Annotated in this window: 51 protein-coding genes and 3 pseudogenes (1 of these 54 running past the window's edge); 32 read left to right on the forward strand and 22 right to left on the reverse strand. The window is 72.6% G+C overall.

What is annotated here, in order from left to right; genetic code table 11:
- Window positions 1-669: pseudogene (locus ACFPFQ_RS37270) on the reverse strand (IS3 family transposase); the annotation flags it as partial.
- 97 nt (window positions 670-766) lie between these two features.
- Here ACFPFQ_RS37270 and ACFPFQ_RS37275 point away from each other — a divergent pair.
- Window positions 767-2,050, forward strand: a complete 1,284-nt coding sequence (locus ACFPFQ_RS37275) for an HNH endonuclease signature motif containing protein (RefSeq protein WP_379627543.1) — start codon at window positions 767-769, stop codon at window positions 2,048-2,050.
- A gap of 5 nt (window positions 2,051-2,055) precedes the next feature.
- On the opposite strand, the gene ACFPFQ_RS37280 is transcribed toward ACFPFQ_RS37275, so the two are convergent.
- Window positions 2,056-2,979, reverse strand: coding sequence for an AraC family transcriptional regulator (locus ACFPFQ_RS37280; RefSeq protein WP_379627545.1), 924 nt, complete (start codon window positions 2,977-2,979; stop codon window positions 2,056-2,058).
- A 103-nt stretch (window positions 2,980-3,082) separates the two neighbouring features.
- On the opposite strand from ACFPFQ_RS37280, the gene ACFPFQ_RS37285 reads away from it, so the two are divergent.
- Entirely contained in the window at window positions 3,083-4,003 is a 921-nt protein-coding gene (locus ACFPFQ_RS37285; protein WP_379627547.1) for an NADP-dependent oxidoreductase, read from the forward strand.
- 21 nt (window positions 4,004-4,024) lie between these two features.
- Here the strand turns inward: ACFPFQ_RS37285 and ACFPFQ_RS37290 are convergent, their stop codons facing one another.
- Together ACFPFQ_RS37290 and ACFPFQ_RS37295 are read right to left on the reverse strand one after the other, a co-directional pair.
- Entirely contained in the window at window positions 4,025-5,956 is a 1,932-nt protein-coding gene (locus ACFPFQ_RS37290) for an acetoacetate--CoA ligase (RefSeq protein ID WP_379627549.1), read from the reverse strand.
- Window positions 5,957-5,997: 41 nt separating this feature from the next.
- Window positions 5,998-6,147 (reverse strand): hypothetical protein, encoded by a 150-nt coding sequence (locus tag ACFPFQ_RS37295; RefSeq protein ID WP_379627550.1) that lies wholly within the window; start codon window positions 6,145-6,147, stop codon window positions 5,998-6,000.
- Between the two features lie 260 nt (window positions 6,148-6,407).
- Between ACFPFQ_RS37295 and ACFPFQ_RS37300 the strand changes: the two genes are divergently transcribed.
- The 3 genes from ACFPFQ_RS37300 to ACFPFQ_RS37310 all read left to right on the forward strand — a co-directional run bounded on the left by ACFPFQ_RS37300 (window position 6,408) and on the right by ACFPFQ_RS37310 (window position 8,693).
- Window positions 6,408-6,974 (forward strand): DUF2889 domain-containing protein, encoded by a 567-nt coding sequence (locus ACFPFQ_RS37300; RefSeq protein WP_379627552.1) that lies wholly within the window; start codon window positions 6,408-6,410, stop codon window positions 6,972-6,974.
- A gap of 54 nt (window positions 6,975-7,028) precedes the next feature.
- Entirely contained in the window at window positions 7,029-7,937 is a 909-nt protein-coding gene (locus tag ACFPFQ_RS37305; protein ID WP_379627554.1) for an alpha/beta fold hydrolase, read from the forward strand.
- 114 nt (window positions 7,938-8,051) lie between these two features.
- Window positions 8,052-8,693, forward strand: coding sequence for a hypothetical protein (locus ACFPFQ_RS37310; protein WP_379627556.1), 642 nt, complete (start codon window positions 8,052-8,054; stop codon window positions 8,691-8,693).
- 7 nt (window positions 8,694-8,700) lie between these two features.
- Here the strand turns inward: ACFPFQ_RS37310 and ACFPFQ_RS37315 are convergent, their stop codons facing one another.
- Window positions 8,701-9,453, reverse strand: coding sequence for an SDR family oxidoreductase (locus tag ACFPFQ_RS37315; RefSeq protein ID WP_379627557.1), 753 nt, complete (start codon window positions 9,451-9,453; stop codon window positions 8,701-8,703).
- A gap of 97 nt (window positions 9,454-9,550) precedes the next feature.
- Between ACFPFQ_RS37315 and ACFPFQ_RS37320 the strand changes: the two genes are divergently transcribed.
- The 8 genes from ACFPFQ_RS37320 to ACFPFQ_RS37355 all read left to right on the forward strand — a co-directional run bounded on the left by ACFPFQ_RS37320 (window position 9,551) and on the right by ACFPFQ_RS37355 (window position 17,785).
- Window positions 9,551-10,042, forward strand: coding sequence for an RrF2 family transcriptional regulator (locus ACFPFQ_RS37320; RefSeq protein WP_379627559.1), 492 nt, complete (start codon window positions 9,551-9,553; stop codon window positions 10,040-10,042).
- A gap of 147 nt (window positions 10,043-10,189) precedes the next feature.
- A complete protein-coding gene (locus tag ACFPFQ_RS37325; protein WP_379627561.1) occupies window positions 10,190-11,317 on the forward strand; it encodes a carboxylate-amine ligase in 1,128 nt (375 codons plus the stop codon).
- A gap of 303 nt (window positions 11,318-11,620) precedes the next feature.
- Window positions 11,621-12,466, forward strand: coding sequence for an STAS domain-containing protein (locus ACFPFQ_RS37330; protein ID WP_379627563.1), 846 nt, complete (start codon window positions 11,621-11,623; stop codon window positions 12,464-12,466).
- Window positions 12,466-12,915 (forward strand): STAS domain-containing protein, encoded by a 450-nt coding sequence (locus ACFPFQ_RS37335; protein ID WP_379627564.1) that lies wholly within the window; start codon window positions 12,466-12,468, stop codon window positions 12,913-12,915. The genes ACFPFQ_RS37330 and ACFPFQ_RS37335 overlap by 1 nt, the downstream gene beginning before the upstream one ends.
- A complete protein-coding gene (locus ACFPFQ_RS37340; protein ID WP_379627566.1) occupies window positions 12,912-13,322 on the forward strand; it encodes an anti-sigma regulatory factor in 411 nt (136 codons plus the stop codon). The genes ACFPFQ_RS37335 and ACFPFQ_RS37340 overlap by 4 nt, the downstream gene beginning before the upstream one ends.
- Window positions 13,323-13,326: 4 nt before the next feature.
- Entirely contained in the window at window positions 13,327-14,415 is a 1,089-nt protein-coding gene (locus ACFPFQ_RS37345) for a SpoIIE family protein phosphatase (protein WP_379627568.1), read from the forward strand.
- Window positions 14,412-16,199 (forward strand): ATP-binding protein, encoded by a 1,788-nt coding sequence (locus ACFPFQ_RS37350; protein WP_379627570.1) that lies wholly within the window; start codon window positions 14,412-14,414, stop codon window positions 16,197-16,199. Before ACFPFQ_RS37345 ends, ACFPFQ_RS37350 begins: the two co-directional genes overlap by 4 nt.
- Window positions 16,196-17,785, forward strand: a complete 1,590-nt coding sequence (locus ACFPFQ_RS37355; protein ID WP_379627572.1) for a SpoIIE family protein phosphatase — start codon at window positions 16,196-16,198, stop codon at window positions 17,783-17,785. The genes ACFPFQ_RS37350 and ACFPFQ_RS37355 overlap by 4 nt, the downstream gene beginning before the upstream one ends.
- A 10-nt stretch (window positions 17,786-17,795) precedes the next feature.
- On the opposite strand, the gene ACFPFQ_RS37360 is transcribed toward ACFPFQ_RS37355, so the two are convergent.
- Together ACFPFQ_RS37360 and ACFPFQ_RS37365 are read right to left on the reverse strand one after the other, a co-directional pair.
- The gene (locus tag ACFPFQ_RS37360) at window positions 17,796-18,326 is read right to left on the reverse strand and encodes an ATP-binding protein (protein WP_379627574.1); all 531 of its coding nucleotides are present in this window, start codon (window positions 18,324-18,326) and stop codon (window positions 17,796-17,798) included.
- Window positions 18,323-18,748, reverse strand: coding sequence for an STAS domain-containing protein (locus ACFPFQ_RS37365; RefSeq protein WP_379627576.1), 426 nt, complete (start codon window positions 18,746-18,748; stop codon window positions 18,323-18,325). The genes ACFPFQ_RS37360 and ACFPFQ_RS37365 overlap by 4 nt, the downstream gene beginning before the upstream one ends.
- A gap of 167 nt (window positions 18,749-18,915) precedes the next feature.
- Between ACFPFQ_RS37365 and ACFPFQ_RS37370 the strand changes: the two genes are divergently transcribed.
- From ACFPFQ_RS37370 to ACFPFQ_RS37380, 3 genes are read left to right on the forward strand one after another with little or no spacing between them, the layout of a single operon-like run.
- Window positions 18,916-19,788: a PIG-L family deacetylase gene (locus ACFPFQ_RS37370; protein ID WP_379627578.1), complete on the forward strand. Its 873-nt coding sequence runs from the start codon at window positions 18,916-18,918 to the stop codon at window positions 19,786-19,788.
- Window positions 19,785-20,984 (forward strand): MFS transporter, encoded by a 1,200-nt coding sequence (locus tag ACFPFQ_RS37375; protein WP_379627580.1) that lies wholly within the window; start codon window positions 19,785-19,787, stop codon window positions 20,982-20,984. The genes ACFPFQ_RS37370 and ACFPFQ_RS37375 overlap by 4 nt, the downstream gene beginning before the upstream one ends.
- 29 nt (window positions 20,985-21,013) lie before the next feature.
- Complete coding sequence (locus tag ACFPFQ_RS37380) at window positions 21,014-21,868, forward strand: TIGR03620 family F420-dependent LLM class oxidoreductase (RefSeq protein ID WP_379627582.1); 855 nt, start codon at window positions 21,014-21,016, stop codon at window positions 21,866-21,868.
- Between the two features lie 3 nt (window positions 21,869-21,871).
- Here the strand turns inward: ACFPFQ_RS37380 and ACFPFQ_RS37385 are convergent, their stop codons facing one another.
- Window positions 21,872-24,127, reverse strand: coding sequence for a serine/threonine protein kinase (locus ACFPFQ_RS37385; RefSeq protein WP_379627583.1), 2,256 nt, complete (start codon window positions 24,125-24,127; stop codon window positions 21,872-21,874).
- A gap of 315 nt (window positions 24,128-24,442) precedes the next feature.
- Here ACFPFQ_RS37385 and ACFPFQ_RS37390 point away from each other — a divergent pair, with 315 nt between their 5' ends.
- Window positions 24,443-25,810 carry a tetratricopeptide repeat protein gene (locus tag ACFPFQ_RS37390; protein ID WP_379627585.1) on the forward strand — a complete coding sequence of 456 codons (1,368 nt, stop codon included), beginning with the start codon at window positions 24,443-24,445 and terminating at the stop codon, window positions 25,808-25,810.
- Window positions 25,811-25,885: 75 nt separating this feature from the next.
- The gene (locus ACFPFQ_RS37395) at window positions 25,886-27,700 is read left to right on the forward strand and encodes a serine/threonine-protein kinase (protein WP_379627587.1); all 1,815 of its coding nucleotides are present in this window, start codon (window positions 25,886-25,888) and stop codon (window positions 27,698-27,700) included.
- An 18-nt stretch (window positions 27,701-27,718) separates the two neighbouring features.
- On the opposite strand, the gene ACFPFQ_RS37400 is transcribed toward ACFPFQ_RS37395, so the two are convergent.
- Entirely contained in the window at window positions 27,719-27,931 is a 213-nt protein-coding gene (locus ACFPFQ_RS37400) for a hypothetical protein (RefSeq protein WP_379627589.1), read from the reverse strand.
- A 173-nt stretch (window positions 27,932-28,104) separates the two neighbouring features.
- Here ACFPFQ_RS37400 and ACFPFQ_RS37405 point away from each other — a divergent pair, with 173 nt between their 5' ends.
- Window positions 28,105-28,845, forward strand: coding sequence for an FHA domain-containing protein (locus ACFPFQ_RS37405; RefSeq protein ID WP_379627591.1), 741 nt, complete (start codon window positions 28,105-28,107; stop codon window positions 28,843-28,845).
- Here the strand turns inward: ACFPFQ_RS37405 and ACFPFQ_RS37410 are convergent.
- The 4 genes from ACFPFQ_RS37410 to ACFPFQ_RS37425 are packed head-to-tail and all read right to left on the reverse strand — an operon-like array spanning window position 28,826 to window position 32,956.
- Window positions 28,826-30,184 (reverse strand): FAD-dependent oxidoreductase, encoded by a 1,359-nt coding sequence (locus ACFPFQ_RS37410; protein WP_379627593.1) that lies wholly within the window; start codon window positions 30,182-30,184, stop codon window positions 28,826-28,828. The two genes, ACFPFQ_RS37405 and ACFPFQ_RS37410, sit on opposite strands and share 20 nt — an antisense overlap.
- Complete coding sequence (locus ACFPFQ_RS37415) at window positions 30,177-30,884, reverse strand: VC0807 family protein (protein ID WP_379627594.1); 708 nt, start codon at window positions 30,882-30,884, stop codon at window positions 30,177-30,179. Before ACFPFQ_RS37415 ends, ACFPFQ_RS37410 begins: the two co-directional genes overlap by 8 nt.
- Window positions 30,881-31,480, reverse strand: a complete 600-nt coding sequence (locus ACFPFQ_RS37420; protein WP_379627596.1) for a TetR/AcrR family transcriptional regulator — start codon at window positions 31,478-31,480, stop codon at window positions 30,881-30,883. The genes ACFPFQ_RS37415 and ACFPFQ_RS37420 overlap by 4 nt, the downstream gene beginning before the upstream one ends.
- 45 nt (window positions 31,481-31,525) lie before the next feature.
- The gene (locus ACFPFQ_RS37425; protein ID WP_379627597.1) at window positions 31,526-32,956 is read right to left on the reverse strand and encodes a PLP-dependent aminotransferase family protein; all 1,431 of its coding nucleotides are present in this window, start codon (window positions 32,954-32,956) and stop codon (window positions 31,526-31,528) included.
- Window positions 32,957-33,003: 47 nt separating this feature from the next.
- On the opposite strand from ACFPFQ_RS37425, the gene ACFPFQ_RS37430 reads away from it, so the two are divergent.
- The 4 genes and pseudogenes from ACFPFQ_RS37430 to ACFPFQ_RS37445 form a co-directional block, all read left to right on the forward strand.
- The gene (locus ACFPFQ_RS37430; RefSeq protein WP_379627599.1) at window positions 33,004-33,651 is read left to right on the forward strand and encodes an NAD-dependent epimerase/dehydratase family protein; all 648 of its coding nucleotides are present in this window, start codon (window positions 33,004-33,006) and stop codon (window positions 33,649-33,651) included.
- Between the two features lie 39 nt (window positions 33,652-33,690).
- Window positions 33,691-35,004 (forward strand): MFS transporter, encoded by a 1,314-nt coding sequence (locus ACFPFQ_RS37435; protein ID WP_379627601.1) that lies wholly within the window; start codon window positions 33,691-33,693, stop codon window positions 35,002-35,004.
- Between the two features lie 63 nt (window positions 35,005-35,067).
- Window positions 35,068-35,802 carry a hypothetical protein gene (locus tag ACFPFQ_RS37440; protein ID WP_379627603.1) on the forward strand — a complete coding sequence of 245 codons (735 nt, stop codon included), beginning with the start codon at window positions 35,068-35,070 and terminating at the stop codon, window positions 35,800-35,802.
- 60 nt (window positions 35,803-35,862) lie between these two features.
- A pseudogene (locus tag ACFPFQ_RS37445) lies at window positions 35,863-36,170 on the forward strand (thiamine pyrophosphate-binding protein); the annotation flags it as partial.
- Here ACFPFQ_RS37445 and ACFPFQ_RS37450 read toward each other — a convergent pair.
- The 3 genes from ACFPFQ_RS37450 to ACFPFQ_RS37460 are packed head-to-tail and all read right to left on the reverse strand — an operon-like array spanning window position 36,095 to window position 37,452.
- Window positions 36,095-36,424: a hypothetical protein gene (locus ACFPFQ_RS37450; protein WP_379627716.1), complete on the reverse strand. Its 330-nt coding sequence runs from the start codon at window positions 36,422-36,424 to the stop codon at window positions 36,095-36,097. The pseudogene ACFPFQ_RS37445 and the gene ACFPFQ_RS37450 sit on opposite strands and share 76 nt — an antisense overlap.
- A gap of 47 nt (window positions 36,425-36,471) precedes the next feature.
- Window positions 36,472-37,218, reverse strand: a complete 747-nt coding sequence (locus ACFPFQ_RS37455) for a hypothetical protein (protein ID WP_379627718.1) — start codon at window positions 37,216-37,218, stop codon at window positions 36,472-36,474.
- A gap of 9 nt (window positions 37,219-37,227) precedes the next feature.
- A complete protein-coding gene (locus ACFPFQ_RS37460) occupies window positions 37,228-37,452 on the reverse strand; it encodes a hypothetical protein (RefSeq protein WP_379627720.1) in 225 nt (74 codons plus the stop codon).
- Window positions 37,453-37,523: 71 nt separating this feature from the next.
- Here ACFPFQ_RS37460 and ACFPFQ_RS37465 point away from each other — a divergent pair.
- Window positions 37,524-37,984: pseudogene (locus tag ACFPFQ_RS37465) on the forward strand (SDR family NAD(P)-dependent oxidoreductase).
- Window positions 37,985-37,988: 4 nt separating this feature from the next.
- Here the strand turns inward: ACFPFQ_RS37465 and ACFPFQ_RS37470 are convergent.
- The 4 genes from ACFPFQ_RS37470 to ACFPFQ_RS37485 are packed head-to-tail and all read right to left on the reverse strand — an operon-like array spanning window position 37,989 to window position 42,461.
- Window positions 37,989-39,017 carry an alcohol dehydrogenase catalytic domain-containing protein gene (locus ACFPFQ_RS37470; RefSeq protein ID WP_379627605.1) on the reverse strand — a complete coding sequence of 343 codons (1,029 nt, stop codon included), beginning with the start codon at window positions 39,015-39,017 and terminating at the stop codon, window positions 37,989-37,991.
- Window positions 39,017-40,234, reverse strand: coding sequence for an acyl-CoA dehydrogenase family protein (locus ACFPFQ_RS37475; protein WP_379627607.1), 1,218 nt, complete (start codon window positions 40,232-40,234; stop codon window positions 39,017-39,019). Before ACFPFQ_RS37475 ends, ACFPFQ_RS37470 begins: the two co-directional genes overlap by 1 nt.
- 6 nt (window positions 40,235-40,240) lie before the next feature.
- Window positions 40,241-41,200: a cyclase family protein gene (locus ACFPFQ_RS37480; protein ID WP_379627609.1), complete on the reverse strand. Its 960-nt coding sequence runs from the start codon at window positions 41,198-41,200 to the stop codon at window positions 40,241-40,243.
- A gap of 7 nt (window positions 41,201-41,207) precedes the next feature.
- On the reverse strand, window positions 41,208-42,461 hold the full coding sequence (locus ACFPFQ_RS37485; RefSeq protein WP_379627611.1) for an LLM class flavin-dependent oxidoreductase: 1,254 nt from the start codon (window positions 42,459-42,461) through the stop codon (window positions 41,208-41,210).
- A gap of 187 nt (window positions 42,462-42,648) precedes the next feature.
- Between ACFPFQ_RS37485 and ACFPFQ_RS37490 the strand changes: the two genes are divergently transcribed.
- The 5 genes from ACFPFQ_RS37490 (at window position 42,649) to ACFPFQ_RS37510 (ending at window position 50,248) form a co-directional block, all read left to right on the forward strand.
- On the forward strand, window positions 42,649-44,556 hold the full coding sequence (locus tag ACFPFQ_RS37490) for a helix-turn-helix domain-containing protein (protein ID WP_379627613.1): 1,908 nt from the start codon (window positions 42,649-42,651) through the stop codon (window positions 44,554-44,556).
- Complete coding sequence (locus tag ACFPFQ_RS37495; RefSeq protein ID WP_379627615.1) at window positions 44,553-45,560, forward strand: amidohydrolase family protein; 1,008 nt, start codon at window positions 44,553-44,555, stop codon at window positions 45,558-45,560. The genes ACFPFQ_RS37490 and ACFPFQ_RS37495 overlap by 4 nt, the downstream gene beginning before the upstream one ends.
- A 157-nt stretch (window positions 45,561-45,717) precedes the next feature.
- Window positions 45,718-46,749 (forward strand): LLM class flavin-dependent oxidoreductase, encoded by a 1,032-nt coding sequence (locus ACFPFQ_RS37500; protein WP_379627617.1) that lies wholly within the window; start codon window positions 45,718-45,720, stop codon window positions 46,747-46,749.
- Window positions 46,746-48,761: an acetoacetate--CoA ligase gene (locus ACFPFQ_RS37505; RefSeq protein ID WP_379627619.1), complete on the forward strand. Its 2,016-nt coding sequence runs from the start codon at window positions 46,746-46,748 to the stop codon at window positions 48,759-48,761. Before ACFPFQ_RS37500 ends, ACFPFQ_RS37505 begins: the two co-directional genes overlap by 4 nt.
- Entirely contained in the window at window positions 48,758-50,248 is a 1,491-nt protein-coding gene (locus ACFPFQ_RS37510) for an aldehyde dehydrogenase family protein (RefSeq protein WP_379627621.1), read from the forward strand. Before ACFPFQ_RS37505 ends, ACFPFQ_RS37510 begins: the two co-directional genes overlap by 4 nt.
- A gap of 101 nt (window positions 50,249-50,349) precedes the next feature.
- Here ACFPFQ_RS37510 and ACFPFQ_RS37515 read toward each other — a convergent pair whose 3' ends face one another.
- Window positions 50,350-51,441, reverse strand: coding sequence for an alpha/beta hydrolase fold domain-containing protein (locus ACFPFQ_RS37515; RefSeq protein ID WP_379627623.1), 1,092 nt, complete (start codon window positions 51,439-51,441; stop codon window positions 50,350-50,352).
- Window positions 51,442-51,570: 129 nt separating this feature from the next.
- Here ACFPFQ_RS37515 and ACFPFQ_RS37520 point away from each other — a divergent pair, with 129 nt between their 5' ends.
- Window positions 51,571-52,188, forward strand: coding sequence for a QsdR family transcriptional regulator (locus tag ACFPFQ_RS37520; RefSeq protein WP_379627625.1), 618 nt, complete (start codon window positions 51,571-51,573; stop codon window positions 52,186-52,188).
- Window positions 52,189-52,206: 18 nt separating this feature from the next.
- On the opposite strand, the gene ACFPFQ_RS37525 is transcribed toward ACFPFQ_RS37520, so the two are convergent.
- Window positions 52,207-52,860 (reverse strand): HAD family hydrolase, encoded by a 654-nt coding sequence (locus ACFPFQ_RS37525; RefSeq protein ID WP_379627627.1) that lies wholly within the window; start codon window positions 52,858-52,860, stop codon window positions 52,207-52,209.
- 119 nt (window positions 52,861-52,979) lie between these two features.
- On the opposite strand from ACFPFQ_RS37525, the gene fdh reads away from it, so the two are divergent.
- Together fdh and ACFPFQ_RS37535 are read left to right on the forward strand one after the other, a co-directional pair.
- Entirely contained in the window at window positions 52,980-56,207 is a 3,228-nt protein-coding gene (fdh, locus tag ACFPFQ_RS37530) for a formate dehydrogenase (RefSeq protein WP_379627629.1), read from the forward strand.
- On the forward strand, window positions 56,208-56,429 hold the beginning of the coding sequence (locus tag ACFPFQ_RS37535; RefSeq protein WP_379627631.1) for a 4Fe-4S dicluster domain-containing protein. 702 nt of this gene lie beyond the right edge of the window; 222 of the gene's 924 nt are visible here — the first part of the coding sequence; it begins with the start codon at window positions 56,208-56,210; the stop codon falls past the right edge of the window.

Consider the following 56,429-nt stretch of genomic DNA (forward strand, 5'->3'; position numbering starts at 1 on the left):
TCCAGTCCTTCGTCGCCACTGCCGAACACCTCCATGATCGAGGTGTTGCGACGACCAGTTGAATCCGCCCACCGATCCGTGGTCGGAATGGAAGATCGCCCCGGTCAGGGCGGCGCTGGTCTGCGCGGCGTTGGTCAGCGCGTCGGCGACGAGGTCGACGCGCATGTGGTCGGTGACCGACCAGCCCGCCAGGCGCCGGCTGTAGCAGTCGATCACCGTGGCCAGGTACAGGTTCGACCCGTCGGCCAGTGGCAGATGGGCGAGGTTCGGCGCCGGGGCGGTGAAGTCCCGTTTGAGCAGGTCGGGGACCTTCTGGTCGGCGGGCTCGGGGATCGTGGTCGTGACCCGGCAGCGGCGCCGGTAGCCGGCGATGCCGTGTTCACGCATCACCCGCGCGACCCGCTTGTGGTTGACCCGCTCGCCGGGCGGGACGCCGTCGTTGAGCTCGGCGGTCGCCCGTGGAGCCCCGACGGTGTTGTCGTCGGTGTGGATCCTGCGGATCCGCGCGGCGAGCGCGGCGTCGGCTGCGGCCCGCCGCGCGCGGGCTCGGGCACCTTTCTGCCATGCGTAGTAGGAGGACCGCTCGATCTCGACGAGCGCGCACAGCCGCTTCACCGGGTAGGTGGTGGAGTTGTCAGCGACGAACTGGAAGCGACTCACCCGCGCTGCGCGCGCACGGCCGATACGACACGCACAACAGCTCTGAGCTGCAGAAATACCTCTCGAAACACTAGAGATCGAACATGTGTTCGAGTAGGATGTGAGTATGTCTGGCACCGTCGCCGACGCGCACCGCCTCCTTCGCGAGGCGACCGTTGCGCTGCGATCCGTGGTCGAGCACGGCAGCGATGACGAGCGCCTCGCCCCGCTGCGGGTCAGCGAAGGAGTCCGGCGGCAGCTGACCGTGCTCACCGTCGACACCGTGGCCGAGCTGCAGCGGCGGGGCGCGTTCGTCGAGCGCGGCTACAAGTCGGCCAACCGGGCCCTGGTCGATCAGCTCGGGTTCGAATGGGCCGAGGCCCGCCGCCATTCGATGGCCGCTGAACAAGTCTGCCCACGCGTCTCCCTCGACGGCGCCATACTGCCGGCCTTGTTGCCGGCCACCGCAGCGGCATTCCACGCCGGACAGGCGACCTTGCGTCACGTCGAAGTCATCGCCAAGGTGCTGTCGAGCTCTGCCGCATCGCGGGTCAGCACCAGCGACCTCGCCGTGGTCGAGGCCGAGTTGGCCGCGACCGCCGCGACGACGACGCCGGATCGGTTGTTCCGCCACGGCACCGACCTGATCACCCTGCTCGACCAGGACGGACCTGAGCCCGACAACCGGGATCCGCAACCCGTTGATGACCTGCAGATCCGCCCCAACAAGAACGGATCCGGCGGCACCATCACCGGCCGGATCGACAGCGCATTGAAGTTCGCCACGATCGCCGCACTCCTCGACGCCAAGTCCAAGCCCCTCGACAAAGAAGACTCGCGCACGATCGGACAACGCCAAGCCGACGCACTCGCCGATACCTGCGGGTTCGTCCTCGACCACGGCGACGTCCCCCACCGCGGCGGACACCGACCGCATGTCAACGTCACCATTTCCTTGCAGGACCTGGAGAACCGGGCCCGCACCGCGATGCTCGAGTTCGGCGGCGCACTCACCGCCAAGGAACTCCGGATCCTGGCCTGCGACTCCGGGATCATCCCCACCGTCCTCGGTGGATCCAGCCAGCTGCTCGACATCGCCCGCACCACCCGCACCATCCCCGACGCCATCCGCAAAGCCCTGATCATCCGCGACCACGGCTGCGCCTGGCCAGGATGCGACCGACCACCCTCCTGGTGCGACGGGCACCACATCCGCTACTGGGAACACGGCGGCGACACCAGCCTCGACAACTGCGTCCTGCTCTGCAAGGCGCATCACCGCCTGCAACACGACAGCGAGTGGATCATCCAGGTCCGCGACGGGCTCCCGGAGTTCATCCCGCCCGCGTGGATCGACCCGCAGCAGGTCCCGCGCAGGAATCCGGCCACCCACCTGCGGCGCGCGGCGTGAACGGATCAGGCGGGGGTTGCGGTCGCGCGCCAGCGGCCCGGCGCGACGCCGTGGTGGCGCTTGAAGGCGGCCGCGAACGAGAACTCCGACGCGTAGCCCAACGAGCGGGCCACCGCGGCCAGGCCCGCGTCGCCGTCGCGCAACTGCTCGCGGGCCAGTGCCATCCGCCAGTTCGTCACGTAGGTGAGCGGGGCGAGGCCGAGCAGGACGGTGAAACGACGCGCGAAGCTCGCCCGCGACAGCGCGGCCTCGGCGGCCAGTCCGGCCACCGTCCACGGTCGGTGCGGCGCGTTGTGGATCGCGCGCAGTGCGGCGCCGATCCCCGGATCGGACATCGCGCGATACCAGTCCGGCGCCGACTCCAGGTCTGCGGTGAGCTGCTCGCGCAACGCCTGGACGAGGATCACGTCCAGGAGGCTGTCCAGCAGCACCTGCTGCCCCGGCGTCTGCTGGAGCAGCTCGCCCGCGAAGACGTCCAGCGTCGCGCGCAGGCCGGAGCCGGCACGCGCGCGCACCACGGTCAGGTCCGGAAGGCCGCTGAGCAGACCGTCGAACAGGTTGCCGTCGAACGTGTAGGCGCCGCAGAAGAACGTGGTCGGGTGGCCGGAACCCGAGCCGAAGTCCATCTTGTTCGCCCCGCCGAACGGGCCCGTGGGCGGATGCTTGTCGAACGGGACCACGGGGGCGCCCGGGGCGTGCGCCATCTGCTGCGACGACGGGCCGCGCACCAGCACCAGATCACCGGCGAGCACCCGGCGGGCATCAGCGGGACTGTCCGTCCAGGCGAACGCCTCGCCACCGAGGATCCCGTGAATGGCGAGCTTGGCCCCGCGCGGGAACTGCACGCCCCAGTCACCGCGCGCCGTCGAGTGGGAGAACGCGGCCCCGCGGGCGCGGGAACGCTGCAACAGGTCGGTCAGAACGTCCACAAGATGAGACGATCGCATATTTCATCGCGTCGATCCAGCATGGAGAGACTCATCAGACGCGGGTTGTATGGCTCCTACAGCAGATCCGAACAAGGAGCGTCAGATGTCACTTGCCGTGCAGTTCGACGAGTACGGGGACCTCGAGGTCCTCCAGGTCCGGGAGGTGGCGCGGCCGACACCGGGGGCGGGCGAGGTGCTCGTCCGGGTCCGAGCAGCCGGGATCAACCCCGGGGAGAACCTGATCCGCGGCGGGGGCCTGCACGAGACGTGGCCCGCGTCCTTCCCCTCCGGAGAGGGCAGCGACCTGGCCGGAGTCATCGAGGAGATCGGGCCGAACGTGTCGACGTGGGCGGTGGGCGCGGAGGTGATCGGCTGGGTGGACACCCGGGCCAGCCATGCCGAGCTCGTCGTCGTGCCCGCCGAGCACCTGGTGCACCGCGACCCCGCCGTGTCGTGGGAGATGGGCGGGGCGCTGTTCGTCGCCGGTGCCACCGCCCACGCGACGGTGCGCGCCATCGCCGCGGGCCCGGGCGACACCGTCGTGGTCTCCGGTGCGGCGGGCGGGGTGGGGTCGCTGGCCGTGCAGCTCGCGCGCCGAGCAGGCGCAACCGTCATCGGGCTGGCGAGCGCGGCCAACCACGACTGGCTCACCGGCCACGGCATCATCCCGGTGACCTACGGCGACGGCGTCGCCGACCGCATCCGGGCGGTCGCGCCCGGCGGGGTGGACGCGTTCATCGACACGTTCGGCAGCGGCTACGTCGACCTCGCGCTGGAACTCGGCGTCGCGCCGGACCGGATCAACACGATCATCGACTGGGAGGCCGCCGCGCGCACCGGCGTCAAGGTCGAGGGGTCGATGGCGGCGTCCACCGCGGAGGTTCTCGGCGAGCTCGCGAAGCTCGTCGCGGCGGGCGAGCTCGAGGTCCCGATCGCCGCCACGTTCCCGCTCACCGAGGTCCGCGCCGCCTACCGGGAGCTCATGCAGCGGCACACCCGCGGCAAGATCGTGCTGCTGCCCTGAACCGGACGGGCGCGGCACCCCTCACCGACCCGGCTCCAGGAAGGCGGTGACCGCCGCGAAGTCCGTGACGGCGTCCGCACTGATCACCTCGGCTACCGGCCGGCCCTGCAGGATCTGCTTGATGGGCTTCTCCAGCTTCTTGCCCGTCATCGTGCGGGGCACGGCCGGCACCGCCGCGATCGCGTCGGGGACGTGGCGCGGCGAGAGCTCGGACCGCAGTGCGCCGCGGATCCGGTTGCGCAGCGCGTCGTCGAGCGTGGCATCGCCGACCAACGCGACGAACAGCAGGAGCCGCCCGGGGCCGCCCTCGGCGTCCTCCAGGTGCACGACCAGCGAGTCGGAGACCTCGGGCAGCTCCTCCACCACCGCGTAGAACTCCGCGGTGCCCAGCCGCACCCCGCCGCGGTTGAGCGTGGCGTCGGAGCGCCCGGAGATCACGAAGCTGCGGTGCGGCGACATCGTCACCCAGTCCCCGTGCCGCCAGACCCCCGGGTAGGCGTCGAAGTAGGAGGAGCGGTACCGCTCATCGCCCGGGTCGTTCCAGAAGCCGACCGGCATCGACGGCATCGGCTGCCGGATCACCAGCTCCCCCACCTCGTCGACGACCTCGTTGCCCGCCGGGTCGAACGCCGTCACGTCCACACCGAGGCACGGGCCGGCCAGCTCACCCCGGTACACCGGCAACCAGGGGTTGCCGGCCACGAACCCGGAGCAGACGTCGGTGCCACCGCTCATCGAGTTGACCAGCACCTCGGTGCCCAGCTGTTCGGCTGCCCAGTCGAAACCGTCGTCGGGCAGCGGCGAGCCGGTGATCCCCAGCATGCGCAGCGCGGAGAGGTCGACCTCACGGGCGGGCTCGATCCCGGCCTTGCGACACGCCATCAGGTAGGCGGGGCTCGTGCCCAGCAGCGCGACGCCCGCATCGGCCGCGATCCGCCACTGCGCCATGAGGTCCGGGTGCAACGGGTTACCGTCGACGAGCACCACCGCCGCCCGCAGCAGCAGGCCCGAGATCAGGATGTTCCACATCGTCCACGCGGTGGTCGTGAACCAGAGGACTCGGTCGCCGGGGCGCGTGTCGAGCTGGAACGCGTGCGTCTTGAGGTGCTCGAGCAGGATCCCGCCGTGACCATGGACGATGGCCTTGGGCAACCCGGTCGTGCCGCTGGAGAACAGGACGTAGAGCGGGTGGTCGAAGGGCACCCGGTCGAACGCGACGGGACCCGGTTGAGCCAGCAGTTGCGCCCACGCCACTGCGTCGGGCACCTCGTGCGGGCCGTAGGGCACCGCGACGACGTGGCGCAGCGACGGCAGACCGGCCCGGATCGCCGCCACCTCGACCGTCTTGTCGATCTCCTTGGCCCCGTAGGTGTAGCCGCCGACGGTGAGCAGGACGGTGGGCTCGATCTGCGCGAACCGGTCCACGACGCTGCGGGCACCGAACTCGGGCGCGCACGACGCCCAGATCGCGCCGAGCGACGCGCAGGCCAGGAACGTCACGAGCGCCTCGGGGATGTTGGGCACGAACCCGACGACACGGTCTCCCCGGCCGACCCCCAGCCGCTGCAGCCCGGCGCGGGCACGCCCGACCTGCTCGGCCAGCTCCCCGAAGGTCAGATCGAGACGCTCGCGGGTCTGCGAGTACGCGAGCACCGCCACGCGGTCGGCGTCCTCGGGCCGTCCGAGCATGTGCTCGGCGTAGTTGAGCTCGGCACCGGGAAACCACTGCGCGCCCGGCATCGCGGGCGAACCCAGGACGTCGGTGAACGTGCCCTGGACGCCGAAGTGCTCCCAGATCGACGCCCAGAACCCCTCGATGTCCTCGACCGACCACCGCCACAGCTCGTCGTAGGAGGCGAACGGGCGGCCGCGGGCGGCCAGCCACCGGACGTAGCCGCCGAGCCCGGTGACGTCGAGAACATCGGCGTCGGGGGTCCTGATCACGGAGCTCATGCCCCATTGTCGGCATGCCGGCACCCGGCGCAAGGAGGTGGCTACGCCCCGGCGACGACGGTGCAGGTGGAGAACTGGTTGGCCCCACCCTGACCCGTCGCGACGGCGATCCGCGCGTCGGCCGCCGCACACAGCCCCAGCGGGGCGTACGCCATCGTCTCGCCATGGGTGAACGGGGCGTGGATCTCCACGACCTGGGCGACGCAGCGTGATCATGTCGACCAGGTCGCCGATCGGGCGCCGCAACCGATCGCCGATGTTGTAGGTGTCGCTGACCGACGCGCGCCCGAGCACCCGGGCCAGCGGGCGGCCGTTGCCCTGCACGTGAGCCGGCCACCGGTGTTGACGCGCAGGCTCCACCGCCCGACCGCGCGCCGCCGGACGTCGCGAGTTCCTGCTCGTCGTGGCCCCGCTGCCCATCCATCAGGCTGTCGGCAGTCCCGTCGCACCGGTGGCGGTGATCGAGGTGGGGTCCTCCACCGACCGCTCGGCCCGCCGCGAGAAGTCCGTCGACCTGGTGCCGCTGTCCGACGCCGCGATCCGGCTCGTGGCCGTGCTGCGCGACACCAGCGTGGCCGTCGACGACCCGACCGACGTCGAGCTCATCCACGACCTGCGCATCGAGGCCAGCGTCTCGGTGCCCGACCTGGTCATCACCGGCGTCACCGGCCACGCCGAGCAGCAGCCCTACGACCGGTGCGCCTTCACCGCCGCGCCGATCGCCCGACTGAAGGGTCTGAGCCTCAGCCGCGGCTACCGGCGCAACGTCCTCGAGATCATGGGCGGCACGCGGGGCTGCAGCCACTTCCTCACCCTCGCCCTCGACCTCTCGGCCGCCCACGTGCTCACCGTCTACCTGCAGATGCGCACCCGGACGGAGCACACCGCCGCTAACCGGGCGGACGGCACCTGGGCCCGCACCGGGCTGGACGTCGCGCCCGGCCTGATGAACGCGTGCTACTCCCTCGCCGCGGACTCGCCGGTCCAGCAGCTCGCGTTGCGCCGGGCGCCGGACTGAGGGTTCGCACACACCGCAGTTGCCCCGCAGCGGTCCGTGGCGTACGGGTTGTGGGTGACGAACCCCCAGGCTCCGGCTCCGAGCACCGTCGAGACGATCTCCATCGACGCGGGTGAGGTGAAGTTGCAGGCCGACGCGCACGGCGACCCCGCCGCCACGCCGGTCGTCCTGCTGCACGGCGGCGGGCAGACCCGGATGTCGTGGCGGGACACCGCAGTGGACCTCGGTGCCGACGGCTGGTACGCGCTCACCGTCGACCAGCGCGGACACGGCGACAGCGAGTGGTCTCCCGACCAGGGCTACAGCCTCGACCGCTTCGCCGACGACATCACGCGCATCGTCGAACACCTCGAACGGCCGCCCGTTCTCGTCGGGGCGTCGCTGGGCGGCAACGCCGCGCTCGCCGCGCTGGGCAGGCGTCCCGACCTCGCGCTCGGGCTGGTGCTCGTGGACGTCTCACCCTTCCTGCAGCCGCAGGGAACCGACCGGATCCGCGCGTTCATGACGGCGCGGCCCGACGGCTACGCGACCCTCGACGAGGTGGCCGACGCCGTGGCCGAGTACCTCCCACACCGCCCCCGCCCCCGCAACGTCGACGGTCTGCGCAAGAACCTGCGCCAGCGCGACGGCCGCTGGTTCTGGCACTGGGACCCGGCGTTCCTGCGCTCCTCCAGCGACCAGGCCGTGCAGCGCGACAAGCTCATCGACCCCGCCCGGCTCGGCGCTGCCGCCATGACGCTGCGGGTGCCGACGATGCTCGTGCGCGGTGGCAGCTCCGACGTGCTCAGCGTCGAGGACGCCGGCCGGTTCCTCGACCTCGTCCCGCACTCGGAGTACGCGTCGATCCCCGGCGCCCACCACATGGTCGCAGGCGACGACAACGCGATCTTCGAGACCGTGCTGACCGACTTCCTCGCCCGCCGCATCCGGTCGCGCCAGCAGCTGCTCACGTCGGGGCGCTGAGGCTCGGCCGACTCTCTCAAGCGCTGAGGCTCGCGCGCATCCCGAACATCACCTGCGCGCCCGGCCCGAAGATCACCGGAATTGTCGTACCCCTCCGGTAGCGTCCTGACCAGCATGATCGAAGAACGAGAAGTCGCGGTTCCTGATCTCGGCGACGAGTTCGTGGCCGTCGCCGAGGAGCTCCTGCAGGCCCTGCACGCGCTCGTCGGCGCACCGCCCGCCGATTCGCCGCGCACCACGCTGCCCGCCGTGCTCGCCGACGGATCCGGCATCGAGGCGCTCGATCGGATCTGGATGCGCGTGCTGCCGACCCAGGAGCTCACCAGCCCGCGTCTGGTCGGCACCGATCGACACACCGAGCTCGGCCGCCTGTCGTTCGTCACGCTCGCGGCCGCCGATCTCGCCACCCTCGGCCACGCGATCCGCGAGATCGGCAGCGGCCACCTCCGCGGCGAGCCCCGCATCACCGAGCTGCTCGCCACCTTCGCCGACACGGCGCCGCCGCCTGCGGTGAGCGGCCACACCCCCGGCGACATCGTCGCCTCCTTCGCCGCCTGGCACGGGCTGCTCGACCTCGCCTGGACCTCCGACGCGGAGCAGCTGCGCCACCACATCGCGACGGCGGCCGCCGATCGGGAGGTACTCCTCGACGCCGCCGCGCAGCAGGCCCACGAGCGCCTCACCGAACGGTTCGCGGCCATGTGGGGTCCCCGCAACGACACCCCCACCAGCCCCGCGCCCCCGGACCCGGGCTGATCAAGGCTCAGCGAGCTGCGGCCAGCGCGGTCGCGCGCCAGTCGGCGTAGCGGACGGTGGCGATGCGTGCGCCGTTGCGGGTCAGCAGCACGTCGCCGGGAACGGCGGCGAACATCCCGGCCGTGTCATCGGTGATGACCGGCCGCGGGTCACCCTTGGCTGCGAGTGCGATGCGGCCCAGCTCGTCGAGCGCGTAGATGTCCGGCCCGCCCAGGTCGAGGACGCCGTTGCGCGGTGTCCCGGCGGCGACCTCGGCCACGGTGGCGGCGACGTCGGCCGCCGCGACCGGCTGGATCGGCGTGCGGGGCAGCCGGACACCGTGCTCGTCGGCGGTCCAGGACAGCACCGCGTCGATGAACTCCATGAACTGCGTGGCCCGCACGATGGAGTACGAGACGGTGCCGGCCCGCAGGATCTCCTCCTGCAGCGCCTTGGCCCGGTAGTAGTCGAGCGCGGGCACCTGATCGACGCCGACGATGGACAGGATCACGAAGTGCCCCACGCCGGCGTCCTGCGAAGCGGCCAGCAGGTTGTCCATGGAGGTCTGGAAGAACTCCGGCGACGCTGCGTCGAACGTCGGCGAGTTCGTCAGGTTCACCACCACGTCCGCACCGGCGACCGCCGCGGCCACACCCTGCCCGGTGATCACGTCCACGCCCGTGGACAGCGCGTGCGGTACGGCCTCGTGCCCGGCGGTGTTCAGGTTCTCGACCACCCGGGAGCCGATCAGCCCGGTTCCCCCGATGACGGAGATCTTCACGATGTCCACCCCTTCACAAACTCGGATACTTGATGTCCGAGACAATACTCGGACGCTTGGTGTCCGAGTCAAGCCCGGTAGGGAATAGGGTGGTGTCGTGAAGATCTCCGGCGGGGTCGAGTGGGCGCTGCACTGCTGTGTCGTGCTCACCTCCGCGCACGAGCCGGCTCCCGCGGCGCGGCTGGCGCAGCTGCACGACGTGTCACCCAGCTACCTCGCCAAGCAGCTCCAGGCGCTCTCCCGCGCCGGGCTCGTCTCCTCGGTCCAGGGCAAGGCGGGCGGCTACGTCCTCACCCGCTCCCCCGAGCTGATCACCGTGCTCGACGTCGTCGAGGCCATCGACGGGCCCGGCCCGGCCTTCGTCTGCACCGAGATCCGCCAACGCGGCCCGCTCGCCGCCGCACCGGAGGCATGCACGGCCCCGTGCGCCATCACCCGCGCCATGGCGGGCGCCGAAACCGCCTGGCGCCAGAGCCTGCGCTCCGTCACCATCGCCGACCTGGCCCGCGACGTCGACGGCGACTACGGCAACGGCGCGCTCGCCGTCTACGGCAACTGGCTCACCGGCGGCGCTGACACGCGCACCTGAGCGGGCTCACCTGAGCAGGCGCCGCGGCGGCAGGAACCACCCGAAGATCAGCACGATGACCGTGACGGCACCCGCGTGCAGAACATCACCGTCGAGACAACCCGCGCCCGGTGGGCAGCGCCGGTCGGCCGGCCCGATACTGCTGCCATGACCGCTGGGGAACTCCCGAGATCCGTTGGTGTCGAGGAGGAGTTCCTGCTCGTCGATCCCGACTCCGGGCAGCCGCGGGCCGTGGCCGGAGCGGTCCTGACCTCCGCAGCGCGCGAGGCCGCGAACCATGGGGACGTCGGGGACATCGGGGACGACGGGGACCTGACCGGCGAGCTGCAACGCGAGCAGGTGGAGACCGGCACCCGGCCCTGCCACGACCTCGGTGACCTGCACAGCGAACTGCTCCGCACCCGCAGCCGGGCTGCCGCCGCTGCCCGGTCCAGGGGCGTCGCGCTGGCACCGCTGGCGACCTCGCCGGTGCCCGTCACCCCGACGGTCGTCGCCGCAGCCCGCTACCAGCACATGCTCGAGGTCTTCGGGCTGACCGGGTCCGAGCAGCTGACGTGCGGCTGCCACGTGCACGTGGGCATCGCGTCCGAGGAGGAGGGCGTTGCCGCGCTCGACCGCATCCGGCCGTGGCTGGCGCCCCTGCTCGCGCTCTCGGCCAACTCGCCGTTCTGGGACGGCGCGTACTCCGGCTACGGCAGCTTCCGCAGCCAGGTGTGGGGGCGCTGGCCCTCGGCCGGACCGACCGGCCTGTTCGGCTCACTCGCCGGCTACCGCGAGGTCACCGGGGCCATGCTCGACACGGCCACCGTCATCGACGACGGCATGCTCTACTTCGACGCCCGCCTCTCCGCCCACCACCCGACCCTCGAGATCCGGGTGGCCGACGTCTGCCTCGAACCCCAGGACGCCGTGCTCGTCGCCGCACTCGCCAGGGCGCTCGTCGACACCGCGGTGCGAGACGCCGACGCCGGCATCCCACCCGACCCCGTCCGCACCGAGGTGCTGCGACTGGCCACCTGGCGGGCCGGCCGGTCCGGCCTCGACGACGTGCTGATCGATCCCCGGACCTGGCGACCCGCACCCGCGGCCGATGTGATCACCGCACTGCTCCACCACGTCACCGCGGCGCTGGAGCAGTCGGGCGATCTCCCGGTCGTGCGCGAGCTGATCGGCGCCGTGCTGCGCCGCGGCACCGGCGCCACCCGCCAGCGCGCCGTCCACGAACGCACCGGTGACCTCGCCGCCGTCGTCGCCGCGGCCGTCGTCACCCGGTAGGGCGCTCCTGCGCGGCGGCTTGCTGTGGCACCGGCCGCTGCTTAAGGTTCATCTCGGTTGGACCCACAGCCGGTGGCACGATCGTGCCCGGACGCGGTGACGACCTCGGCTCCCCCGGCCAGATCCGCGTGACGCCCCGCGGAAAGGTCTCGATTGCCCAGCCCACCCAACCCGGCATCGGATCATCGGCTCCGTGGCACGCCCGATCACCGGTTGGGCGCATTACTGTGCGCGGACCGCGCGCGCCACCCGTGCCGATCCGGCTGCAACTTCATCTGCAACGACGTTCTGTGAGGTGTACGAATGGCTGACGAGGGCCAGCTGATACGGGATCTCGTGCGCGGCGACCCCGACCAGGTGCGCACGCTGTGGGTGCGGGCAGCCGCGCCCGCCCTGCAGGGTCGGGTCGCGCAGCCCGAGCTGGAGCGCAGCTGCGGGGAGCTGCTGGCGGCGTTCATCGACGCGCTCGACCGCTCCGAGGTCGACGTGCGGTCCGACGGGTATGCGGGGGTCCGCGCGCTGCTCGGCGAGCTGTCCCGCGACCGCGCCCGGCGGGGGTTCACCCCCACCGAGACGGCATCGGCCATCTTCGCCCTCAAGGAAGCCCTGTTCGGGCTCGCGGGCACCACGGGTCAGGCACAGGAGACCGTGATCGCCATCTCGCGATGGGTCGACGCGCTCGGACTCCTCACGTTCGAGAGCTACAGCCGGGCCCGCGAGGAGGTCATCGCCGAGCAGGCCGAGCAGCTGCTCGAGCTGACCACACCGGTCGTGAAGCTGTGGGACGGCGTGCTCGCGGTGCCCCTCATCGGCACGCTCGACTCCGCGCGCACCCAGATCGTGATGGAGAAGCTGCTCCAGGCGCTGGTCGACACCGGTTCGGAGCACGCCATCATCGACATCACCGGAGTGCCGGCCGTCGACACCGAGGTGGCACAGCACCTGCTCAAGACCGTGGTCGCCGCCCGCCTCATGGGCGCGGAGTGCACGATCTCCGGCATCCGTCCCCAGATCGCCCAGACCATCGTGGCGCTGGGCATCGAGTTCGGTGACATCCCGACGAAGGCGACGCTGGCCGACGCGCTGCTGCACGCCCTGCGCAACAGCGGCGTCGAGGTCGTGCGCCGGGGCCGCGGCAAGGGTCTGTGATGGACCGAGTTCCCATCCTGTCACTCGGCGACGTCCTGCTGGTGTCGATCCAGGTCGACCTGCAGGACGACTCCGTGCTGGCGCTGCAGGAGGACCTGGCCGAGAAGATCGTGGCCACCGGGGCGCGGGGCGTCGCGATCGACATCTCAGGGGTGGAGATCGTCGACTCCTTCATCGGCCGGATGTTCGCCACCACCGCGGCGCTCTCGCGCGTGCTCGACGCCGAGACGGTGGTGGTCGGCATGCGCCCGGCCGTCGCCATCACCCTGGTCGAGCTCGGGCTGTCCCTCGACGGTGTCCGCACGGCGCTCGACCTCGACAAGGGCCTGCGCATCCTGCGCGGGCTGGCCGCCGCGCGCGGGCTGACCGACCTCGACGAAACCGACGTCCTGTTGGCCGGTGAGGGCCGTGGCGTCGGTGACATCGGCGACACGGCGACCGGGCCGTGACCGCACCCGGCGCGGCCGCGACGCTGCCCATCCAGAGCTCCGACGACGTCGTCCGGGTGCGCCAGCTCGTGCGCTCGCTGGCCATCGAGGCCAAGCTGTCGCTGGTCGAGCAGACGAAGGTGATCACAGCGGCCAGCGAGCTCGCCCGCAACACGCTCGTCTACGGCGGATCCGGGATCGCGACGGTCGAGCCGGTCGAGCGCAACGGCCGGCGCGGGGTGCGTGCCAGCTTCGCCGACTCCGGACCCGGGATCCCGGACGTCGCGCAGGCCCTGACCGACGGGTACACCTCAGGCAACGGTCTGGGTCTCGGCCTCGGCGGTGCACGCCGGCTGGTGGACGAGTTCGACCTGACGACCGCGGTCGGCGCAGGCACCACCGTCACGGTCACCAAGTGGGCCCGGTGACCGAATGGACGCGGTGACGAGTCCGAGCGCCGAGGACGTGGCGTGGCTCGTCGTGCAGGATGCGAGCGCGATCGGCGGAGCCCGGCGTTCGGCCGAACACCTGGCCGAACAGCTGGGTCTGCCGGCATCGCGGGTCGCTGAGGTCGGGCTGGCCGTCACGGAGATCGCCACGAACCTGCACCGCCACGCCCACAGCGGGGCGATCCTGCTCCGCGCTCTCCGCGATCACCGCCGCAGCGCGGTGGAGGTGGTCGCCATGGACTCCGGTCCCGGCATCACCGACATCGAGGCCGCGCTGCGCGACGGTGCCTCGACGGGCGGCACTCTCGGCATCGGGCTGGGCGCGATCAGCAGGCTGGCCAACCAGCTCGACATCAGCTCCCACCCGGACCGCGGCACCGTGCTCGTTGCCCGCTTCGAGGCCGCGAAGCGCGGGCGGTCGCGCCACCCCGTCGAGGATGCCGGTGACATCGCCGGCATCACCCGCGCGCTGGGCGGCGAGGACATCTGCGGCGATGCCTACGGCGTCCGACGGGAAGCCGGGCGCGTGTACCTGATGCTGTGCGACGGGTCCGGGCACGGGCCGCTCGCTGCGATGGCGGCCCGCGAGGCCGTGCGCGCCTTCGAGACGACCGAGCAGGCCTTCCTGTCGCCGGAGTCCGCGGTGCGCCGGATCCACAGCGCGCTGACCGGAACCCGCGGCGGCGCCGTCGCGGTTGCTGAGCTCGACGCGCGCACCGGATCCGTCCACTTCGTCGGGGTCGGCAACATCTCCGGCGCCGTCATCCACCCCGACGGCAAGCGCAGCATGACCTCCATCGGCGGCGTGGCCGGCTACCGCCGTCCGACCTTCCGGACCTTCGACTACCCGCTGCCGGCCGGGGCGATGGTGGTGCTGCACTCCGACGGGGTCCGCGCCGACTGGCTCATCGACGACGTGCGCTCCCTGCTGGAACGCCCGCCGCTGCTGCTCGCCGCCACGCTGCTGCGCGACTCCGGGGTGCGCCAGGACGACGCATCCGTGCTGGTCGGGGTGGCCCACGGGGCGCCAGACGAGGTCGCAGCGGCTCCGGTCGAAACGGACCGGCCGTGAGGCGGCCGCGTCCCGGGGAGATCCTGCGCCTCTCGATCCACAGCGAGCAGGACGTCTACCTCGCGCGGCAACGCGGGCGCGACGTCGCCGCGCTCGTGGGGCTGGTGAACCAGGACCAGGTCCGCGTCGCCACGGCCATCAGCGAGCTCAGCAGGGAGATCTGCATGCTCCCGGGGGCCGCGACGATCACGCTGTCGCTCGCCGATCGACCCGCGCCGGCGCTGGTGATCACCGCCGAGTGGACCGGGCGCCTGCCGGGCGGCAGCGGCAGCGAACCGCGGGCAACGGATCTGGCGGCCGTCGAAGGGTTCGCGGCGGCGGCCCGGCTGACCGACACCCACGACGTGATCTCCCGATCCGATGGTGGTTCCGTGGCACTGACGAAACGCCTTCCGCCCGACGCCGGTGGCGCCACGGCCGAGCACGTGGAACGGCTGCGCCGGGAATGCCGGGCTCGGCCGGTCAACTCGCTCGACGCGCTGCGCAGCCAGAACCAGGACCTGCTCGACGCGCTCGAGCACCTGCAGGCGCGGCAGGAGGACCTCGTCCGGGCCAACTCCGAGCTGGAGGAGACCAACCGCGGTGTGCTGGCGATGCACGCCGAGCTGTCGGACGAGCTCGAGCAGACCAACCGCGGCGTCGTCGCGCTCTACGCCGAGCTCGACGAGGCCACCACCCGGCTGCGCGAGGCCAGCGAGAGCAAGACCCGCTTCTGGGCCGGGGTGAGCCACGAGCTGCGCACCCCGCTCAACTCCGTGCTCGGGCTCTCCCGGTTGCTGCTCGACCCCGGATCCGATCCGCTGACCGCCGACCAGCGCTACCAGATCGAGCTGATCAGCGACTCGGGCTCGATGCTCCTCTCACTGGTCAACGACCTGCTCGACGTCGCGAAGGCCGAGTCCGGCCAGATCGAACCGCATCCGGAACCGACGGACGTCTCCATGATCATCGATCACGTCCGGGCGGCGGTGGAGCCCTTGCTCGCCTCGAGCGACGTCGTGATCGTCGTCGACCGGCCGGACCGGGTGGAGCCGGTGGTCACCGACCCGGTGCTGCTCGGGCGGATCCTGCGCAACCTGCTGAGCAACGCGGTCAAGTTCACCCGCCACGGCGAGATCCGGTGCGCCGTGCGTCCCGACCGGGCCGCGGGCGCCGTGGAGATCACGGTGTCCGACACCGGCATCGGGATCCCACTCGAGCACCAGGGCCGCGTCTTCGAGGAGTTCTACCAGGTGCGGAGCGAGCTGCAGCCGGTGCAGGGCGGCACCGGACTGGGCCTGCCCTACGCGCGGCGGGTCGCGGAGATCCTCGGCGGCTCGCTGGGCCTGTCCAGCGAACCGGGGCGCGGCACGGTCATGACGCTCCGGCTCCCGTTCGCCTCCGAGGAGCGACCTCCCGAGCAGCTGAGCGCGGTGCTCGTCGTCGACGACGACCCGGCGTTCCGGCTGATCCTGCGCCACGCGCTCGACGGGCACGCGACGGCCGTGACGGAAGCGGACAACGGCACGGACGCGCTGCGCCGGCTGCGCGAGCACCGGCCCGACCTGGTGCTGCTCGATCTCGACATCCCGGCACCCGACGGCGCTGCCGTGCTCGCCGAGATGCGCCGCGACCCCGCGCTGCACCGGCTGCCGGTGGTCGTGATCACCGCCACCGACCTCGATGCCGACCGGCGAGCCGCGCTGGGCGCCACCGCGGCCGTGCTCGGGAAGGCCCAGTTCACCCCGGATCTGCTGCTGTCCGCCGCGGCCGCGGCGAACCGGCTCGTGGGAGGCACCACATGACCCCCGACATCAGTACCGACGTCGAGAGCCGCGGCGTGGTGCTCGTCGTCGACGACACGCCTGCGAGCCGCTACATCACGAGCAACTGGCTGCGCCGACACGGGTACGAGGTGGTGGAGGCCACCACCGGCGCCGCGGCGCTGGCCGCGCTGGTCGCGCAGCACGTGGACCTGGTCGTGCTCGACGTCGGACTCCCCGACATGAGTGGTTTCGACATCTGCGAGCGCATCAAGTCCACCCCCGCGCTGGGGCACCCGGTGATCCACCTGTCCGCCACCTCGGTGCGGGGCGCCGACCGCGCACACGGGCTCACCCGCGGCGCCGACGCCTACCTGGTGGAACCCGTCGAGCCCGACGAGCTCATCGCCACCGTCGATGCCGTCCTGCGCTACTACCGCGCCCGGGCGAACGCCGAGCAGCTCGCCGAGCGGCTCGGCCGGCTCACCGCGGCGACGCTGGCGATGCAGGGCGCCAGCACCTTCGACGAGCTCTCCGCCGCCATCGCGGGTGGTGCCGCCGCCGTGCTCGCCTGCCCGGCCGTCGCCGTCGTGCGGACACCGAGCGGGCGCCTGCGCCGGGCCGTGGTCGCGGCGACCGGTGCCGCGCCGCAGCTCGACTTCGCGCCACCGGACCTGCTCCGCGACGTGATGGCCGCCCCGGAAGGGATCGTGCATCCGCCCGGATCGGCGGTGCTCGAGAGCCTGCTGCCGCCCGGCCCGGACACCGGGACGGACGACTGGCACGCGCTGGTGGTGCGCCCGCAGAGCTCGGGGCCACCCGTCTGCCTCGCCGTGCAGGTACCGCTGTTGCGCGACGAGCACGTCGGCCTGCTCGTGCAGCTCGGCAACGCCGCCGTGCTCGCCGCCGACACCCGCAGGCTCTACGCCGAGGAGCACAGCCTGGCGCTCACCCTGCAGCGCAGCTTCCTGCCCGACCACCCCCCGGAACGCCCCGGGTTCGACACCGCGGTGCGCTACGTGCCGGCCGCGGACAACGCCGAGATCGGGGGCGACTTCTACGAGATCGTCGAGCTCGACGACGATCAGCTGCTCATCGCGATCGGGGACGTCGCCGGGCACTCCATCCACGCGGCGACCGTGATGGTGGAGCTGCGGCACGCGCTGCGCGCCTACGCCATCGAGGGGCACGGTCCCAGCGCGATCCTCGACCGGCTCGAGACGCTGATCCAGCACTACCACCCCAGCGAGTTCACCACGCTGTGCGTCATGCTGCTCGACGTCGCCGGCAACGAGCTGCTGATCGCCAACGGCGGGCACCTCCCGCCGTTGCTCGTGGAGGGTGGCGAGGGCCGCTACCTCGATGTGAGCGGGCCGATGCTGGGCCTGCGCAGGCCCCACCCGCCCGCGGCCCGGTACGCGCTCCCACCCGCGTGGTCGATCGTGCTGGTCACCGACGGGCTGATCGAGCGGCCGGGCGTGGACCTGGACGACGCGCTGGAGGACCTGCGCGTCGTCGCCGGTGCCGACGCGTCGTCGGACGAGCTGTGCACCAGGCTGCTCGAGCACTTCAGCACCGCGGGGCGCGACGACATCGCCCTGCTCGTGATCCGGCGCTCGGCTGGTTGATGGTTGCGGGCTAGCTGATGGCGGTGGGCAGCCGCCATCGCATCAGGACCGATGTGCCCGCGGCGCCCTGGTCGATCTCCACCTCGTCGGCGAGCTCGCGGATCAGGATCAGCCCCCGGCCCCGCAGCTCGGGGTCGGCGGGCGGCGGCCGCCAGCGTCCCCGATCACGGACGCTCACGGTGGCGAACCCGTCTCCCGTGCACGTCGCGCAGAGCTCGACATGGCGACCTTCGCCCTGGTAGGCGTGCTCGACCGCGTTGGCCATCGCCTCGTAGCCCGCCAGCACGACGTCGGCGACGACGTCGGAGGACAACCCCACCGCCGTCGCCCACGCGTGGAGCCGGGTGCGGGCGTCGGCGAGCTCGTGCTCGCCGACCATCGGGTGGACGAGGTCGGCCCCGGCGGCTGCGAGCAGCGGTGCAGGAGGGATCGGGGCAGCAGGGATCGGGGCAGCAGGCGCCGCCGCCAGCGGCGATCCCTCCCGTAGCGCGGCCACCGCCGTGTCGTCGGGAACGGCGGACTCGCTGCGCGACGCGTTCATCCGATTCGCAGGGACCGCGCTGTACCGGACTCCGGGGCGAGCGCGTCGGCGCGACTGCCGAAGACGAACAGCTCCTCGGTCATGCTCGTGACCTGCAACGGGCGCAGGGTGACCCGCGACGTCGCCACGATCCGCAGTGCGACGCCTGCCGCCACGGCGGCCCGGTGCGCCAGCGCCAGCGCGGCCAGCCCGGTGGAGGACAGGAACTCGACGCTGTCCAGATCGACGACGAGCACGCCCGGACGGACGGCGACCTCGGCCGCGAGCGTGTCGCGCAGGTGGTCGGCTGTCAGGAGGTCGACATCGCCGGACACCGCCACGACCGTCACCGGGCCCTCGCGGTGCACGTGGATGCCCATGGCGTCGTCGCCGCCGAAGACGTTCACCGATCCACTCGCGCTGAGATCATCGTTTGCCACCACGTACCCTCCCAGCCCGCTGCTGGGGCGAATCGTAGAGCGAGATCGATCCGGCCGCGACCGCAGCTCGTGGCGCGGCCGGGTACACGGGGCGCAGACCCCCGACACCGTCCTTCCCGGAACCGGGACGCGGCCACGCGGGTGATCGTGTCGCCGTGTCAAGCTGTCTCATGAGCGTTCTCGTCTGCTTCCATGCCCACCCCGACGACGAGGTGTTCCTCACCGGCGGCGTCATGCGCCTCGCGTCCGACGCCGGGCACCGGGTCGTACTGGTGACGGCCACCGACGGCGCGCTGGGTGAGTTCCCCGACGGCCTGCTCGACGAGGGCGAGCTCCTCGTCGACCGGCGCCGCAGTGAGCTGGAGGCATCCGCCGCCGCGCTCGGTGTGCACCGCCTGGAGATGCTGGGCTACGCCGACTCGGGGATGGCCGGCACCCCGGAGAACGCGCGCCCCGAGGCGTTCTGCAACGTCGACCCCGCGGCCGCCGCCGGCCGGCTGGCCAAGGTGCTGGTCGAGGAGGGCGCCGATGTCCTCACCGTCTACGACCCGCACGGCAACTACGGCCACCCCGACCACGTCCAGGTCCACGTCGTCGGGTTGCTCGCCGCGGACCTGGCCGGCATCACCCAGGTCTATGAGGCCTCGGTGAACCGCGATCGGATGATGCGACTGATGAAGGCCAACCCGAGCTGGGGCGACGACGCCACCCCCGAGGGCGTCGAGGAGTTCGGCCTGCCCGAGTCGGAGATCACCACGGTCGTCGACGTCACCTCCGTGATGGCGGCCAAGACCGCGGCGATGCGCGCCCACCCTCGCAGATCGGCGACTTCGGCCCGTTCCTGGCGATGTCCCCGGAGATGGTGGGGGCGGCGTTCGGCCAGGAGTCGTTCCGCAGGCGGGGCGCCGGTGGGCCGGCCGGTGGCGCGCTGGAGACGGCGCTCCCGCTGTAGGAGCGGCAGCGACCCTCCCTCCTTTGACGCAACCGTATGGTTGCCATACTGTGGCAATCATTCGGTTGCCATACGAGAGGGAGTGTCATGACCGCCATCGATACCGAGACCGCGAACGCCGGCTCCGTTCACGTGCGCCGCGTACTCGCGGCCCTGTTCACAGCCACGTTCGTGCTCGGGTGCACCGAGATGCTCGTGGTCGGGCTGCTCAGCCGGATCGCGGACGACCTGCAGGTCACGATCCCCGCCGCCGGCGGGCTGGTGACGGCCTATGCACTGGGCGTCGCGCTGGGCGGGCCGCTGCTGACGGTGGCGACGATCCGGTGGGACCGCCGCCGCGTGCTGCTGGGCGGGATGGGGGCCGCGCTCCTGGCCGTGCTGGCCCCGGCCGTCGTGCCCGCCATGGGCTACCCCGCGTTCGTGGCCGTGCGCGTGCTGACCGGCGCGTCGGCCGGGCTCGTCATCGCGGCGGCGTTCGCGATGGGCACCGCGATCGTCGAGCCCGCCCGCCGGGGCCGGGCGATCTCCGCGGTGTTCTCCGGCATCGCGGTCTCGGGGGCGCTGGGCGTGCCGCTGGGGACGCTGGTCGGGCAGTCGCTGGGCTGGCGGGGCACCTTCGTCGCCGTGGCGCTGCTCGGCGGCGTGGCCGTGGTGGCGCTGGCGCTGCTGGCGCCGCCGGTGCCCGGCACGGCAGGTGGCACCGGTGACCAGGTGCGCCACGCGCTGGCCCCGCGCGTGCTCGCCGTGCTGGCGCTGCACGTGCTGGTGTTCGCGGCGCTGTACGCGGCGATGACCTACATCGTGCCCTTCCTGGAGGGCGTCACGGGCGTCTCCGGGCAGCTGGTCAGCGTGTTCCTGCTGGTCTACGGGGTGGCGAACGCCGCGGGATCGCTGGTCGGGGGCCGGTTCGCCGATCGCGACGCCGCCCGCACGCTCGTGGCCGGCACCGCCGGGATCGCCGTGGCACTGCTGGTGCTGCACCTCGTCGGCGCGGTCCCGGTGCTCGTGGCCGGTGTCCTGCTGGTGCTGGGCATGGTCGCGGCGAGCATGGTGGCATCGCTGCAGTACCGCGTGGTCGACCTGGCCGGTCCGGGCGGCGCGGTGGCGCAGTCGCTGCCGGCCTCCGCCGCGAACCTCGGCGTGGCCGCCGGTTCGCTCGCAGGCGGTGTCGCGATCGACGCGCTGTCGGTGTCCGCGGCGGTGCTGACCGGGGTGGCCGTCGGCGTCGGCGCCGTGGCCGTCGCGTGGGCGACCCCCCGGCTGCGGCCGGCGGCGGCCTTGAGCTGAAGCCGGGTTCATGTTCTAGCGTGGTGGCCATGATCAACGCGCTGGGTCGGTACGGTGTCTCGCTGCCGGTCACCGACGATCTGGAAGACACCGCTGCCGCCGTCGAGGAGCTGGGGTACTCGGCGATCTGGGTGGCAGGAGGGCAGCTCGCGACGCTCGAGCCGTTGCTGCGGATCCTGCGGGCGACCACGCGGATCGCCGTGGTCCCGGGGATCATCGCCCTCGACGTCCACGGACCGGCCGCGATCGCGGCGCTCTACGCGGAGGCCGAAGCGATCGCGCCCGGCCGCCTCGTGGTCGGTCTCGGGGGTCCGCAACGCCTCCGGGTCGGCGCGCTCGCCGCGATCGAGCAGGCTCTCGACGAGCTCGACTCGACCGCGCACGGCACCCCGGTGCCCCAGGAGCGGCGACTGCTGGCAGCACTCGGGCCGCGCAAGCTGGACCTGGCGCGTTCGCGGTTCGGGGGCGCCGTCACCCTGCTCGTGGACCCCGCGTTCACAGCATCGGCCCGCACCCGGCTCGGTGCCGGGCCCACCCTCGTCGTCGACCAGATGGTCGCGCTCGACCACGACCCGCAGGCCGCCAGGGCAGCCGCCCGGCAGCCGCTCGGTTTCCTGGCCACCGTGGGCGGTTACGCGCGGGCGTTCGCGCGGATGGGGTTCGCCGACAGCGAGATCAGCGAGCTGAGCGACCGGCTCGTCGACACGGTGTTCGCCATCGGCTCCGTCGACGCGGTCACGGCCCGGCTGCGGGAGCAGCTCGCCGCCGGGGCCGACCACGTCGTCATCGCCCCTGTCTTCGGCCCCGGCCCCACCGCGGGCGGCCCCCGCGAGCTCGCGGTCGTGCAGCAGCTGGCGGCGAGCCTCCCGGTCCGCGCCGCGTGACCGTCAGGACGGACCGCCCGCGGTCTGCCACCACGCGAGCAGCTCCGCGGGATCGGTGCCGTAGGCGACGACACGGATCTGGCTCCGCTCGTCGCTCCAGTCCAGGATGTACTTGCCGTTCGAGGCGATCCCGCAGTTCAGGACGCCGGTCGCACCACCGGGCCGGGTGTAGCGCGCCGTCCCGCTGAACCCGGGCGGGTTCGCGGTGCAGTCGGCCCCACCGCCCGCGCCGAGGGTGGCCGTGAGCGTGGCCGGGTCGGCGTACCCGTAGTAGAGGACGTTGTCGGCGCCCTTCGCCGGTGCGCAGGACACGCCGATCACCGTGGCCGTGCCGACGTTGCCGGTGACCTGCTGCGGCGACGGGCGCAGGCAGTCCTGCCGGGTCGCGGTGGGGACGTGGGCGAGGACCTTCGACTCGTCGGACGTGGGGAACACCGGCTGCGACCGCTGGTCGTACGCGGTGATCATCTGGTGGTAGTCGGGACTCGAGTACCCCAGGAACCAGTTGACGAGCGCGGTCCGGTCGGTGCCGGTGGCGATCCCGAGCATGAGCAGCGGGTCCCCGGTCCACATCACCGTGGGCGCGTTGCCGGTGCCGGGTGTGCAGGTGAGCCGGCCGAACGAGACCCCGCGCAGGTACCAGGGCTCCTCGCCGAGGAACGTCGGCGCCTTGGGGTCGAGGCAGTTCACGCCGGGGCCGGCCCCGGTCGGCACGGACTGGCTGCGGTAGCCGCGCCCGAGGTGCTCGGCATCGCTGAACCGCAGGTAGCGGACCGAGGAGGCGCCCTTGCCCAGCGGGGCGCATTCCAGCGCGGCGACCAGCCCGTCGAGCCCGTCCATGCCGTCGAGGGTGCCGGGGGGTGCCCGGTGGCAGTCGGTCTCGTAGAGCTGGGCCTTCAGCGCACTCTCGGCCGGTGTGGGGTAGGCGGGGATCCCCACCCAACCGGCCCAGGTCCGGTAGAGGGTGGTCGTGTCACCGTTCGGCTGCGACGCCGTGGCGACGGTGCGGGCACCGCGGTCGAGCCAGACCATCCGCGCGTTCCCGGCATCGGTGGTGCACAGGACCCGCCCGACGGGTGCGCCCACACCGGGATAGAGGTGCTCGACGCCGGTCGTGGACGCGCAGTCGCCGCTCCCGGTACGCAGGCCCGGTGTCGCGGTGACCACGGATCGGTAGGCGGACTCGGCGGCCGCAGCGTCGCCGTACAGGCCGACGAGGAGCTCCTGCCCGCTGCCGTCGCGGCAGCTCAGCTGACGGGACGATCCCGCGGGCAGGCCGGCGGACCCGGCGAGCGAGCACCCGGATCGGACCGCGGCCGGCACCCGGGCGAGGTCAGCTGCGGTCGGCCCCAGCGCCGCGATCAGCCGCGGGACGCCGAGCAGTCCCGCGACCAGCACCACGACCATGCCCAGCGCGATCCCGATGGTCCATCCCCACCGCCGCCGACCCCACCGCCCCCGACTCCCGTGCCGCCGACGCACCGGTCGTCCGGACGCGGCCGCCGGGCCGACACCGAGCGCTGCGGCCGCGGCATCGACGATGGCCCGACAGCCGGGTCCCCGCTGTGCCGGATCGGCGACGAGCGCGCGCCCCATGACGGGCGCGAGCGCCGGGGGCAGCCCGTTGTCGGCGTCGGGCTGCGGTGGCCGTCCGGTCAGGCAGTGCACGAGCAGGGTGGCGATGCCGTGCACGTCGGCGGCGGGACCGGCTGCGAACCCGTTGCGCACCTCCGGCGCCGGGTACGGGGCCGCACCGCGGTAGGGGGCGAGGCCGAGACCCGCCAGGTGGGCCTGCCCGGTCCGGGCGTCCACGAGGACGTCATGCAGGCGCAGGTCACCGTGGACGATCCCGCGGCGGTGCAGCGCGTCGAGGATGTCGGCGACCTGGGCGAGCACCCCGAGCAGGACCGGTAGCGAGCTCGAACCCGGCGCCAACGCCACCGGCTCCGCCCCCGCGGGCAGCGGCGCGAGCAGGTAGCAGCCGTCCGCACCGGCGGGACCCGCGACGTCGTCGGCCACCCGCAGCGGCACCACACCGGGGTGCCCGAGAACGGCGACCGCGTCGGTGCGCTCCCGGACCGCCGCCCGCGCGCCCGGCGCGGCGTACAGCTGCGGTGCCAGCACACCGATCCACGGCGTGGCGCTGTCTCGGTGCACGGCCAGCAGGGTCGTCGAGGCGGTGTCGCCGCCGAGCCTGCGCACGATCTCGTAGCCCGCAGGCAGGCCGGTCACCCGATCCTCCGCGTGGGTCTCCCCCATGCCGAACCCCCTTGCTCGCACGTCCCCGGCGGAGGTTAGGGCGGTGTCCTCGGGAGGGGTCCCGAATCCGCCGCGGGGGCGCTCTCCGGGACCCCTCCCCCGCACCCCGTGATCACCTCCTCGTCGTGACGGCCCGGAACGCCGGTCGAGACAGCGAGCCAGGAGGACGACGATGGACGGCGCGGTCCCGTCAGGGCCGACACCAGACCCGGCGCCGGCGCCGCCCCCGCCACCGGCATCGCCACCCCGGTCGGTGTTCGGGGCCGCGTTGCTCAACCTCACCGGGCTCGGGCTCGGCTACCTCTACCTGCGCCGATGGTGGCGGGCGGCGATCTACCTGGCGATCACCGTGGGCGGGGTCGTGCTGGCTTCGCGACGGAGGCGGCGAGCACGCCGTGGCTGTGGCGGATACTGGTCGCGGCCTGGCTGCTCGGGGCGACGCTGGACGCGGCGCGCATCGCCCGCCGCACCCCGCTCGTCCCCCCGGCCCGGCGCCCGCTCGGAGCCGCCGTCGTCGGCGTGATCGCGGTGGCCGCCGTGGTGGCCGCCTACGTCGGCTACGGGGCGGCCGAGCGGGCCACCTTCGCGGCCGCGGTCGACGCGCAGGGTCGCATCGACTGCACCACCGCCGTGGCCGAGTTCGACGCCGTGACCGGGCCCTACGCGTTGACGCTGAGCCGAGACGTCGCGGCCGCCACGGCGTTGCGCGGTGAGTGCCTGTCGTTCACGGCAGCGACGCGGGCGGCCGAGGGTCCCGACCCGGACGCCGGCATCAGCGGCTACGAGGCCTTCCGCCATGACCACGCCGGCTCGGTGCTGCGCCCGGTGGTGGACGAGCGACTCGCCGACCTGCACCTGCGCCGCGCCGACGGCGCCCGGACGGCGCTGACCGGGCAGTCGGGATCGCCGGTGGTCGCGGCCGATCGGGCGCGGACGACCGAGGCCGGGTTCACCGACCTGCTCACCGTCCTGCGCGACCTCAAGGAGACGGCCGCGGCGCAGCGGGTGCCGGCGGCGATGACCGCGCTGGCCGCCGCGGCCGAGGCCCCGCTCGCGGCGCAGCAGTTCTGCGACGTGCTGCCGGTGCTCGACTACGAGGTGATGCTCGACGCCGGCGAGACGGGCAGCATCCCCGCGACCGCAGGCCAACACCGGGCGCAGGCGCTGCTGGGTTGCGGGGTGGCCGAGTTCCGCGCCGGCCGGTTCCCGAACGCGACCACCCAGCTCCAGAAGCTGCTCGACACCTATCCGAACGATCCGGGCGGACCGCAGGCGCGCGCCGCGATCATCGCCGCGAACGTCGCGCAGCAGACGCCCGACCCCATCCCGCTCCCCGGCCCGCTGAACGTGCCCGGCAGCCTGCGCGTCACGCTCTACAACGTCACCTCCGGCGAGATGACCGTTCGGATGACGGGAACGAGCGCGGCCGGGTTCACGCTGCCCGGCTGCGACGGGTGCCCATCGACCCGCGCCGCCGACGACGACTGCCCGGACCCCGCCGGCAAGCCGGCGCAGGTGGTGCAGATCGATCCCGGGCTCTACCACGTCCTGCTGACGAGCGGATCGGGCACCACGGGCTCCGTGCGGACGGTGACCCCGCGCGACGGCATCGAGCTCTGCGTCTACACCCTGCCGTCGTCGCCGCACGTCCCGTTGGAGGTGCCCCTGCCCGTGCCGCGGTGACCCCTTCCCCTGTCTGCCGCGGCGGGCCCGACACCGCTACCGTTCGGCTCAACGGAAGAGCCCGAACGGGGGACGGTGGACACGCCGGGGTTGATCGCGGGCCGGTTCCGGCTGCTGGAGCAGCTCGGTGTCGGTGGCATGGGGGTGGTGTGGCGGGCCCACGACGAGTCCATCGCACGCACGGTGGCACTCAAGCAGGTGCGGGTGAGCGACGGGGCGCATCCGGGCGAGCGCCTCGCGGCCCACGAGCGGCTGCGCCGCGAGGCGACGGTGGCGGCCACGGTGCCGGCGCACCCGAACGTCGTCGCCCTGCTGGAGGTCGTCGAGCACGACGGTGACCCCTGGCTCGTCCTCGAGTACGTGCCCTCGCGCACCGTCGACGAGATCCGGGCCGACGGGCCGCTCGATCCGGCCAGGGCCGCCCGCATCGGTGCCCAGATCGCGCAGGCGCTCGATCACCTGCACGGTGCCGGGGTGCTGCACCGCGACGTCACCGCCCGCAACGTCCTGGTCACGGACGACGACCAGGTCAAGCTCACCGACTTCGGCATCTCCCGGCCTGCCGACACCGCCACCGTGACCACCGGCGGTCCACCCCGCGGCGTGCCCGCCTACCTCGCGCCCGAGCTCGCCCAGGGCCGAGCGGCCACCGTGAAGTCCGACGTGTTCTCCCTCGGCGCCACGCTCTACGCCGCGGTGGAGGACAGCGGCCCGTGGGGTGACGGCGACCTCGTGGCCACGCTGGGCCGGGCGATGCGCGGCGACGTCGCACCGCCCCGCCACGCCGGGCCGCTCGCCCCGGCGCTGAAGGCGATGCTGCGCCGCCGCCCCGCCGATCGACCGACGGCCCGGCGGGCCCGCGCGATGCTGCTGGCCGCGGCCGAGGGCGGCACCGCGCGAGGGCGGCTGCGCAGGTCGAGGGCCGTCCTCGCCGTCGCGGCCGCCGTGCTCCTCGTGGTGGCCGCCTCCGTCATCGTGTGGCGGGTGGGTGTCGGGCGCGCCGAGCCGCCGGCACCGGCCGTGGCATCCCCCGCACCGGGGGTGGCCGGGCTGGGTGCCGAACCCACGGCCGATCCCTGCGCGCTGCTCACCAGCACGGCCTTCAGCCGCTTCGGCGAGGCCACGCTGGAGTCGGACTACGGCGCGTTCAACCGCTGCGACGTGATCATCCGGGCGGCCGGGGGCGTCGAGCTCGACGCCGAGGTCCAACTCCTGTCGGCGGCGGAGCTGCGCCTTCCCGAGCAGGGCGTCCCCGAGCAGCGCGGCACGCTCACGATCGTCCGGCATCCGGAGCTGGACAGGCAGTGCGACCGCGCGATCGTCCTGCCCGACGGCACCGGGCTCGACGTCACCGGCAAGATCAACGGCGCCGGCGCGTCGCCGGACGTCTGCGCGGTCGGCGACGTCGCCACCGACGCCGCCGCCGCGGTACTCGGCAGGGGCGTGCTGCCGCGCCGTCCACTGCCCTTCCCGGCCGTGTCACTGGCCGGCGTCGACGCCTGCGGGTTGCTGACCCCGGCGGACCTCGCCGCCGTCCCCGGCACGGCCACGGTGGCCCCGCAACGCGGATGGGGCGGGTGGCGGTGTGACTGGTCGCCGCAGTCCGGCGACGCGGACGTGACCATCGTCTACGACCGCAACACCTCGGGGCTGGTCGACGAGGACGGGACCCCGACCCGGATCGGCGACCGGGACGGCGCCGTGCTGCCCCTGAACGACCACTCCTGCACGGTCAGCGTGGTCCACCGCCCGTACGTGAACCCCGACGCCGAGCAGTCGGCGGAGATCCTGCGGCTGACCGTGGCGCAGCGCGCGCCGCTGGACCGGCCGTGCGACCCGGCCGTGGCCGTCGCGCGGGCCGCCGTGTCCCGGCTGCCGGCACCGTCCTGACGCACCGGCGCTCCCGCGTCAGTACCGCCGGCCTGCCGCCACGGCACCGAACAGCGCGGACGCCTCGGCCGCGGCCGGGCGCCGCCGCGGCTCCGTCGCCAGCAACCGCTCGATCAGCCCGGTCAGCGGTCCGCCGTGGCGCGGGGAACCGGTGCCGCGCAGCACCCCTTCCACCGCCTCGTACACCGCCGCACCCAGCGCGTACACGTCCGCGGCGGTGCCGGGGCGCACCCGGCCCCCACCTCGGGGCCCGGTTGTCCCGCAGCCCGGTCATCACCACCGTCGCCCCGACCTCGCACTCCCATTGCAGTCGTCGCACAGGCTGGAGCGTGTGCGACGACCCGAGTGGGTGTGCGAAGACGTCCTTTAGGATCAGGGCGGCGGGAGGGAAGGGGACGGGTGCGATGGGCTCGGCTCGGGAGGGCGAGGGCGGTGTCGCGCCTGGCACGCTCGTCGCGAGGACCGTCGGCACCGACCTCACGTTCGGTCCCAATGACGGCCGCACGGTGCTCTTCGGCCGCCAGGCCGCCGACGTCCACATCTGCGTCGGTTCCGACGACCTGGGTGTGAGCCGCCGCCACGGCGCGCTCACCTGCGACGGCGACCGGTGGTCGGTGCGCAACCTCGGACGTCGGCCGTTGCGGTTGCCCTCTGGCGAGCTGCACACCAACGCCGATCCGGCGCCACTCGCGGACGGCCACACCCCGATCGTCGTGCCCGGCTCCAGCGACCGCCAGCACCTGCTGGAGATCTACGTGGTCGGCGCCGACGGGGTGCGGCCCCGGCCGCGCCACGACCACGAGACCCATCACCCGGTGCTCTGGCCGCTGACCGAGGCGGAGCGGCTCGTCCTGCTCGTGCTCGGCCAGCGCTACCTGCGCAACCAGCCCAACCCGCAGCCGCTGAGCAGGCGCGATGCCGCGGCCGAGCTCACCGCGCTCGATCCCGGTGCCGGCTGGACCTACAAGAAGGTCGAGCACCACGTGAAGGACGTGCGCGAGCGCATGGCCCGGCGCGGGGTGTCCGGCCTGCGCGCGGAGGAGGTGCCCAGCCCGATCGGCAACCAGCTCAACGAGAACCTCATCCGCGAGCTGATCCGCACCTCCACCCTGCAGCCCGGTGATCTCACCCGGCTCGACGGCTGAGGTCGGCTGCGGCACCCGGACGGCCGAACCACCTGTTCAGCGCCGCGTCCAGGCCCGCTCCCCCGGCCCACACCAGGTAGCCGTCCGGGCGGACGAGCTGTGGTCGCTCGCCGTCCTGGAGGGCGACGCGGTCGGCCCAGTCCCCCGGCAGCGCGGCGCCGACGAGCACCCCGCGGCCGTCGGACGTGACCGGTAGTTCTGCGCGGCCCATCGTGTCGGGATAGCCGATCCCGATGCCGGAGAGCTCCATCGCCACCGTGCGGTGGGCCTCGGGCACGGCGAGCAGCCCGGTGACGATGTCGCGGACGGCCGCGGCATCCGGGTCGGGCACGCCGAGCACGGCCTGCGCGCGGGTGCTGACCAGCACGCGGGCGGCGATCGGGTGCCGCTCGTCGTGGTAGCTGTCGAGCAGACCCGCTGGCGCGTGCCCCCGGACCTGCGCGGCCAGCTTCCAGCCGAGGTTCACCGCATCCTGCAGGCCGAGGTTGAGCCCCTGCCCGCCGACGGGGAGGTGGATGTGCGCGGCGTCCCCCGCGAAGAGCACGCGGCCGTGGCGGTAGCGCTCCAGCTGCCGCGACGCGTCGCCGAACCGCGAGGCCCAGAGCAGCTCGGCCACCTCGATCTCGGGGCCGTGCGCCGCGGTCAGTGCCCGCTGGACCTCCGCGGCCGACACGGCCGTGTCGCGACCGACGCGCTGCTGCTCCTCGCCGTAGACGATCGTGCGGAAGCGCCCACCCGCGAGCGGCAGCAGGAACCCCGATGCCGAGGACGGCAGCTGCCAGTCGTCGGCGAGCCCGGCGGGCCTGCGGGCGAGCGTGACGTCGGCGACCACCATCGAGTACCGGGCGGACGTGCCGGGGAACGGCGCCCCCAGCACCGTCCGGACCGTGCTGTGCCCGCCGTCGGCGGCAACGAGCCAGCCCGCGCGGTACCGGCGCCCGCCCGCGGTGACGGTGACACCGTGGCCGTCCTGCTCCACGGCGGTGACGGGGGCGTCGCGCAGCACCGGGGTGCGCAGCCGCGCCTCGACGGCCGCCGCGACGTGCGCCTGCTCGATGCCGAGCTGGTACGGGTAGCGCGTCGGCAGGTCGGAGTAGTCGATCGGGATGCCCGAGAAGTGCCCCGCGGGCAGGCGGGCCTCGACGTGGGGCTCGAGGTCCGCCAGCAGGCCGCGGTCGCCCAGTACCTCCACCGATCGGGGCTGCAGTGCCAGCGCCTTCGACTGCTGTGTCGGCCGGGCGTCCCGCTCGAGCACCAGCACGTCGAGCCCGGCGCGCTCCAGCTCGAACGCGGTGAGCAGCCCGGTCGGGCCGCCGCCTGCCACCAGCACGTCAGGCATCGAGGTTCTCCTTGCCGATGTACCAGACGTGCCAGGCGATCAGGCAGCCCAGCGCCCCGAACCAGGCGACGTTGGTGACCAGCGCGATCAGGTCGATCGGCAGCACGTAGACGAGCACGATGTGCAGCACCGCCCCGGCCAGCAGCACGACCCCGAACGCGGCCGTGCCGATGCGCAACCCGCGCCGGAACCGCGCGTCGGTGTCCCAGCGGGCCGCCCACGCCTCCGCGCCCTCGGCACCGCGCTTGATCTCCGCGATCGTGCGGCCCAGCGTCAGCTGGGCAGGCCTGCCGACGAAGACCGTGACCAGCATCCAGGCCCCGAACAGCCCACCCAGCGCGGCGGTCCACCCCTCGCGGATCACCAGCGTGCGCGGATCGTCGGACAGCAGGCCGAGCACGACCGACAGCACCAGCACGCTCAGCGTGACCAGCGCGACGATGTCGACCCTGCGGTTGCGCACGATCGTCCACACCACGTACGGCGCGGCCACCACCACGCCCGCCATCAGCGCCCACCACTGGCTCACCCCCGCGAGGCGCAGCCCGTAGAACAGCACCATCGGCACCACCACCTCGAACACCACGGCCAACACGTTGGCGCGGATCACGCGGCGCAGGCCGGCGTCGGGAGCGGACTCGGCAGACCCGGACTTGGCAGACCCGGACTCCTCCGGCAGCGACTTCTCCTCGATCATCATGTGGTTCCCCCCTCGGGAACGGGTGCGGTCGCCCGCACGTAGAGGTCGGCGAGCTCACGCCCGAGACGGGCGAGCTCGGCGGGTTCGGGCACGGCGGCCGCCGCGGTGGCGACCACGGCGTCGAGGCCACTGGTCAGTGCGAGCGCCACCGTCCGCGCGTCGAACGCGCGGAAGACGCCCGCTGCCTGGCCGGCCCGGAAGTGCTCCTCGAACAGCGCGAGCCGCCCGTTGACGGCGGGGCTCTGCGCGGCGTTGCGGACCAACTCGATCAGTGCCCGGACCTCGTCCGGGTGCTGACCGACGAGCGCGACGTTGGACTCGACGTAGGCGCGCAGCTGCGCGACGGGGCCGACGGCCGCGGCGATGCGCGGCTCCATGAACGCGCCGGTGACCTGCTCGATCTCGGTGATGCACGCCGCGAACAGGTCGTCCTTACCCGCGAAGTGGTAGCTGATCATGCCGGTGCTCGACAGGCCGGCGTGCTTGGCGATCCGGCTGAACGACGCTCCCGCGTAACCGGCCTCGGCGATCACCGCGATCGTCGAGGCGACGATCTGGGCTCGCCTGCCCGACTCCGTGAACGTTCTTGCTCGCATGAGCAGAATTTAGCTTGGCCAAGCAAATCGTGCAACACCCTTCGGTCAGCGCGCCTGCGGCAGCACCCCGCACAGCGCGTCGAGAGCACCGGCCCACGCGCTGTCGGACGGCGTCGCGTAGCCGACCACCAGCGCGTCCGGTGCCGGCGCGACGGCCCCGGAAACCCGTGCCGCCCCACGGAACTGCGCCATCCCCGTCACCGCGAGACCGTTGTGGGCCGCCGCCTCCACGACCGAAGCCTCCGTGCCGGCCGGCAGCTCGAGGACAGCGTGCAACCCGGCCGCGATGCCCGTCACCCGAATTCCGGGTACCCGGCGCGCCAGCTCGGCGACCAGCTGGTCGCGGCGGCGGCGGTAGCGCAGCCGCATCGAGCGCACGTGGCGCTCGTAGGCACCGGAGGCGATGAACTCCGCGAGCGTCAGCTGCTCCAGCGAGCTCGACATCCAGTCGGCATGCCCCTTGGCTGCCACGATCTCCGCGACCAGCGCCGCGGGCAGCACCATCCATCCCAGTCGCAGCCCCGTCGCCAGCGGCTTGCTCGCGGTGCCGAAGTAGACGACCCGATCCGGGTCGAGACCCTGCAGCGCACCCACCGGCTGCCGGTCGTAGCGGAACTCCCCGTCGTAGTCGTCCTCCAGGATCAACCCGCCGGTGGCACGCGCCCAGCCGACGGCGGCGGCGCGCCGCTCCGGATGCAGCGCCACACCCGTCGGGTACTGGTGCGACGGCGTCATCAGCACCGCGCCGACGTCCGGCAGGTCGGCCAGGTCGTCGGTGCACGTGCCGCGACCGTCCACCGCGACCGGCGGGGTGCGCAGGCCGGCACCCGCGAGCAGGTCGCGGTGCCCATCGAGGCCGTAGTCCTCGACGGCGACCGCGCGCACCCCCCGCCCTACGAGCACCTGCGCCATCAGCATCAGGCCGTGGTGGAACCCCGAGCAGATGACGACGTGCCCCGGGTCGGCGTAGACGCCACGGGCCCGCGCCAGGTAGTCGGCGACGGCGGTGCGCAGCTCGACGCGCCCGAGCGCGTCACCGCAGCCGAAGGCGTCGTTGGGCGCGGCCGTCAACGCGCGACGGGACGCGGCGAGCCACTCCCTGCGGGGGAACTCCGCGAGGTCCGGCGACCCCGGCACCAGGCTGAGCGCGAGACGGCGCCCCGACGGCGGCGCCGGCACGGCGGTGGGCGCCACCGGCCGCGGGACGGCCCGCGTCGCCACCCGGGTGCCCGAGCCCTGCTGCGCGCTCAGCCAGCCCTCGGCGACCAGCTCGGCGTAGGCGTCGGCCACGGTGTTGCGGGCGATCCCCAGATCGACGGCCAGCGATCGGGACGAGGGCAGCCGAGTACCGGACACGAGACGCCCCGTGCGCACCGCGTCCCGCAGCGCGTCCATGAGCGAGGCGCGCAACCCCGGCCCCTTCAGGTCCAGGTGCAGATCCGTACCGAACGCAGAAGTGGCCCATGACTCTGTCACAGAAATGGACCATACTCCTGAGCCATTTCGGTCGTAGCGTTGCTGACATGACAACGAACATCCCCGCGAACATCCCCGCGAACATCCCCACCAACCACCTCCGGATCTTCCTCGCCGGCGCCTCCGGCGTGCTCGGTCAGCGGCTGGTGCCGCGGCTGGTGCAGGCCGGCCACACCGTCGGCGGCATGACGCGCTCCGCGGGCAAGCAGGAGCTGCTCGGCGCGCTGGGCGCCACCCCGATCCTGTGCGACGTCTTCGACCGGGACGCGCTCATCAAGGCGGTGCACGAGTTCGAACCCGACATCGTGCTCAACGAGCTGACCGACCTGCCCGACGACGTGGCGCGGATCGGCGAGTTCACCGCGTTGAACGCGCGCATCCGTACCGAGGGCAGCGAGAACCTGATCGAGGCCGCGCGCCAGAGCGCCGCCTCGCGGGGCACCGCCACCCGGGTCTTCGCCCAGAGCGTGGCCTGGCAGCTGCCCGACGGTCCCGACGCGCAGGCCGTCGCGGCGCTCGAGCGCTCCGTGCTGGCCGAGGGCGGCGTCGTGCTGCGCTACGGCCAGTTCTACGGGCCCGGCACCTACAACGAGCAGCAGCTGCCCGCCGAACCGCGCGTCAGCATCGCCCGGGCCGCCGAGCGCACCGTGGCCGCGCTGGTCGAGCCCACGGGCGTCGTCGTCATCACCGACTGATCAACGCACCCAGCAGAGAGCCACACCAGGAGCCCGTCCGTGACAACAACACCGTCCCTCGATGGCGCCCCGCCCATCCCGCGGCAGCGCCCCACCCTTCCCGCCGGGATCGCCATGGCGGGCGCCGCGATCACCTTCACCAGCCTCTACCTCGCGGCGGGAGCCCTGACCCCGCTGCTCGTGCTCTACCGGGAGCAGTGGGACTTCCCCGCATCGCTGCTCACGCTGGCCTTCGCCGCCTACGCGGTCGGCTTCCTCGTGGCGCTGCTCACGGCGGGGTCGCTGTCGGACCACATCGGACGCAGACCCGTCCTGATCGGGGCACTGGTCGTCCAGCTCGTGTCCAACCTGCTGTTCCTCGCCGCCTCCGACGTCGGATGGGTGATCGCCGGTCGCATCGTGCAGGGCCTCGCCACGGGTGCGGGGACCACCGCGTTCACCGCGGCGATCGTCGAGGTCGCACCGGCGAACCGGAAGCGGCTGGCCACGATTCTGGGCAGCGTCGGCCTGACCGGTGGGCTCGGCGCCGGAGCACTGCTGACCGGCCTCGCGATCCAGCTCACGGCCGGCGCGAACACGATCGTCTTCGTCGTTCTCACGATCATGACGATCCTGGGGATGATCGTGGTCGCGCTCTCGCCGGAGACCGTGCAGCGACCCGGGAACGGGCAGCGACCCGGGAAAGGGCAGCGACCCGGGAACGGGCAGCGACCCGGGAACGGGCAGGGCTCCGAGGGTGTACTCCGCTCGCTGATCCCCCGGGTCGCCGTCCCGCCCGCCGCCCGCGCGGAGTTCGCCGCGGCGGCGCCCGTGATCGCCGCGGTGTGGATGCTCGCGGGCCTGTCGGGCGGGCTCGCGCCGAGCATGGTCCGCAGCGTCTTCCAGCTCGACAGCGGGCTGCTCAACGGCGTGTCCGGGTTCATCGCGCCCGCGGTGTCGGCCGTGGTCGGGCTCGCGTTCGCCCGCATCGACCCGCGGCGCGCGATGACCATCGGCACCTACGCGTCCATCATCGGGGCCGCCGGCATCATCGGCGGGGTGTTCGCCGGCAGCCTGGCCGTCATGTTCGTCGGGCAGGCGATCGCCGGCATCGGCTTCGGTGCGGCCTTCACCGCCGCGCTGCGCCTGATCTTCCCGCTCGCGGCCGCGCACCAGCGGGCCGCGGTCGTGGCGGGGATCTACGTCGTGTCCTACGTCGCGTTCGGGGTGCCGATCGTGATCGCCGGCTGGTTGACCGACGTGATCGGTCTGGTGCCCAGCGTCACCGGTTACACCGCGCTCACGATCCTGCTCGCGCTGGTCAGCCTGGTCGCCCAGGTCCGCGTGGCGCGACGGGCGTTTCGGGCCGGGTAGGACCGGGCACTCGCCGCGGAGATCGACTCGATCCCCGGGTCACTCGGTGAGGAACGGTGCCACATGACCCGGATCGGACACAGCTCTCGCATCGGGCGCAGCGATCGCACCCATCCGCGCACCGACCGCCGCGGTGAGGCCCGGCTCCCCGCGGTGGTCGCCGTGCTCGTGGCGATCGCCCTCTACGCGCTGCTTCCCGAGGATCTGCTGCTCGCACCGCGGTTCGTGGTGCCGGCGCTCGAGCTGCTGCTGCTCGTCGCCGTCATCGCGGTCAACCCGCGCCGGATCACCCGGCAGACCCGGCTGTCGCGATCGGTGTCGCTCGGGATGGCGCTCGTCATCGCCGCCGCCAACCAGGTGGCGCTCGGGCTGCTGCTGCACGCGCTGCTGACGGTGCAGGCCGAGCAGGCTCGCGAGCTGCTCATCGCCGCCGGCCAGGTCTGGTTCACCAACATCATCGCGTTCGGCCTGATCTTCTGGGAGCTCGACCGCGGTGGACCGGTGGCCCGTACCCAGAACGACCGCGAGCGGATGCAGGCGGCCGACTTCCGGTTCTCCCAGGACGAGAACGACGACGCCGTCACCGAGGTCGCCGTCAGCGCCAGCGGCCGTTCCGACTGGGTGCCGACCCTGATCGACTACCTGTACGTGTCCCTCACCAACTCCACGGCGTTCAGCCCAACCGACACCATGCCGCTCTCGCCCCGGGCGAAGCTGCTGATGTCCATCGAGTCGGTCGCGGCGCTGCTCACGTCGGTGCTGGTGATCGCCCGCGCCGTCGGCGCCCTGCAGTCCTGACCGGGTTTCGCCCGGAAGATCACGGGGCATCCACCGATCTTCGGCAACGAGGAGGATCGCATGGCGGAGACCGTCGCGGATCACGTGCACATCCGGTTGCGGGACTGGGGCGTCGAGCAGGTGTTCGGCTACCCCGGCGACGGCATCAACGGTCTCGTGGTGGCGTTCGGCGCGGCCGACGACCGCCCAAGATGTCGGCGTTCGAGGCAGTGGGCTACGCGAAGGTCTCCGGGAAGCCCGGGGTGTGCATGGCCACCTCCGGGCCCGGCGCGATCCACCTGCTCAACGGCCTCTACGACGCGACGCTCGACCACGTGCCGGTGGTGGCGATCGTCGGCCAGACCGAGCGCAGCGCCAGCGCCGGCAGCAGCTCCCGCTCGGCGAACTCGAGGAACTCCGGCTGCGTCTCGCCACCGACCTGCGCCAGTGCGACGTGGGTGTAGCCGGCGTCCACGAACGGGCGCACCGCGTCGACGTGGGCCGCGACGTCGGGGCCGCAGGGGAACGCGTGGTCGCTCATCACCTCGAAGTCGAAACCGGCCCGCTCGGCGGCGACGGCGTCCGACACCAGCTCGCGGGGACCGCGCTGCTCGCACAGCAGCGTGTACCCGAAGGCAGTCATGCCGTATCCGGTACCCGGTGAGCGGCGGCCGTAACCACGCCGTCAGCTCACCGCGTCTCCCCGGCGGGCCAGGCGGCAGGCGGCGGCCCGAACGCCACCTCCGCGGAGCGTACGACCGCCCGCGCGGTCACGACGTTGCCGACGGCGCCGATGACGACCCCGATGCCCAGCGGCAGCGCCCGCCCGAGCGCCAGCACACCCTGGCGGACGATGTAGCGCTTGACGAACCACCGCGCCAGTCCGTTGTTCAACAGGCCCAGCCGGGGCAGCGAGAGGTGCTCGGTGACCTCCTCCGCCCAGTTCCTGGTTCGGCCGGTGACCTTGCGCAGCACGGCCTGGCCGCCTGCTCCCACCACCACCCCCAGCACCAGCGCCCGCCGCCGCTCCGGATCCTCGGTCGGCAGCGCGTGCACCTCCGCCACCGCGAGCGTGTAGAGCACGGCAGCATCCAGCGCCGCGAAGGCCTCGGCGCCCGCCGTCGCGAGCGAGGCGACGGTGCCCAGTGCCGGGATGATCGCGATCGCGCCACCCACACCGCCCGTCACCGCGACCGCGGCCTGGTACTGGCTGCTCAGCCTGCCGACGACCTCGGCCGGGGTGATGCCGGGGTGCTTGCGACGCACGGCGGCGACGTGGGCCGCCACCAGCGGATGCTGCCCGCGCAGCGCCCGCTCGACGCCTGACCGCAGCACCCAGCCACCCATCCCGCGCGGTGCCCCGTCCTCCGCAGGCACCCCCGCGCGCCCCTGCTTGTCGACGGTGTCGATCGCCTGCGGCTGTCCGTCTTTCGTCACCCCCGATTCCTACCCTGCTTGCCGGGGCGGCGCAGCCCGACACCCGTCCCCGAACGCGTTGGGGAGAACCCGTTGCGCGGCGGCGGTCCCGATCTCGGCCAGCTCCGCGGGCGCCATCCCCGTCTTGGAGAGGAACTCGACGCCCTGCAGCACGGCGAAGATCAGCCGCCCGAGGGCGGCGGGGTCGGTGTCCGGCGGCAGCCCACCCTCGGCCACCGCCTGCCACCGCTGCACGAGCTCCTGCGCCAGCAGCGTGCGTCCTCGTCGCGAACGCCGGCGGTGGCACGTTCGGCACGATCGAGCAGATCACGCCTGAGGACTTCGACACGACCTTCGGCATCAACGTCCGCGGCACCGTCTTCACGGTGCAGAAGGCCGTGCCCCTGCTCAACAAGGGTGCCTCGGTGATCATCACCGGGTCGACGGCGGCGGACCGGGGTTCGCGGGCTTCGGCGCCTACTCCGCCAGCAAGGCCGCCCTCAACCAGTTCAGCCGGGTGTGGGCGGCCGGGCTCGCCGGTCGCGGCGTGGGCGTCAACACGGTGACACCCGGCCCGACCGATACCCCCGGACTGAAGGGGCTGGCGGCAGACCCCGACCAGGCCCAGGCCCTGTTCGACCACGAGGCCGCCCGAACCGCACTCGGCCGCGTCGGACGCCCGGAGGAGATCGCCAACGCGGTGCTGTTCCTCGCCACCGACCAGGCCAGCTTCATGACCGCCAGCCAGCTCTACGTCGACGGCGGCGAGGTGCACACGCACTCCTAGACGATCAGCCCCCGATGTCAACCACGATCCGGCCGAAGGCCTCGTTCGCCTGCATCGCCCGGTAGGCCTTCGCCACGTCGTCCAGCGCGAACCGGGCACCGATGACCGGCTCGATGCGGCGCTGCTCCACCAGCTCCAGCGCCGCGGCGATCTCCGCGCGGCTGGCGTAGCGGCTGCCGGTGATGACCACCTCGTCGAGCACGAGCGCCCGGGGGTCCAGCTCGACGAGCGCTCCACCCTGGAACCCGACGACGAGCAGGGTCGCGGCCCGGCCGAGGATGCCGAGCCCGCTCGTGAGCGTGGAGCGGGAGGCAACCGTGTCGACGCAGACGTCGACGCGCAGCCCGAGGTCCTCGACGAACCGGGTCGACCAGTTCGGTGCGTCACCGGGGTTCCAGACGACGTCGCAGCCGAGCTCGCGCAGCCGCCGTTCCTTGCCCCGGTCCAGCTCGATGCCGACGACCCGCGCCCCGAACGCGCGGGCGGTGGCCACCATGTGGACGCCGACCCCGCCGCCCGCCCCGATGACGGCCACGGTCTGCCCCGGCCGGATCGGGGCGCGCGCGGTGAACGCGTGGTACGGCGTGGCGATGGCGTCGGCCGCGATCGCGGCCTCGTCGAGCCGCACGCCGTCGGGCACGTGCACGAGGTTGTGCTCGGACAGCGCGACGAACTCGGCCAGCCCGCCGTCGACGTGCAGCCCGACGAACCCGCCCCAGTTCTCGCAGAGCGTCTCCCGGCCGCCCGCGCACCACCGGCAGCGCCCGCAGGTCAGGTAGAACGAGGACGTCACGCGGTCACCGGGCCGCCACGCCGTGACACCCGCGCCGACCTCCGTCACGGTCCCGGCCAGCTCGTGGCCGACGATCCGCGGCGCCGAGCCGCCCAGCGCGCCGGTGCGGCCGCGTTCCAGGGTGAGCCCGACGCCGCAGGCCCCGACCGCGACGAGTACCTCGCCGATGCCGGGACGAGGCGGGTCGACGTCGAGGAGCCTGACGTCGCCGCCGAACGCGTCGAGCACCGCTGCGCGCATCACCAGTTCCAGAGATCGCGCAGCTGCTCGTCGCTGCGGGCAGCCAGATCGGCGGCGATCTTCTTCCGCATGATCGTGTTGGTGCCGTCGGAGTGCAGGAAGATCGTGGCGTCGCGCAGCAGCTTCTCCATGCCGACCTCGCGCATCACGCCGGACCCGCCGAAGATCTCCAGCGAGCGCCGCGTCACCTCGAACGAGGTCTCCGACGCGATCAGCTTGGGCGCGGCCGCCATCTTCGGGTCGAACGGGTCGGCGTGGTCCGACGCCCACGCCGCGCGGTAGACGTAGGTGCGCGCCGACTCCAGCTGGGCCCACAGCTGACCGAGCTCGGCGGCGATCACGCTGTGCTCGATGATCGGGCGCCCACCCTGGACCCGGGTCTTGGCGCGCTGGATCGCCCTGGTCAGCGCCGTGCGGGCGACGCCGAGGGTGCAGATCGCGGCGTAGGCGTTGGAGCCGCGAAGCAGCCGCGCGACGTCACTGAGGATCGTGTTCTCCGCGCCGAGCAGGTCCCCGTCGGCCACGAAGCAGTCCTCGTAGAAGATCTCCGAGTTGTTCGCCAGCCGCTCCCCCAGCTTGTCGTGCACCACGCCGAACCGCACGCCCGGGTTGTCGGAGCCGACGATGAACGCGCTGCAGCCGTCCTTGACGGGCACGGTCGGGTCGGTGCGGGCGAACGCGAGGATCGTGTCGGAGCGGTTGGCGTTGGAGATGTAGTGCTTCGTGCCGTTGAGCAGCCAGCCGCCGTCGACGCGGATGGCCGACATCTGCATGCCGCCGTCCACCCCGGCGTAGGTGAGCACGTTGTCCGAGCCCGCCTGCGGTTCGGTGAACGACGCCGCCATCAGGCCGCGCGGGTTGTCGGCGAGGCGCCGCAGCCAGCGGGCGTGCTGGTCGGCGGTGCCCAGCTCCATCAGGAGCTGCGCGAACTTCCACGTCTGCGCGAGCACCACCGAGACGCCCATGTCGGCCGCCGCGATCTCCTCCAGCATGACGGCGTTGGTGAGGAAGTCGGTGCCGCCGCCGCCGTACTCCGGTGGCAGCGGCGCCAGCCGCAGGCCGCGCTCGTGCGCCGCCTCGACCAGCTCCCACGAGAACGCGGCGGCGGGGTCGACCTGCGCGTCGAGCGCGGCCGCCACGGGCGCGACCACATCGAGCGCGTAGGACCGCGCGCGGTCGCGCCACTCCCGTTGCTCGGCGCTGAGCCGGTAGTCCATCGACGCCTACTTCACGGCGATGGCGTTGAGCGGGGACCCGCAGGCCCCGGTGATGGGCAGCGCCGCCGCGGAGAGCAGGAACTCGTAGACGCCGTCGGCCGCGCAGTCGGTCCCGATCGCCTCCAGGTCCCAGATCTCGCCGAACGGCAGGCCCATGTGCACGAGCGCGACGACGTGCAGGGGCTGGAACAGCTCGATCTCGTTGGGGCGCACCTCCAGGCCCCACGTGTCGGTGGCCATCGCGGCGACCTCGTGCGCGGCCAGCCACGGCGCGGTGTGCAACGACATGCCCGGCGCCGACCCGCCGGAGTAGTCGCCCCAGTTGCCCCGCCGCTCCCCGAGCATGCCGGTGCGGACGATCACGCAGTCGCCCGTTCGGACCTCCACGCCCTGCGCCGCCGCCGTGGCGTCGAGGTCGTCGGGGGTGATCGCGTAGCCCGGCTCCAGCGCGTCGACGCCGTGCTGGCGGGCGACGTCGAGCAGCACCCCGCGCATGACGAGCCGGTCGCACATCACCTCGATGCCGCAGCGCTTCGCGCCCTTCGCGGTGACCTGCGCCGCGTCGTGGCCGTTGTACATCTTGCCCTCGTAGAAGATGTGCGAGAGCCCGTCCCACTGGGTGCCTGCCTGGTTGGGCATCACCAGCACGTCGTCGGCGTAGCCGAACCCGTGCGCGGGACCCCAGCCCGCCGGCAGCGGGTCCTGGTGGCCCGCGACGTAGTCGGTGCCGGTGGCGGTCATCATGTTGAGCGGGTTCGCGCGGAACCCGCCCGCCTGCGGCCCCAGCAGGTCGTACGGCAGCGTCATCGAGACGAGCTTGCCCTGGCGCACCAGCTGCGCGGCCGCGACCACCTGCGCCGGGCCGACGAAGTTGAGCGCGCCGAGCTCGTCGTCGGCGCCCCAGCGGCCCCAGTTGGAGAACCGGTCGATGTAGTCGCGGATCACGTCCTCGCCGCGGTATCCCATCGCGCGCCTACTTCCCGTACGTCGTGACGGCGTCGAGCGCGGGCTTGACGTGCTCCATGAACATCTCGATGTTCTCGATCACGCTCTCGGCCGGCTGCTGGGCGTAGTGGTAGATCAGCACGACGTACTCGGCGGGCAGCTTGGCCCACTGCTCGAGGTACTGGTCGCGCACCTCGTCGGGCGAACCGATCACCCACAGGCCGCTGTTCAGCACCGAGTCGACGGCATGGTCGGGATCGAACATCATCGGCGTGGTGCCGGCGTAGAGGTCCTTGAAGATGTCGACGTCCCACGCCTCGACGTTGCGCCGGGCGTCCTCCATCGTCGGCGCGATGTTGCCCCACCGGACCAGCGCCTGGTTCTGCCCGAGCGCGTAGTGCTTCCCGGCCGTGGCCGCCGCGTCCACATAGGCCTGCCCGTACTCGGCGGCCCGTTCGATCTTGGAGAAGTAGGTGGGGATGAACCCGCGCGGCCCGCAGTACTCGATGGTCTCCCGGCTGGCGTTGCTCGAGACGAAGATCGGCGGGTGCTGCTTCGACAGCGGCGCCGGCACCACGCTGACCCGGCGGATCCGGCCGTCGGCGTCCATCTCACCGGGCGCACCGATCTCCCGGGTGGCGGTCATCGTCCAGTCGATGCCCTCCTCGTAGGGGTACGGGATCTGCCAGCGGCCCTTGGGGACGTCGATGCTGTCCTCGTCCCAGGCCCGCAGGACCAGATCCACCTGCTCCTCGAAGATCTCGCGGTTGACCTTGTCGTCGGCGAAGCGCTTGGCCCGCTGCTCGTCGCTGAGCAGCGCCATCTTCTCCGCGGGCGAACCCGACGGCGAGAGCGTCGCCTTGGTGCCCAGGTGCTGGCCCAGGATGTTGGTCCAGCGGGACTGGTAACCCCGCGCGAACCCGACGAACGTCCGCCCGCCCGAGAGGTGATCGAGCAGGGCGGTCTCCTCGGCGACCCGGATCGGGTTCTGCGCGCTCATGACGTAGCCCAGCTGGCCCAGGCGCACGTTCTTCGTGATCGCCGCCCAGTAGGCGTCGAGGATCCCCGGGTTGGGCCCGACCTCGTAGCCCTCGGAGTGGAAGTGGTGCTCGACGGTCGCCATGCCCCAGACGCCCAGCCGGTCGGCCGCTCGCACGATGTCGTGCCATCCGCCCAGCAGATCCTGGTAGCGCTGCGCGTTGCGGCCCATCGGCCGCATCTCCTCCCGTTCCTGGCGGGTGGCCGGGATGACGGGGTAGAGCTGCAGAAGGACGTTGACCACGGCGTTCTCCTCGTCGGAGGCGTTCCGGCTCGATCGCGTCGAGCGAGGATAGGAGCGCTCGACCGGCCCGATCCATGGGATCTCCGGCAACCTGAAAACCGAACTGTTGTGACTTCACACAGCCCACGTGCGGGTCGACGGCCCTAGACTTCGCCCCACCACGCACCAGTGCCGGGGGTGGGTCCGCATGAGCGTCACGGTCAAGCACCTCGCGATCGATGCCGACCACGGGGAGAGCGGCGGGGAACCGCGCCACGACCTGCGCGAGTGGCTCGACGCCGCCGCCGAGCTGGCCCGTGCGGTCAACCGCGACCTGCCCGAGTCCGAGCTGGCCAGCCTCATCGCGGGCACGGTCGTCCATCTCACCGGCTACGACTTCTGCTCCGTGCTGCTGCCCGACCACGACATGCAGCACCTGCTGATCAAGGGCTCCTACGGCCTGTCGCCGGGCTACGTCGCCAGGGTCAACGCCGAGCGCCCGCCGCGGATCTCCCCCGGCGCCACCGCGGAGGGCCCGTCGAGCCGCGCGTTCCGCTCGCAGCGCCCGGTGGTGCTCGTCGACATCTGCGCCGACCCGACCTGCCTCGAGTGGGAGGCGGCGGCCTCCGCGCAGGGTTACCGGGCCATCCTCGCGCTGCCGCTGGTCGGTGTCGGCGGGGTGCTGGGCGTGCTGAGCTGCTACTGCGCCTGCCCGCGCGAGTTCGCCGCGGAGGAGGTCGTCCTGATGGAGACCTTCGCCAACCAGGCGGCGCTCGCCGTCGAGGCCACCGCGCGCCGGGAGCGGGGCGCGGCCCGGTCCGCGCACCTGTGCCGGCGCATCGAGGTGCTCGAGGAGGAGCACCGGGTGGTGCAGCGCGCGGAGGGCGTCCACCGCGACCTCATGCGGCTGCTGCTGGCGGGCGAGACCCTGGAGCGGGTCACCGAGCACCTCGCCCGGGAGCTGCGCAGCGACGTGCTGGTCGAGGACGCCGCGGGGCACCCGCTGGGCGCCTCCCGCACCGCGCAGGGCCTGGACTCGATGCGGGCCACCGCGTTGCGGCTGGGCCACACACCCCTCCTGGCGCAGGCGGGCGACGAGTACCGCGCCGTCGAGCTCCCCGCGCGCGAGGGGCAGGCCGCGGGCCTCGTGGCGCCGGTGGTGCTGGCCGGCGAGCTCGCCGGGCGCGTGTGGGCGTTCAACATGGCCGAGCCCGGCGGCGTATGGCAGCGCCGGGTCCTCGAACGCGGGGCGAGCGTGGTGGCCCTGGCGGTCTCCAAGCTGCGTACGGCGCAGGAGGTGGAGTGGCGCCTGTCGCGCGAGTTCCTCGACGACCTGCTCACCGCGAAGCCCACCACCGATCCCTTCGCCACCCTCGCGCGGGCCAAGCAGCTCGGCATCGACCTGACGGTGCCCCACACGCTGCTGGTGCTGCGTCCCGATCCGCTCGACGACGGACCGGCGGTCTCGCCCGCGAGCGCCGTGCGGCTGCACCGCTCGCTGCTGACGCAGGTGCAGCACGTCGTCGACGCCAGCCGCACCGAGGCACTGGTCGCGGCCCGCGGCGCCGACGTCATCGTGCTGTGGCCGCGGCGCGACGACCTGGCCGAGGCGGCGGAGATCGCGGAGCGGCTGCGCGGGCACTGCACGTCGTGCACGCGCGGCTCGGTGTCGGTCGGGCTGGGCCGCGCCTGCCTCGACGTCACCGACTACACCGACGCCTACCGGCTGGCCACCGGCGCGCTCAACCTCACGCAGCGGGCCGGCCGGCACGACCGGGTCGTCGCGCTCGGGGATCTCGGCGTCTACCGGCTGCTGCTGCAGGTGGAGCGGCCCGACGAGCTCATCGCGTTCATGGAGAGCATGCTCGAGCCGCTCTACACCTACGACGCGCGCCGCGACACCACGCTCGTCGAGACGCTGCGGGCGTTCCTGCGCTGCGGCTGCAACGCCACCACCACGGCCGAGGCACTGATCGTGCACCCCAACACCATCAGCTACCGCCTGCGCCGCATCGAGGAGCTGCTCGCCGTGGACTGCCACGACTCCCAGGCCCTGCTCAAGTTCCAGTTCGCGTTCGTCATCGAGGACGTGCTCGGGGCGGGACCGGGCACGTGAGCCCGACCCGGGTCGTCGACCTGCACAACCACGTGAGCACGCCGGCGTGCGAGGCGCTGCTCGACGGGCCCGCGCCCGCGCACCTGGACCCCTTCACCCGCTACAGCGGCGCCGAGACGGCCGCCTACAACACGCAGCAGTTCGCCGCGCTCGCGGTGAGGTTGACCGACCCGGCGCGGCGCATCGAGGACATGGACCGCGCGGGCATCGACGTGCAGGCCCTCTCGGCGGCACCCCCGCAGTTCTACTACTGGACCGACCCCGCGCTCGGACGCCGGCTGGCCCGCATGCAGAACGACCACCTCGCGGAGATCGCGGCCGCGCGGCCCGACCGGTTCGTGGCGCTGGCCACCGTCGCCATGCAGGACGTCGACGCCGCGGTGACCGAGCTCGAGCACTGCGTCACCCAGCTCGGGATGCGCGGCGTCGAGATCTGCACCAACGTCAACGGCCTCGACCTCGACGACCCCCGGTTCCGGCCCTTCTTCGCCGCGGCGGCCGCGCTCGACGTGGTGGTGCTGCTGCACCCGCACGGCTTCACCCACGGCGAGCGGTTCACCGACTACTACCTGACCAACGTGGTCGGCAACCCGCTCGACACCACCGTTGCCGCCACCCGGATGATCCACGGCGGGCTGTTCGAGGAGCTGTCGTCCCTGCGGGTCTGCCTGGTGCACGGCGGGGGCTACCTGCCCTTCTACGCGTCCCGGATGGATCACTCGTGGGCGGTGCGCCCGGAGGGCCGCCACCGGATCCCCGACCGCGCTCCGTCGAGCTACCTGAGCCAGGTCTACGTCGACTGCCTGGTCTACGACGCCGCGCACCTCGGTTTCCTCGTCCAGCAGCTGGGCGCCGACCACGTCGTCGTCGGCACCGACTACCCCTACGACATGGGCGACGAGGACGCCGTCGCGCTCGTCAGGGCGATGACGGACCTGCCCGCCGCCTCCCGGGAGCTCATCCTGGGCGGCAACGCCGCACGCCTGCTGCGCCTCGACACCTGAGCCGGGCCCGCACTTGTGGTCGGGCACAAGGGACCCGGGGGCAAGCCTGTGCCTGTCCCATTGAGAGCCCGCTCACAGTGGGCCTACCGTCGCTCACCACTCCCAGACTCGACACCCGCCAGCCTCGACCTCGCCCCGCCCGGTAGAAGGAGACGTCATGGCAAGGATCAAGTTCGGCATCTTCCCCATCACCGAGGACTGGCCCGACGGCGCCGACATGGCGCGTGTCTACAACGAGATCGTGGCCGAGGCGCGGCTCGCCGAGTCCGTCGGCTTCGACTCGTGCCTGATCACCGAGCACCACCAGCAGGCCGACGGGTACTTCCCCAACCCGTTGATGGTGTCCGCGGGTGTCGCGCGGTCGACCACCACGCTGAAGGTCGGCAGCTGCGTCGCGCTGGCCCCGCTGTACAACCCGATCCGCCTCACCGAGGACGCGGCGCTGCTCGACGTCATCTCCGGCGGCCGGCTCATCCTGGGGCTGGGGGCCAGCTACGTCAGCGAGGACCTCGCGGCCTTCGGTGTCGATGTGAGCCAGCGCGGCGCGCTGATGGAGGACACCGTCCGGTTCCTCCAGGAGGCCTGGACCCACGACAACCTGGACTTCGACGGCGAGGTCTTCCACTTCAAGAACATGCGGGTCACGCCGAAGCCGGTGCAGCAGCCGCGACCGCCGGTGTGGCTGGGCGCCTGGACGCCACAGGGCCTGCGCCGCGCCGGGCGCCTCGGCGACGCCTGGGTCACCGACGTGATCAACACCCTGCCGACGTTCAAGATGTTCGCCGAGATCTACCGCAAGTCGGCCGAGAAGGCCGGCAAGACGCCGTCGATCGCGGTGCTGCGCGAGTGCTGGGTGGCCCCGTCCACCGACCAGGCGCTGGAGGAGTACGCCGAGCACCTGATGACCTCGCACAAGTTCTACTACGAGGCGGGCGGCTACAGCCCGCTGGTGGACCCGTGGATCACGGACCTGACGTCCACCGACGAGTTCACCTACGACAAGGTCTCCCCCGACCGCTTCATCATCGGCTCGCCCGAGCACTGCATCTCCGAGATCGAGCGCTGGAACGCCGAGCTCGGCTCGGACTACTTCGTGATGCGGTTCCGGCACCCGACGGGTCCCACCCACGAGAAGGCGCTCGCCTCGATCAAGCTGTTCGGTGAGAAGGTCATCCCGGCCTTCGCATGAGCAGCGAGCCGGCACCGCTCTGGACGCCCTCTCCGCAGCGGCGGGCCGCCGCGAACCTCACCCGGTACGCGCGCTGGCTCGCCGAGCACCGCGGCGTCGAGCTGCCCCGGTACGACTACCCCGCGCTGTGGCGCTGGTCGGTCGAGAACCTCGACGACTGCTACGCGTCGATCTGGGAGTACTTCGACCTGCTCTCCGACGACGGGTACTCCCACGTGCTGGGCCGCCGCGGGATGCCCGGGGCGCAGTGGTTCCCGGGCGCCCGGCTCAACTACGCGGAGCACATCTTCCGCGGCAAGTCCGACGACGCGCTCGCCGTCCAGTTCGCCGCGGAGGACCGCGCCGGATCATCGAGGGCACCGGGCTCGTGGACGTGGGGTGAGCTGCGCGCCCGGACCGCCGCGCTGGCGGCCGGGCTGCGGGCGGCGGGCGTCGGCGTGGGCGACCGGGTGGCGGCGTACCTGCCCAACATCCCGGAGGCGCTGGCCGCCGGGCTCGCGTGCATGAGCCTGGGCGCGATCTGGTCGGCGTGCTCCCCCGACTTCGGGGTGCGCAGCGTCGTCGACCGGTTCGCCCAGATCGAACCGACGGTGCTGCTGGCCGTCGACGGTTACCGCTACGGCGGCACGGCCTACTCCCGGCTCGCGGAGGTCCGGGCGCTGCAGGATGCGCTGCCGACCGTCGGACAGACGGTGGTGCTGCGCTACCTCGACCCCGATGCGGATCTCTCGGGGCTGCGCGACACCGTGGTCTGGGAGGAGTTCGAGCGGCCCGACACCCTGCTGGAGTTCACCCGCGTGCCGGGCGAGCACCCGCTGTGGGTCGTCTACTCCTCGGGCACGACCGGGCTGCCCAAGCCGATCGTGCACTCCCACGTCGGCATGCTCGTCGACCAGATCAAGTACGTGCACTTCCACTTCGACGCCCGGCCTGGCGATCGGATGTTCTGGTTCACCACCACCGGCTGGGTGATGTGGAACGTGATGCTCGGGGTGCTGCTGAGCGAGGCGTCGATCATCATCTACGACGGCAGCCCCGGCTACCCCGACCTCGGCGTGCTGTGGGACCTCGCCGAGTCCACCGGCATGACGATGTTCGGCACCAGCGCGAGCTACATCGTGGCCTGCATGAAGGCTGAGCTGCATCCCGCGCAGGGGCGCGATCTGTCCGCGCTCGTCGCCGTCGGCTCCACCGGCTCGGCGCTCTCTGCTCAGGGCTTCGAGTGGGCCTACGCGGAGCTCGGGCCCGACCTGTGGCTCGGCTCGGTCAGCGGCGGCACCGACATCGCTGGCCCGTTCCTCGGTGGCGTGCCCTGGCTGCCGGTGTACCGCTCCGAGCTGCAGGCCAGGGTGCTCGGCGTCGCCGTCGACGCGTGGGACCCGCAGGGCCACCCGCTGGTCGGCGAGACGGGCGAGCTGGTGGTCACCCAGCCGATGCCGGCCATGCCCGTCGCGTTCTGGGGTGACGCCGACGGCAGCCGCTACCGCGAGGCCTACTTCGACGTCTATCCCGGGGTCTGGCGCCACGGCGACTGGCTCGAGATCACCCCGCGCGGCGGCGGGATCCTCTACGGCCGCAGCGACGCGACGATCAACCGCGGCGGGGTGCGGATCGGCTCGGCAGAGCTCTACCGCGCGGTGCTGACGCTGCCGGAGGTCACCGACGCGCTGGTCGTGGACCTGCCGGCGGCAGACGGACCCGGCCACATGCCGATGTTCGTGACGCTCGCGGCGGGCGAGGCGCTGACCGACGAGCTGGTGGCCCGCATCCGCGGGGTGGTGCGCACCGAGTGCTCCCCGCGCCACGTGCCCGACCACGTCTTCGCGGTGCCCGACCTGCCCCGGACGCTGACCGGCAAGATCCTCGAGATCCCGGTGAAGCGGCTGCTCATGGGCGCCGAGCCCGATGCCGTGGCCAGCCGCGACAGCCTCGCGAACCCCGAGGCGCTCGATGCGTTCCAGGGCTCCCGCAGCGAGATACTGGCGGCGCTGGGCATCACGGGGGCGCGGTGATCCCGCCGCTGCCCGCCGTCGACGGCCCGTGGTCATCGGGGTCGGACGCGCACGCCTTCGTGGTGCACGACCCGGCGACCGGCGCGGAGATCACGACGGTGCACGGTGGCGGTGCCGCCGAGGTCGACGCGGCCGTGCGCCGTGCCCGAGCGGCCTACGACACGACCTGGCGCCACGTCCCCGCCCGGGAGCGCGGTGCGCTGCTGCGGGAGTGCTCCCGGCAGGTGGCCGAGCACGCCGACGAGCTGGCGGCGCTGGAGACGCTCGAGATGGGCAAGCCGCTGCACATCTCGCGCCACTTCGACATCCAGTTCTGCATCAACTCGTTCCAGTTCTACGCGGGGCTGGCCGACAAGCTGCCCGGCGCGGCGTTCGACCTCGGGCCGATCAGCGCGCACACCGTGCACGAACCCTACGGCGTGGTCGCCGGGATCATCCCGTTCAACTGGCCCCCGATCCACACCGCGGCGAAGACCGCGCCCGCGCTGGCGGCGGGCAACTGCGTGCTCCTCAAGCCGCCGGAGCAGGACCCGCTGACGATCATGCGCATCGTCGAGCTGCTCGCCGGCGTGCTCCCGCCCGACGTGCTGCAGGTGCTCCCCGGTGCCGGTCCGGAGACCGGCGCCGCGCTGGCCGGCCATCCGCTGGTGGAGCACCTCTCGTTCACCGGCTCCACCGCCACCGGACGCGCGGTGCTCAAGCTCGCCGCCGATGCGATGACCCCCGCCACGCTGGAGCTGGGTGGCAAGAACCCGTTCGTCGTGTTCGCCGATGCCGACCTCGATGCGGCCGTGCGCGGCGCCGTCGAGGGGGCGATGTTCAACCAGGGCGAGGCGTGCACGGCGGCGTCGCGGCTGCTGGTGCACGCCGACGTCCACGACGCGTTCGTCGAGCGGGTCGCGGGCGCCGTGCGGCGGCTGCGGGTCGGGGCCGGGAGTGACCCCGGCACGCACGTGGGGCCGATGGTCACCGCGGTGCACCGCGCGAAGGTGCTGTCGTGCATCGAACTGGCCGTCGCCGAGGGGGCGACCGTCGCCGCGACCGCTCCGGTGCCCGCCGATCCCGCGCTGCGCGGCGGGTTCTGGGTCGAGCCGACGCTGTTCAGCGGCGTCACCCCGGCGATGGCGGTCGCGCGCGACGAGGTGTTCGGGCCCGTCGCGGCCGTGTTGCGGTTCGAGACGGAGGACGAGGCGGTCGCGCTCGCCAACGACACCCCCTACGGCCTGCTGGCGGCGGTCTACACCGCCGACCACCCCCGCGCCCAGCGCGTCGCCCGCGGGATCGACGCCGGCGTCGTCATGATCAACAACTACAGCCGGGCCCTGCTCGGGACGCCGTTCGGCGGGTTCAAGGACTCCGGCTACGGCCGCGAACACGCGATCGAGAGCCTGCTGGAGTTCACGCGCACGAAGAACATCCGGGAGCCGTCGGGCATCGGGACGATCCCGCAGTGGCAGGCGCTGGACGAGCTGCTCGACGGGCGCTGATCGCTCGTCAGTCGCAGCGCGCGCCCGACTGCGCACACCGTCCCCCGTCCTCGCACAGTGTGCAAGCCATGCGACGACGGGGGAACCTGTGCGAGGTCGGGTCAGCCGGCCAGCGCGCGGGCGAAGCCGGTGACGTCGCGCACCGCGGCGGCGTAGACGTCGGGCATCGTGCCCCGGAACAGCAGCTCGCCGACGTGGCACAGGCCCGGGTTGATCCGGCCCACCGAGCTGACCCCGGCCTGCAGCAGCAACCGGTGGTAGGCCAGGCCCTCGTCGCGCAGCGGGTCGAGCTCGTTGCAGGAGATGACGTGCGGTGGCAGGCCCTCGACGTCGGCGACCGTGGCGTGGAAGGGCCAGCAGGTGGGGTCGGTGGCGTTCTTCGCACCGGGGTCGTAGACCTCGGCGAGCAGCGGGAACAGGCCGCGGTTGAGCCAGTACTGGTCGTTCTCCTGCAGCGATCGCAGCTCGGCGGGCGCGTCGTCCCAGGCGCCGTGGATGTAGGGGCACTGCGCGTAGACGCCCGAGATCTCGTCCACCCAGCCCTCGCGCTTGGCCTTGATCGCCAGTGCGAGCGCGAGGTTGGCGCCGCCCGAGTCGCCCGTGACCACGACGTTGGTGGCGCCGAGCTCGTCGAGGTGCGACGTGACCCAGCGCAGCCCGGTCGCGCAGTCGTCCAGCCCGGCCGGGAAGGGGTGCGGCCCGAGCACGCCGGCGCCGTTGCGGTACTCCACGCCGACGACCACGGCGCCCGCGGCGGCGAGCTCGTGGCGCCAGCGGGTGTAGAGCGGTCCCTCGGTGGCCAGCATGACCATGCCACCCCCGTGCACCTGGTAGATGCAGGGCAGCGGGCCCGTCGTGGCCGCGGGCCGGTGGATGTGGAGCCGGATCTCGTGCCCCGTGTCACCGGTGATTGTGACGAGCTCGGACGTGACGCCCTCGAGCGGCGGCGACCCCTCCGCCAGCGCCACGAACAGGCCCTCGAACCCCACCTCGACGGCGTCGATGAAACCGAGCAGCTCCTCGCGGGAGGACTCCGGCGTGACCGGAGCGCCGTCGGCGTGACCGTCGATCCCCAGCGCGGCGAACACGGCGATCATCCGCGGGTCGGCCCGCGGGTCGGTGCCGATCGTCATCGCCGGGTCGCCGAGGCGGCCGGGTGCAGTAGCGGTGGTGTCGGTGGTTTCGGTGCTCATGACGTTCTCCTCATCGAGATGCGCCGCGCGTCAGATCAGCATCGTCGTCGCGCAAATGCGACAGTGGGCCGAAGTGTCGCGCTAGTATGCGAGGGCGCAAACTCGCTGTCAACGCATCCGGAGGGACCCGTGACCGAGACAGCCACCCCGTTGCAGCGCCAGCTCGCGGGCACGACGACGGGCCGTCCGACGGCGCTCGACGCCTTCGTCCGGGCCCGGCGCGCGTTCCAGGCAGGTGAGCGCCTGGACATGCAGGCGCTGGCGGCCGATCTGGGGGTCAACCGGGCCACGCTCTACCGCTGGGTCGGGTCGCGGGAGCTGCTGCTGCGCGAGGTGATCTGGTCGCTGACGCAGCGCACGATCCAGCGCGGGCTCGACCGGCAGCGCCACCAGGACGGCCCCCGGCTCGCCGCGGTACTGGGCGGCTTCGTGCGCGACGTGCACACCCATCCCGGCATGCACCGCTTCATCACCGACGAGGGTGAGGCCGCCCTGCGCCTGCTCACGATGCAGGCAGGGGGCTACCAGCAGCGCCTCATCGGGCTGGTGCACGACCTGATCACCGAGCACACCGCCGCGGGTGAGCTGTGCAGCCCGGTACCGGTCGACGACCTGGCCTACACCGTGGTGCGGGTGATCGAGTCCTACGTCTACCTCAAGGTGATCACCGGCGAGGAACCCGATCCCGACCGCGCCGGCCGGGTGCTGCACGCACTCCTGCCCGCCCCCGCGGAACCGGCGGGGTGAGTCCCGCCGGCCGGCGGGTCACCGCAGGATCTCGTCGAGCGCCTGATGCAGGTCCGGGAGCGCGTCGAACACCCCGCAGGCCCCGGCCGCGCGCAGCTCCTCGGTCGAGAACCCGCCGGTCCGGATCGCGTACCCGGGGTGGCCGGCCCGCGGCGCGGCCTCGAAGTCCCAGACCGAGTCGCCGATCACCACCGCCGAACGACCGCCGACCCGCTCCACCGCCACGGCGATCAGGTCCGGCCCCGGCTTGGTGCGCTCGACGTCCTCGCTGGTCGTCCACGCATCGGCCAGTTCGCGCCCGTCGAACAGGTCGAGGTAGGTCTCGACGTGCTCGGGTGCACCCGAGCTGGCGAGCACCACCGCGAGCCCGCGCCCGCGCAGTTCGGCCAGCAGCTCCCGAACGCCGCCGAGCGGGCGCACCTCGCGCAGCATCGGCTCGAACTCCGCGCTCCACGCCTTCCGCACGTCGTCGCCGTACTCGTCCTCGAAGCGGGCGCCGGCCACCGCCGTGACGAGCTGGTCGCCGCCCATGCCGATGGCCCGGTGCAGCCGCCACACCGGCAGCGTCTGGTCGAACCGGCGGAACGCCCGGTACCACGCGAGCGCGTGGTGGTAGTTCGTGTCCACGAGCGTGCCGTCCACGTCGACGACCGCGGTGTCGGGTGTGCGCATCGGATCTCCCTCGATCGACCGACGTCCGGGATACCCGCCACGGGCGCTGTTCCCACCCTTTCCGGTAGCGGTTTCCGGCCCGGTGTTTGCGACGGCGATCTCCGGGGAATCGATGGCTCGTGGGCGTACGCACCTGGATCGAGAGCTGGCCCGTCGTCCGGCAGCTGACCGGCGACGATCCGCTCGGCCGCGGCACCGCGGCGCGCCATGACGGGGGCTCGGTCGACAAGCGGGCCCGCACCCGCGACGCCGACTCCGTCACGAAGTCGATCTGCCCGTTCTGCGCCGTCGGGTGCGGGCAGCAGATCTTCGCGAAGGACGGCCGGGTCACCCACGTGGAGGGCGATCCCGACTCGCCGATCAGCCGGGGCCGGCTGTGCCCCAAGGGCTCCTCGACGCTGTCGCTGCTCACCGCGCCCACCCGGCAGACGAAGGTCCGCTACCGGCGCCCGTACGGCACGGAGTGGGAGGACCTCGAGCTCGACACGGCCGTCGACATGATCGTCGATCGGGTGCTGGCCACCCGCGCGAAGACCTGGCAGGACGTCGACGACGAGGGCAGGCACCTGAGACGGACGATGGGGATGGCGAGCCTCGGAGGGGCGACCCTCGACAACGAGGAGAACTACCTCATGAAGAAGCTCTACACGGCCATGGGCGCGATCCAGATCGAGAACCAGGCCCGTATTTGACACAGCTCCACCGTTCCCGGTCTGGGAACCTCCTTCGGTCGGGGCGGCGCCACCAACTACCAGCAGGACCTGGTCAACTCCGACTGCATCGTCATCCAGGGCTCCAACATGGCCGAGGCGCACCCGGTCGGGTTCCAGTGGGTGATGGAGGCGAAGAAGCGCGGCGCCACGGTGATCCACGTGGATCCGCGGTTCACGCGCACGTCCGCGGTGGCGGATCTGCACGTCCCGATCCGGGCGGGCAGCGACATCGCGTTCCTCGGTGGGCTCATCCACCACGTGCTGGAGACGGGCGCGTACTTCGAGGACTACGTCCGCGCGTACACCAACGCTCCGATGATCCTGCGCGAGGACTTCCGCGACACCGAGGACCTCGACGGCCTGTTCTCCGGGTTCGATCCGGCGACCGGCACCTACGACGTCGGATCCTGGGAGTACGAGGACGACGTCGGCGCTGCGGTCGGGCCCCGTGACGACCGGCCGGTCGCCGGTCACGAGCGCGGCCAGATCGCGGGTTCGGGGGGCGCCCCGACCAGCAAGGAGCCGCGGCGCGACGACACGCTGCAGGATCCGCGGTGCGTGTTCCAGGTGCTGCGGCGCCACTTCGCGCGCTACACCCCGGAGCTGGTGCACGAGGTCTGCGGCATCGAGCCGGAGATGTTCGCGCAGGTGGCCGACGCACTGACGCGCAACTCGGGCCGGGAGCGGACCAGCGCGTTCTGCTACGCGGTGGGCTGGACGCACCACACCGTGGGCGTGCAGTACATCCGGGCGGCGTCGATCCTGCAGCTGCTGCTGGGCAACATCGGGCGCCCGGGCGGCGGCATCCTCGCGCTGCGCGGCCACGCCAGCATCCAGGGCTCCACCGACATCCCGACGCTGTTCGACATGCTGCCCGGCTACATCCCGATGCCCCACGCCCACCGCGAGCAGGACCTGGAGACCTTCATCGCGGCCAACACCGGCGACAAGGGCTTCTGGGGCAACATGGACGCCTACGTCGTGAGCCTGCTCAAGGCCTGGTTCGGCGACGCGGCCACCCCGGACAACGACTTCTGCTTCGACCACCTCCCGCGCCTGACCGGTGACCACTCCAGCTTCCCGACCGTCATGGCGCAGGCCCGCGGTGAGGTCCCGGGCTACTTCGTGATCGGGGAGAACCCGGCCACCGGCACGGCCAACGCCCGCCAGCAGCGCCAGGGGCTGGCGAAGCTCGAATGGCTCGTCGTGCGCGACCTCAACATGATCGAGACGGCCACGTTCTGGACGGACGGGCCCGAGATCGAGACCGGCGAGATGCGCACCGCGGACATCGCCACCGAGGTCTTCTTCCTGCCGGCGGCCGCCCACAGCGAGAAGGACGGCACGTTCACCAACACCCAGCGCCTGCTGCAGTGGCACCACAAGGCCGTCGAGCCGCCCGGTGACTGCCGCAGCGACCTGTGGTTCTACTACGAGCTCGGCCGCCGGATCAAGGCGCGGCTCGCCGAGTCGACCGAGCCCCGTGACCGCCCCGTCCAGGACCTGACCTGGGACTACCCCGTCGACGACAACGGTGAGCCCAGCGCGGACGCCGTGCTGCGCGAGATCAACGGCACCGACGCGGACGGCAAGGCGCTCGCCGGCTACACCGCGCTGAAGAGCGACGGCTCCACGGCGTGCGGCTGCTGGATCTACTCCGGCGTCTACGCCGACGAGGTCAACCGGTCGATGCGCCGGCGACCCGGCCATGAGCAGGACCTCGTCGCGGCCGAGTGGGGCTGGGCGTGGCCCGCGAACCGTCGCGTCCTCTACAACCGCGCCTCCGCCGACCCCGACGGGAAGCCGTGGAGCGAGCGCAAGAAGCTCGTCTGGTGGGACGCCGAGAACGGGAAGTGGACCGGCGGTGACGTCCCCGACTTCCCGCCCACCACCGCCCCGGACTACCGGCCCCCCGCCGACGCCCACGCCGCCGAGGCCATCGGCGGCAACGAGCCGTTCATCATGCAGGCCGACGGCCGGGGCTGGCTGCACGCGCCCGCGGGACTGCTCGACGGGCCGATGCCCGCGCACTACGAGCCGCAGGAGTCCCCGGTGCCCAACGCGCTGTACCCGTGGCAGCGGGCCAACCCGGCACGGCAGGAGTTCGACCGGCACGACAACCGCTACCACCCGGCACCGGGCACGCCCGGTGCCGAGGTCTTCCCGTTCGTCTTCACCACGTTCCGCGTCACCGAGCACCACACGGCGGGCGGGATGAGCCGGTGGACGCCGCACCTCAACGAGCTGATGCCGGAGATGTTCCTGGAGGTCTCCCCCGCGCTGGCCGCGCTGCGCGGGCTGGCCAACGGGGCGTGGTGCCACGTCGTCACCGCGCGCTCGGCGATCGAGGGCAAGGTGCTCGTCACCGAGCGGGCCAAGCCGCTGCGGCTGCGGCACGAGGGTCTGGGCGACACCGTGATCCACCAGATCGGTGTGCCGTGGCACTGGGGCTCGAACGGCCTGGCCACCGGCGACGCCGCCAACGAGCTGCTGTCGGTCACGCTCGACCCGAACGTGCACATCATGGAGACCAAGGCCGCCACCTGCGACATCCGGGCCGGTCGCCGCCCGCGCGGGCCGGCGCTGGTCACGTTCCTCGCCGACTACCGCCGGCGTGCCGGTCTGGAGGACTAGATGGTCAACAGCCTCTGGGGCCCGCTCGACGACCCGGCCGGCAACGCCGGCTACGCCGACGACCACCCGCCGCGCGTCGGGTTCTTCACCGACACCAGCGTGTGCATCGGCTGCAAGGCGTGCGAGGTGGCGTGCAAGGAGTGGAACGCGCTGCCCGCCGACGGCAGCCACCACGACCAGCCGGACCTGCTCGACCTGAGCGGCATGAGCTACGACAACACG

This window comes from Pseudonocardia sp. GCM10023141 (genome assembly GCF_042653605.1).

What these genes read in the sequence shown, in the direction of transcription:
- ACFPFQ_RS37275 (WP_379627543.1), top strand. Translation starts at nt 767, where the DNA reads ATGTCTGGCACCGTCGCCGACGCGCACCGCCTCCTTCGCGAGGCGACC.
- ACFPFQ_RS37285 (WP_379627547.1), top strand. Translation starts at nt 3,083, where the DNA reads ATGTCACTTGCCGTGCAGTTCGACGAGTACGGGGACCTCGAGGTCCTC.
- ACFPFQ_RS37290 (WP_379627549.1), bottom strand. Translation starts at nt 5,956, where the DNA reads ATGAGCTCCGTGATCAGGACCCCCGACGCCGATGTTCTCGACGTCACC.
- ACFPFQ_RS37310 (WP_379627556.1), top strand. Translation starts at nt 8,052, where the DNA reads ATGATCGAAGAACGAGAAGTCGCGGTTCCTGATCTCGGCGACGAGTTC.
- ACFPFQ_RS37325 (WP_379627561.1), top strand. Translation starts at nt 10,190, where the DNA reads ATGACCGCTGGGGAACTCCCGAGATCCGTTGGTGTCGAGGAGGAGTTC.
- ACFPFQ_RS37330 (WP_379627563.1), top strand. Translation starts at nt 11,621, where the DNA reads ATGGCTGACGAGGGCCAGCTGATACGGGATCTCGTGCGCGGCGACCCC.
- ACFPFQ_RS37335 (WP_379627564.1), top strand. Translation starts at nt 12,466, where the DNA reads ATGGACCGAGTTCCCATCCTGTCACTCGGCGACGTCCTGCTGGTGTCG.
- ACFPFQ_RS37345 (WP_379627568.1), top strand. Translation starts at nt 13,327, where the DNA reads ATGGACGCGGTGACGAGTCCGAGCGCCGAGGACGTGGCGTGGCTCGTC.
- ACFPFQ_RS37355 (WP_379627572.1), top strand. Translation starts at nt 16,196, where the DNA reads ATGACCCCCGACATCAGTACCGACGTCGAGAGCCGCGGCGTGGTGCTC.
- ACFPFQ_RS37360 (WP_379627574.1), bottom strand. Translation starts at nt 18,326, where the DNA reads ATGAACGCGTCGCGCAGCGAGTCCGCCGTTCCCGACGACACGGCGGTG.
- ACFPFQ_RS37370 (WP_379627578.1), top strand. Translation starts at nt 18,916, where the DNA reads ATGAGCGTTCTCGTCTGCTTCCATGCCCACCCCGACGACGAGGTGTTC.
- ACFPFQ_RS37375 (WP_379627580.1), top strand. Translation starts at nt 19,785, where the DNA reads ATGACCGCCATCGATACCGAGACCGCGAACGCCGGCTCCGTTCACGTG.
- ACFPFQ_RS37380 (WP_379627582.1), top strand. Translation starts at nt 21,014, where the DNA reads ATGATCAACGCGCTGGGTCGGTACGGTGTCTCGCTGCCGGTCACCGAC.
- ACFPFQ_RS37385 (WP_379627583.1), bottom strand. Translation starts at nt 24,127, where the DNA reads ATGGGGGAGACCCACGCGGAGGATCGGGTGACCGGCCTGCCTGCGGGC.
- ACFPFQ_RS37390 (WP_379627585.1), top strand. Translation starts at nt 24,443, where the DNA reads ATGGTGGCGGGCGGCGATCTACCTGGCGATCACCGTGGGCGGGGTCGT.
- ACFPFQ_RS37405 (WP_379627591.1), top strand. Translation starts at nt 28,105, where the DNA reads ATGGGCTCGGCTCGGGAGGGCGAGGGCGGTGTCGCGCCTGGCACGCTC.
- ACFPFQ_RS37410 (WP_379627593.1), bottom strand. Translation starts at nt 30,184, where the DNA reads ATGCCTGACGTGCTGGTGGCAGGCGGCGGCCCGACCGGGCTGCTCACC.
- ACFPFQ_RS37415 (WP_379627594.1), bottom strand. Translation starts at nt 30,884, where the DNA reads ATGATGATCGAGGAGAAGTCGCTGCCGGAGGAGTCCGGGTCTGCCAAG.
- ACFPFQ_RS37420 (WP_379627596.1), bottom strand. Translation starts at nt 31,480, where the DNA reads ATGCGAGCAAGAACGTTCACGGAGTCGGGCAGGCGAGCCCAGATCGTC.
- ACFPFQ_RS37430 (WP_379627599.1), top strand. Translation starts at nt 33,004, where the DNA reads ATGACAACGAACATCCCCGCGAACATCCCCGCGAACATCCCCACCAAC.
- ACFPFQ_RS37440 (WP_379627603.1), top strand. Translation starts at nt 35,068, where the DNA reads ATGACCCGGATCGGACACAGCTCTCGCATCGGGCGCAGCGATCGCACC.
- ACFPFQ_RS37450 (WP_379627716.1), bottom strand. Translation starts at nt 36,424, where the DNA reads ATGACTGCCTTCGGGTACACGCTGCTGTGCGAGCAGCGCGGTCCCCGC.
- ACFPFQ_RS37470 (WP_379627605.1), bottom strand. Translation starts at nt 39,017, where the DNA reads ATGCGCGCAGCGGTGCTCGACGCGTTCGGCGGCGACGTCAGGCTCCTC.
- ACFPFQ_RS37475 (WP_379627607.1), bottom strand. Translation starts at nt 40,234, where the DNA reads ATGGACTACCGGCTCAGCGCCGAGCAACGGGAGTGGCGCGACCGCGCG.
- ACFPFQ_RS37480 (WP_379627609.1), bottom strand. Translation starts at nt 41,200, where the DNA reads ATGGGATACCGCGGCGAGGACGTGATCCGCGACTACATCGACCGGTTC.
- ACFPFQ_RS37490 (WP_379627613.1), top strand. Translation starts at nt 42,649, where the DNA reads ATGAGCGTCACGGTCAAGCACCTCGCGATCGATGCCGACCACGGGGAG.
- ACFPFQ_RS37500 (WP_379627617.1), top strand. Translation starts at nt 45,718, where the DNA reads ATGGCAAGGATCAAGTTCGGCATCTTCCCCATCACCGAGGACTGGCCC.
- ACFPFQ_RS37505 (WP_379627619.1), top strand. Translation starts at nt 46,746, where the DNA reads ATGAGCAGCGAGCCGGCACCGCTCTGGACGCCCTCTCCGCAGCGGCGG.
- ACFPFQ_RS37515 (WP_379627623.1), bottom strand. Translation starts at nt 51,441, where the DNA reads ATGAGCACCGAAACCACCGACACCACCGCTACTGCACCCGGCCGCCTC.
- ACFPFQ_RS37525 (WP_379627627.1), bottom strand. Translation starts at nt 52,860, where the DNA reads ATGCGCACACCCGACACCGCGGTCGTCGACGTGGACGGCACGCTCGTG.